The sequence below is a fragment of the Amycolatopsis silviterrae genome, assembly GCF_042684085.1.
Classification (GTDB): domain Bacteria; phylum Actinomycetota; class Actinomycetes; order Mycobacteriales; family Pseudonocardiaceae; genus Amycolatopsis; species Amycolatopsis silviterrae.
Genome location: NZ_JBHUKS010000008.1, coordinates 187,634 through 242,905 on the forward strand (window position 1 = coordinate 187,634; position 55,272 = coordinate 242,905).

The 55,272-nt window shown below is 69.1% G+C and carries 54 protein-coding genes and 4 pseudogenes (2 of these 58 only partly in view); 35 read left to right on the top strand and 23 right to left on the bottom strand.

Features of this window, described 5'->3' with window-relative positions; all coding sequences use genetic code 11:
* From purD to ACFSVL_RS12845, 5 genes are all read left to right on the top strand, one after another.
* Positions 1-227, top strand: the end of a protein-coding gene (gene purD / locus ACFSVL_RS12825) for a phosphoribosylamine--glycine ligase (RefSeq protein ID WP_378303714.1). It extends 1,033 nt beyond the left edge of the window; 227 of the gene's 1,260 nt are visible here — the last part of the coding sequence; its start codon lies beyond the left edge, outside the window; its stop codon occupies positions 225-227.
* Between the two features lie 99 nt (positions 228-326).
* Positions 327-716 carry a PE domain-containing protein gene (locus ACFSVL_RS12830; protein ID WP_378303716.1) on the top strand — a complete coding sequence of 130 codons (390 nt, stop codon included), beginning with the start codon at positions 327-329 and terminating at the stop codon, positions 714-716.
* Positions 697-1,299 (top strand): DUF3558 domain-containing protein, encoded by a 603-nt coding sequence (locus ACFSVL_RS12835; protein ID WP_378303718.1) that lies wholly within the window; start codon positions 697-699, stop codon positions 1,297-1,299. Before ACFSVL_RS12830 ends, ACFSVL_RS12835 begins: the two co-directional genes overlap by 20 nt.
* A gap of 9 nt (positions 1,300-1,308) precedes the next feature.
* Entirely contained in the window at positions 1,309-2,904 is a 1,596-nt protein-coding gene (locus tag ACFSVL_RS12840) for a hypothetical protein (RefSeq protein ID WP_378303720.1), read from the top strand.
* Positions 2,901-3,659 carry an ESX secretion-associated protein EspG gene (locus tag ACFSVL_RS12845; protein WP_378303722.1) on the top strand — a complete coding sequence of 253 codons (759 nt, stop codon included), beginning with the start codon at positions 2,901-2,903 and terminating at the stop codon, positions 3,657-3,659. The genes ACFSVL_RS12840 and ACFSVL_RS12845 overlap by 4 nt, the downstream gene beginning before the upstream one ends.
* A gap of 665 nt (positions 3,660-4,324) precedes the next feature.
* On the opposite strand, the pseudogene ACFSVL_RS12850 reads toward ACFSVL_RS12845, so the two are convergent.
* Positions 4,325-5,485 (bottom strand): annotated as a pseudogene (locus tag ACFSVL_RS12850) (serine/threonine-protein kinase); the annotation flags it as partial.
* Between the two features lie 172 nt (positions 5,486-5,657).
* Between ACFSVL_RS12850 and ACFSVL_RS12855 the strand changes: the two are divergent.
* The 4 genes and pseudogenes from ACFSVL_RS12855 (at position 5,658) to ACFSVL_RS12870 (ending at position 9,434) form a co-directional block, all read left to right on the top strand.
* Complete coding sequence (locus ACFSVL_RS12855) at positions 5,658-5,969, top strand: hypothetical protein (RefSeq protein WP_067577414.1); 312 nt, start codon at positions 5,658-5,660, stop codon at positions 5,967-5,969.
* Between the two features lie 22 nt (positions 5,970-5,991).
* Positions 5,992-6,276, top strand: a pseudogene (locus ACFSVL_RS12860) (WXG100 family type VII secretion target); the annotation flags it as partial.
* Between the two features lie 1,725 nt (positions 6,277-8,001).
* A pseudogene (locus ACFSVL_RS12865) lies at positions 8,002-8,217 on the top strand (transglycosylase SLT domain-containing protein); the annotation flags it as partial.
* A 50-nt stretch (positions 8,218-8,267) separates the two neighbouring features.
* Complete coding sequence (locus tag ACFSVL_RS12870; protein WP_378303724.1) at positions 8,268-9,434, top strand: pyridoxal phosphate-dependent aminotransferase; 1,167 nt, start codon at positions 8,268-8,270, stop codon at positions 9,432-9,434.
* Between the two features lie 21 nt (positions 9,435-9,455).
* Here the strand turns inward: ACFSVL_RS12870 and ACFSVL_RS12875 are convergent, their stop codons facing one another.
* Together ACFSVL_RS12875 and ACFSVL_RS12880 are read right to left on the bottom strand one after the other, a co-directional pair.
* On the bottom strand, positions 9,456-10,433 hold the full coding sequence (locus ACFSVL_RS12875; RefSeq protein ID WP_378303726.1) for a hypothetical protein: 978 nt from the start codon (positions 10,431-10,433) through the stop codon (positions 9,456-9,458).
* Between the two features lie 165 nt (positions 10,434-10,598).
* The gene (locus ACFSVL_RS12880; protein WP_378303728.1) at positions 10,599-11,774 is read right to left on the bottom strand and encodes a S53 family peptidase; all 1,176 of its coding nucleotides are present in this window, start codon (positions 11,772-11,774) and stop codon (positions 10,599-10,601) included.
* 319 nt (positions 11,775-12,093) lie between these two features.
* On the opposite strand from ACFSVL_RS12880, the gene ACFSVL_RS12885 reads away from it, so the two are divergent.
* Positions 12,094-12,279: a hypothetical protein gene (locus ACFSVL_RS12885; protein ID WP_344266394.1), complete on the top strand. Its 186-nt coding sequence runs from the start codon at positions 12,094-12,096 to the stop codon at positions 12,277-12,279.
* Between the two features lie 68 nt (positions 12,280-12,347).
* Here ACFSVL_RS12885 and ACFSVL_RS12890 read toward each other — a convergent pair whose 3' ends face one another.
* Both ACFSVL_RS12890 and ACFSVL_RS12895 read right to left on the bottom strand, forming a co-directional pair.
* Entirely contained in the window at positions 12,348-12,929 is a 582-nt protein-coding gene (locus tag ACFSVL_RS12890; protein WP_378303730.1) for an HAD family hydrolase, read from the bottom strand.
* A 17-nt stretch (positions 12,930-12,946) separates the two neighbouring features.
* Complete coding sequence (locus ACFSVL_RS12895; protein ID WP_378303732.1) at positions 12,947-13,963, bottom strand: threonine aldolase family protein; 1,017 nt, start codon at positions 13,961-13,963, stop codon at positions 12,947-12,949.
* A gap of 141 nt (positions 13,964-14,104) precedes the next feature.
* On the opposite strand from ACFSVL_RS12895, the gene ACFSVL_RS12900 reads away from it, so the two are divergent.
* The 3 genes from ACFSVL_RS12900 to ACFSVL_RS12910 are packed head-to-tail and all read left to right on the top strand — an operon-like array spanning position 14,105 to position 15,945.
* Entirely contained in the window at positions 14,105-14,614 is a 510-nt protein-coding gene (locus tag ACFSVL_RS12900; RefSeq protein ID WP_378303734.1) for a SigE family RNA polymerase sigma factor, read from the top strand.
* On the top strand, positions 14,607-15,296 hold the full coding sequence (locus tag ACFSVL_RS12905; RefSeq protein ID WP_378303736.1) for a hypothetical protein: 690 nt from the start codon (positions 14,607-14,609) through the stop codon (positions 15,294-15,296). Before ACFSVL_RS12900 ends, ACFSVL_RS12905 begins: the two co-directional genes overlap by 8 nt.
* 37 nt (positions 15,297-15,333) lie before the next feature.
* Positions 15,334-15,945: a TetR/AcrR family transcriptional regulator gene (locus ACFSVL_RS12910; protein WP_378303737.1), complete on the top strand. Its 612-nt coding sequence runs from the start codon at positions 15,334-15,336 to the stop codon at positions 15,943-15,945.
* Between the two features lie 6 nt (positions 15,946-15,951).
* Here ACFSVL_RS12910 and ACFSVL_RS12915 read toward each other — a convergent pair whose 3' ends face one another.
* Both ACFSVL_RS12915 and ACFSVL_RS12920 read right to left on the bottom strand, forming a co-directional pair.
* Positions 15,952-16,365, bottom strand: coding sequence for a RidA family protein (locus ACFSVL_RS12915; RefSeq protein ID WP_378303739.1), 414 nt, complete (start codon positions 16,363-16,365; stop codon positions 15,952-15,954).
* Positions 16,366-16,378: 13 nt separating this feature from the next.
* Positions 16,379-17,038 (bottom strand): HD domain-containing protein, encoded by a 660-nt coding sequence (locus ACFSVL_RS12920; protein ID WP_378303741.1) that lies wholly within the window; start codon positions 17,036-17,038, stop codon positions 16,379-16,381.
* Between the two features lie 72 nt (positions 17,039-17,110).
* Between ACFSVL_RS12920 and ACFSVL_RS12925 the strand changes: the two genes are divergently transcribed.
* The gene (locus ACFSVL_RS12925) at positions 17,111-18,043 is read left to right on the top strand and encodes a GlxA family transcriptional regulator (RefSeq protein ID WP_378303743.1); all 933 of its coding nucleotides are present in this window, start codon (positions 17,111-17,113) and stop codon (positions 18,041-18,043) included.
* Here the strand turns inward: ACFSVL_RS12925 and ACFSVL_RS12930 are convergent.
* The 3 genes from ACFSVL_RS12930 to ACFSVL_RS12940 are packed head-to-tail and all read right to left on the bottom strand — an operon-like array spanning position 18,019 to position 20,323.
* Complete coding sequence (locus ACFSVL_RS12930) at positions 18,019-18,729, bottom strand: FadR/GntR family transcriptional regulator (protein ID WP_378303745.1); 711 nt, start codon at positions 18,727-18,729, stop codon at positions 18,019-18,021. The genes ACFSVL_RS12925 and ACFSVL_RS12930 overlap by 25 nt on opposite strands.
* Positions 18,726-19,712, bottom strand: a complete 987-nt coding sequence (locus ACFSVL_RS12935) for a lactonase family protein (RefSeq protein WP_378303746.1) — start codon at positions 19,710-19,712, stop codon at positions 18,726-18,728. The genes ACFSVL_RS12930 and ACFSVL_RS12935 overlap by 4 nt, the downstream gene beginning before the upstream one ends.
* Positions 19,712-20,323 (bottom strand): bifunctional 4-hydroxy-2-oxoglutarate aldolase/2-dehydro-3-deoxy-phosphogluconate aldolase, encoded by a 612-nt coding sequence (locus ACFSVL_RS12940; protein ID WP_378303748.1) that lies wholly within the window; start codon positions 20,321-20,323, stop codon positions 19,712-19,714. The genes ACFSVL_RS12935 and ACFSVL_RS12940 overlap by 1 nt, the downstream gene beginning before the upstream one ends.
* A gap of 80 nt (positions 20,324-20,403) precedes the next feature.
* Between ACFSVL_RS12940 and ACFSVL_RS12945 the strand changes: the two genes are divergently transcribed.
* The 8 genes from ACFSVL_RS12945 (at position 20,404) to ACFSVL_RS12980 (ending at position 28,122) form a co-directional block, all read left to right on the top strand.
* Complete coding sequence (locus ACFSVL_RS12945) at positions 20,404-21,084, top strand: SDR family NAD(P)-dependent oxidoreductase (protein ID WP_378303750.1); 681 nt, start codon at positions 20,404-20,406, stop codon at positions 21,082-21,084.
* Between the two features lie 26 nt (positions 21,085-21,110).
* Positions 21,111-22,259, top strand: coding sequence for a galactonate dehydratase (gene dgoD, locus ACFSVL_RS12950; RefSeq protein WP_378303752.1), 1,149 nt, complete (start codon positions 21,111-21,113; stop codon positions 22,257-22,259).
* A gap of 34 nt (positions 22,260-22,293) precedes the next feature.
* Entirely contained in the window at positions 22,294-23,721 is a 1,428-nt protein-coding gene (purB, locus tag ACFSVL_RS12955) for an adenylosuccinate lyase (protein ID WP_378303754.1), read from the top strand.
* A gap of 144 nt (positions 23,722-23,865) precedes the next feature.
* Complete coding sequence (locus tag ACFSVL_RS12960) at positions 23,866-24,669, top strand: ABC transporter substrate-binding protein (RefSeq protein ID WP_378303756.1); 804 nt, start codon at positions 23,866-23,868, stop codon at positions 24,667-24,669.
* 20 nt (positions 24,670-24,689) lie between these two features.
* On the top strand, positions 24,690-25,454 hold the full coding sequence (locus ACFSVL_RS12965) for an ABC transporter substrate-binding protein (protein WP_378303758.1): 765 nt from the start codon (positions 24,690-24,692) through the stop codon (positions 25,452-25,454).
* Positions 25,455-25,458: 4 nt separating this feature from the next.
* The gene (locus tag ACFSVL_RS12970; protein WP_378303760.1) at positions 25,459-26,202 is read left to right on the top strand and encodes an amino acid ABC transporter permease; all 744 of its coding nucleotides are present in this window, start codon (positions 25,459-25,461) and stop codon (positions 26,200-26,202) included.
* A complete protein-coding gene (locus ACFSVL_RS12975; RefSeq protein WP_378303762.1) occupies positions 26,199-26,939 on the top strand; it encodes an amino acid ABC transporter ATP-binding protein in 741 nt (246 codons plus the stop codon). The genes ACFSVL_RS12970 and ACFSVL_RS12975 overlap by 4 nt, the downstream gene beginning before the upstream one ends.
* Before the next feature lie 295 nt (positions 26,940-27,234).
* Positions 27,235-28,122 carry an MOSC domain-containing protein gene (locus ACFSVL_RS12980; RefSeq protein ID WP_378303763.1) on the top strand — a complete coding sequence of 296 codons (888 nt, stop codon included), beginning with the start codon at positions 27,235-27,237 and terminating at the stop codon, positions 28,120-28,122.
* On the opposite strand, the gene ACFSVL_RS12985 is transcribed toward ACFSVL_RS12980, so the two are convergent.
* A complete protein-coding gene (locus ACFSVL_RS12985; protein ID WP_378303765.1) occupies positions 28,005-28,799 on the bottom strand; it encodes an SAM hydrolase/SAM-dependent halogenase family protein in 795 nt (264 codons plus the stop codon). The two genes, ACFSVL_RS12980 and ACFSVL_RS12985, sit on opposite strands and share 118 nt — an antisense overlap.
* A 47-nt stretch (positions 28,800-28,846) precedes the next feature.
* On the opposite strand from ACFSVL_RS12985, the gene ACFSVL_RS12990 reads away from it, so the two are divergent.
* The 4 genes from ACFSVL_RS12990 (at position 28,847) to ACFSVL_RS13005 (ending at position 32,416) form a co-directional block, all read left to right on the top strand.
* Complete coding sequence (locus ACFSVL_RS12990; protein ID WP_378303767.1) at positions 28,847-29,728, top strand: phosphoribosylaminoimidazolesuccinocarboxamide synthase; 882 nt, start codon at positions 28,847-28,849, stop codon at positions 29,726-29,728.
* Between the two features lie 74 nt (positions 29,729-29,802).
* Positions 29,803-30,624: a helix-turn-helix domain-containing protein gene (locus tag ACFSVL_RS12995; protein WP_378303769.1), complete on the top strand. Its 822-nt coding sequence runs from the start codon at positions 29,803-29,805 to the stop codon at positions 30,622-30,624.
* A 30-nt stretch (positions 30,625-30,654) separates the two neighbouring features.
* Entirely contained in the window at positions 30,655-31,491 is an 837-nt protein-coding gene (locus ACFSVL_RS13000; protein ID WP_378303771.1) for a patatin-like phospholipase family protein, read from the top strand.
* A 448-nt stretch (positions 31,492-31,939) separates the two neighbouring features.
* Positions 31,940-32,416 carry an NADPH-dependent FMN reductase gene (locus ACFSVL_RS13005; RefSeq protein ID WP_378304264.1) on the top strand — a complete coding sequence of 159 codons (477 nt, stop codon included), beginning with the start codon at positions 31,940-31,942 and terminating at the stop codon, positions 32,414-32,416.
* Here ACFSVL_RS13005 and ACFSVL_RS13010 read toward each other — a convergent pair.
* A complete protein-coding gene (locus tag ACFSVL_RS13010; protein ID WP_378303773.1) occupies positions 32,406-32,783 on the bottom strand; it encodes a hypothetical protein in 378 nt (125 codons plus the stop codon). The genes ACFSVL_RS13005 and ACFSVL_RS13010 overlap by 11 nt on opposite strands.
* A 63-nt stretch (positions 32,784-32,846) precedes the next feature.
* Between ACFSVL_RS13010 and ACFSVL_RS13015 the strand changes: the two genes are divergently transcribed.
* Together ACFSVL_RS13015 and ACFSVL_RS13020 are read left to right on the top strand one after the other, a co-directional pair.
* Positions 32,847-33,707, top strand: coding sequence for a class I SAM-dependent methyltransferase (locus ACFSVL_RS13015; protein WP_378303775.1), 861 nt, complete (start codon positions 32,847-32,849; stop codon positions 33,705-33,707).
* A gap of 101 nt (positions 33,708-33,808) precedes the next feature.
* The gene (locus tag ACFSVL_RS13020) at positions 33,809-34,507 is read left to right on the top strand and encodes a DUF2334 domain-containing protein (protein ID WP_378303777.1); all 699 of its coding nucleotides are present in this window, start codon (positions 33,809-33,811) and stop codon (positions 34,505-34,507) included.
* On the opposite strand, the gene ACFSVL_RS13025 is transcribed toward ACFSVL_RS13020, so the two are convergent.
* The gene (locus tag ACFSVL_RS13025) at positions 34,504-35,139 is read right to left on the bottom strand and encodes an MBL fold metallo-hydrolase (protein WP_378303778.1); all 636 of its coding nucleotides are present in this window, start codon (positions 35,137-35,139) and stop codon (positions 34,504-34,506) included. The genes ACFSVL_RS13020 and ACFSVL_RS13025 overlap by 4 nt on opposite strands.
* 199 nt (positions 35,140-35,338) lie before the next feature.
* On the opposite strand from ACFSVL_RS13025, the gene ACFSVL_RS13030 reads away from it, so the two are divergent.
* Positions 35,339-36,835, top strand: coding sequence for an aldehyde dehydrogenase family protein (locus ACFSVL_RS13030; protein WP_378303780.1), 1,497 nt, complete (start codon positions 35,339-35,341; stop codon positions 36,833-36,835).
* 9 nt (positions 36,836-36,844) lie between these two features.
* Positions 36,845-38,008, top strand: coding sequence for an alpha-hydroxy-acid oxidizing protein (locus ACFSVL_RS13035; RefSeq protein WP_378303782.1), 1,164 nt, complete (start codon positions 36,845-36,847; stop codon positions 38,006-38,008).
* An 11-nt stretch (positions 38,009-38,019) separates the two neighbouring features.
* Here ACFSVL_RS13035 and ACFSVL_RS13040 read toward each other — a convergent pair whose 3' ends face one another.
* Both ACFSVL_RS13040 and ACFSVL_RS13045 read right to left on the bottom strand, forming a co-directional pair.
* Positions 38,020-38,361 carry a hypothetical protein gene (locus tag ACFSVL_RS13040; protein ID WP_378303784.1) on the bottom strand — a complete coding sequence of 114 codons (342 nt, stop codon included), beginning with the start codon at positions 38,359-38,361 and terminating at the stop codon, positions 38,020-38,022.
* Between the two features lie 42 nt (positions 38,362-38,403).
* Entirely contained in the window at positions 38,404-40,521 is a 2,118-nt protein-coding gene (locus ACFSVL_RS13045) for a S9 family peptidase (protein WP_378303786.1), read from the bottom strand.
* Positions 40,522-40,730: 209 nt separating this feature from the next.
* On the opposite strand from ACFSVL_RS13045, the gene ACFSVL_RS13050 reads away from it, so the two are divergent.
* Positions 40,731-41,468, top strand: a complete 738-nt coding sequence (locus tag ACFSVL_RS13050) for a GbsR/MarR family transcriptional regulator (RefSeq protein ID WP_378303788.1) — start codon at positions 40,731-40,733, stop codon at positions 41,466-41,468.
* Positions 41,469-41,499: 31 nt separating this feature from the next.
* Complete coding sequence (locus ACFSVL_RS13055) at positions 41,500-42,912, top strand: glycosyltransferase 87 family protein (protein WP_378303790.1); 1,413 nt, start codon at positions 41,500-41,502, stop codon at positions 42,910-42,912.
* 20 nt (positions 42,913-42,932) lie between these two features.
* On the opposite strand, the pseudogene ACFSVL_RS13060 reads toward ACFSVL_RS13055, so the two are convergent.
* The 3 genes and pseudogenes from ACFSVL_RS13060 to ACFSVL_RS13070 form a co-directional block, all read right to left on the bottom strand.
* Positions 42,933-43,436 (bottom strand): annotated as a pseudogene (locus ACFSVL_RS13060) (class I SAM-dependent methyltransferase); the annotation flags it as partial.
* On the bottom strand, positions 43,433-45,013 hold the full coding sequence (locus tag ACFSVL_RS13065) for a GMC family oxidoreductase (protein ID WP_378303792.1): 1,581 nt from the start codon (positions 45,011-45,013) through the stop codon (positions 43,433-43,435). The gene ACFSVL_RS13065 and the pseudogene ACFSVL_RS13060, both read right to left, overlap by 4 nt.
* Positions 45,014-45,095: 82 nt before the next feature.
* Complete coding sequence (locus tag ACFSVL_RS13070) at positions 45,096-45,998, bottom strand: hypothetical protein (RefSeq protein ID WP_378303794.1); 903 nt, start codon at positions 45,996-45,998, stop codon at positions 45,096-45,098.
* 93 nt (positions 45,999-46,091) lie between these two features.
* Between ACFSVL_RS13070 and purS the strand changes: the two genes are divergently transcribed.
* Positions 46,092-46,331, top strand: coding sequence for a phosphoribosylformylglycinamidine synthase subunit PurS (gene purS, locus ACFSVL_RS13075; RefSeq protein ID WP_037808692.1), 240 nt, complete (start codon positions 46,092-46,094; stop codon positions 46,329-46,331).
* On the top strand, positions 46,328-47,005 hold the full coding sequence (purQ, locus tag ACFSVL_RS13080; protein ID WP_378303796.1) for a phosphoribosylformylglycinamidine synthase subunit PurQ: 678 nt from the start codon (positions 46,328-46,330) through the stop codon (positions 47,003-47,005). Before purS ends, purQ begins: the two co-directional genes overlap by 4 nt.
* Before the next feature lie 63 nt (positions 47,006-47,068).
* Here the strand turns inward: purQ and ACFSVL_RS13085 are convergent, their stop codons facing one another.
* The 4 genes from ACFSVL_RS13085 to ACFSVL_RS13100 form a co-directional block, all read right to left on the bottom strand.
* Positions 47,069-47,488: a pyridoxamine 5'-phosphate oxidase family protein gene (locus ACFSVL_RS13085; protein ID WP_378303798.1), complete on the bottom strand. Its 420-nt coding sequence runs from the start codon at positions 47,486-47,488 to the stop codon at positions 47,069-47,071.
* 179 nt (positions 47,489-47,667) lie between these two features.
* Entirely contained in the window at positions 47,668-48,966 is a 1,299-nt protein-coding gene (locus tag ACFSVL_RS13090) for an outer membrane protein assembly factor BamB family protein (RefSeq protein WP_378303800.1), read from the bottom strand.
* Between the two features lie 107 nt (positions 48,967-49,073).
* The gene (locus ACFSVL_RS13095; RefSeq protein WP_378303802.1) at positions 49,074-50,816 is read right to left on the bottom strand and encodes an ABC transporter ATP-binding protein; all 1,743 of its coding nucleotides are present in this window, start codon (positions 50,814-50,816) and stop codon (positions 49,074-49,076) included.
* Positions 50,813-52,447 (bottom strand): ABC transporter ATP-binding protein, encoded by a 1,635-nt coding sequence (locus ACFSVL_RS13100; RefSeq protein ID WP_378303804.1) that lies wholly within the window; start codon positions 52,445-52,447, stop codon positions 50,813-50,815. Before ACFSVL_RS13100 ends, ACFSVL_RS13095 begins: the two co-directional genes overlap by 4 nt.
* Before the next feature lie 132 nt (positions 52,448-52,579).
* Between ACFSVL_RS13100 and purL the strand changes: the two genes are divergently transcribed.
* The gene (gene purL, locus ACFSVL_RS13105) at positions 52,580-54,862 is read left to right on the top strand and encodes a phosphoribosylformylglycinamidine synthase subunit PurL (RefSeq protein WP_378303806.1); all 2,283 of its coding nucleotides are present in this window, start codon (positions 52,580-52,582) and stop codon (positions 54,860-54,862) included.
* 40 nt (positions 54,863-54,902) lie between these two features.
* Here the strand turns inward: purL and ACFSVL_RS13110 are convergent, their stop codons facing one another.
* Positions 54,903-55,272, bottom strand: partial view of a pentapeptide repeat-containing protein gene (locus tag ACFSVL_RS13110; RefSeq protein ID WP_378303808.1) — the 3' portion only. It continues 572 nt past the right edge of the window; 370 of the gene's 942 nt are visible here — the last part of the coding sequence; its start codon lies beyond the right edge, outside the window; the stop codon is at positions 54,903-54,905.

Here is a 55,272-nt window from a genome sequence, read left to right on the forward strand (position 1 = left end):
GCGGCGAGGTTGAAGGCGTGCTTCACGCGGGTACGCGGCGTCGCGACGACGGTGCGGTGATCTCGGCTGGCGGACGCGTGCTGTCGGTCGTCGGCACTGGTAAGACGCTCAAGGCGGCGCGTAAGCACGCGTACGAGACTGTCGAGCGCGTACACCTCGCTGGCTCGCACCATCGCACCGATATCGCACTGCGCGCGGCCAACGGGGAAGTAAGCGCTCCCGCCTGAACAGCTTCTCCACGAAGTTCGCCTCGGGTTCACGCGCCGGTTGGTAGCCTCGAAACGGGTCCGTACGGTCACCGTCCGTATCACGGGAGGGGTTAGCGCATGCCGGGAAGCACACCGCTCACCGACCTGGCTTCGTCCGTACCGGCAGCGCCGGGCGTGGCGGACATCGTGGTCGAGCCGGCGAAGCTGCTTGAGGTCGCGCGAGTGGTCGACGAGCAGGTCAGTGCGCTCGAAGACAAGCTCCTCACGCGGCTGGGCGAGCTGCGCGTCGACACTCCTTCTTCGGACACGGTGAGCTTGAACGCGATGTCCGCGTGGAACACCGTGGTCGCGGAAGGTGACCAGTCGTACGCGGCGCAGGTGCGCGCGTACGTCGCCAATCTGCACAAGCTGGTCGGACAGCTGCGCGAAGCAGCGAAGACGTACGAGGCCAGCGACGCGGACAAGGCCGCGGCGTTCGGGGACCGCGGTGCGCACGGCATCCACTAAGCCGATCCTCGCCGTTGTCGCGGTACTCGGTGTCGCAGGCTGCTCGTCGGGCGCGCAAGGCACCGCGTACCCCGTACAGCCCGCGATGAGTTCCCTGGCGCAACAGACGAAAGCGGCCGCGCTCCCGGGCCGCCCGTCGGACCTGCCGATCGCCGGGACCGATCCGTGCGACCTGCTCGGCCAGGCGCAGCTTGACCTGCTGAAGGTCACGAGCGTGCCGCGCAAGGCCGCCGACCCGAAGGACGGGCCCACCTGCGTGTTCGACTCGGACAAAACCGAGCCGTTCCACGCGTTGCACCTGCGGATCGTCGGCGCGGACGTGCAGGAATGGCTCACTGGATCGCGGCGCAAGAACAGCATGACCACGGCGTCCACCAGCGTCGAGGGCTATCCGGCGATCACGAGCTACCGCGCGGCGGGCACGCCCGCCGACTGTGAGGTGCTCGTCGGCGTCGCCGCGGGACAGACCATGGCGGCACAGGAGTTCGCGGTCACCGCGGGCGCGTTCAGCCAGCCGCAGTTGTGCGAAATCGCCACCCAGGCCGCCGGCCTGGCCGTGCAGGGCCTGAAGAACCGGACCTAGGGAGGGCGCGTGGAGATCTCCGAACTCGCGGGCAGGATCCGCGACCACCGTTTCGACGGGTGGACCGACACCGCCATCGCCGACGAGATCGAGAAGTTCGGCACCGGCGACGGGATCGCCAGCATCGCCACCGCGGTCGAGGCGCTGCGGGAGGTCGCGACCGCGCTCGCGGGCACCGACCGCACGCTGCGCGACCAGCTGGCGAAGCTCGGCGTCGAATGGCAGAGCCAGGCGGGCGGACAGGCCGGACAGGTGCTGTCGGATCAAGCGGGCTTCTCGCAGGACGCGATGCAGAAGGTGACGCACACCGCGGAAATGCTTTTCGCGCAAGGGGAAGCGTTCAACCGCACCAAGTACAAGCTGCCCGACCCGGCCGCGGTGCGCAAAGGCGCGGAGAGCCTCACGCTCATCGACACGGTGGTGAGCTTCCTCGGCTTCGAGACCGACCACTCGGCCCAGGTGCAAGCCGCGGACAACGCGCGCGGCCAAGCGGTCGAGGCGTTGAACTCGTATGCCCAGCAGAGCGGGGAAAACTTGCTGTCCACCGAGCCGCTGGGGCAGCCGCAATCGCTCACGATGGTCCAGCCCGGCAGCGGGCCGAGCCCGGTCGACCGGGCGGCCTCGGCGGTCGAAGTGACGCCGGACGGCCAGGTGCAGCCCGCTGCGGCGTCGGTGAAGTCGCAGTACGTTCCCCCGCCACCGCCTCCGGTCGTGGACCCGCCGACGCCTGCGCACGGCACGGCTTCGCCTGCTGCCCGGCCAGCTGCGCCGGTGGTCGCGGCTAGCTACGTTCCGCCAGCTTCTCCTCCTCCGCCGCCGGGCTGGGAGAAGGCACCGGGGAACACGCCGCACAGCGGTCCGCCTCGGTCGGTCGGTTCGACCAACGGGCCCGGAATCCCCAGTGGGCCAAGCACTTCCGGCGGACCAGGCGCTTCGAGCGGGACGCGGGTTCCTGGCGGGATGCGGGAGCCCGGCACCTTCGTGCCGACTGGTCCGCGTGGGACTGGCGGCGGTTCCGACAGCGGTCCGGCTGGCCGCGGGACCGTTGGTAGTTCGGAAAGCCTCGGCGGCGCAAGCGGATCCGGTCGCTCCGGTGGCCCGGCAGGACACCTCGGAGGTGCCGCGGGCGGCCATGAAAACCAAGCGCTGCAACGGGGTCGGCTAGTCGGCAGTGTCCCGCAGGCGCCGCCCGCTCCCGTCGCCGAAACCCCCGGCGGTGCCCCTGCTCCGCGTGGCGGCGGAGCGACGGCCGGAGAAATCGGCGCGGGTGCCGCTGCTTTGGGCGCGGGCGTGGCCGGTGGTGCGCTTTCCGGAGATCGCGAACGGCAAGGCCGCGGACAAGACGGTCAGCAAAAGGGTTTGGTCCGGCCATTGCCGGTGGACGAGCTTCCCGAGGAGGACGCCGTCGCATTGCGGAAAGCCGAGCAGATCGCGCCGAAATCGGGCAGCGGCGACGCCAAATTCCTTTCCGAAGCGGCTCCGCAGGAAAGCGACGACGAACACGTGCGCCGCTTCGGCGTCGACGACAAGGATCTGTTCGCCGACGGCCGGATGGTCGCGCGCGACGTCCTCGGCGACGGCACGGGAGACGTGCGCCGGCCGTGAACCTGGTACTGACCGCCCTCGAATTCGACGTGCTGTGGGAATCGCTTGACCTTGGCGGACGGCCGCCCGCGCTCGCGGTCCCGTCGCCGGGGCGCACGCACACCGAACGGGCCGAGCTGATCGCGTCCGTCTGGGATTCGCTGGCAGAGCGGCGATTGGCACGCGGCCGCCGTCCATCCGGGACGGTGCTGGACCAGTTGCATCTGCTGGCCCGGCCGCGGGAAGCCGTGGATGTCTGGGTGTGGGCGGACCGCGAGATCCACGGCCGCGCGGTGAGCCGGGGCAGCCAGGCCGTGCTCGCGGTGGTCGACCGGGACGAGGTGTGGCTGATTCCCGCCGACGCCAGCGGCCTCGCCGACGCGGTGGTGTCGGTGGCCGGATCGCTCGACCCGGGTGTCGGCCAGTCGATCTCGCTGCCGCACAGCACGCTCGTCGCCGCCGACACGGCTGCCGCTGGCGATCCGAAAGCGCTGGTCACGGCCTTGGAGGACCGGGGTGTGGCGTTGTGGGAGGCGCAGGAGCTGGCGGGCATGCTGATGGGCCAGGCGGCGCGCGGGCAGTTCTGCGCGGTACGGGTGCTGCGGGACGGGACGGTGCGCCGGTCACCGCAGGTGGCGGCGTTTTACGACACCGACTCCGGGCGGTATCTGTTCCAGCTCACCGACGATTCGGACGGCCATGCCTGGGCGACGGTGAGCCCGGCGGACAATGCGGTGCTGGCGGAGCGGGTGCGGGAGTTGCAGGCCGCGATTTGAGTCAGCCGTGCGGTTTGACTGCGTTGGCGAGTACGTCGAGCACTCGTCGCGGAACCGCAGTTCCTTTCGCCAGACGGCGTGGCGTCCGTTGATGAGGTTACGGAAAGCGTACCCTGCCAGTCAGGCTCGTACGGGGGAAACAGCCAGCGCAGGTAGCACCTGTCCTGCTGTTGGTTCACGGTCACGTACGCATCCCCGATTTTAGTCGTCTGCCCCTCGGCTGGTTGCGGTTTTGAAACTTGCTGGACGCTCGCAAGGTAATCCTTGCTGCCGCGCCACGTGCAGTCATGCAATCCTTTTACTTCGCTGTTCAGGACGTTGCCGGCGGCCTCCTGGAGCGGCTTCTTCAGCGCCGGAGCACACAGGTCAGCCTCTCGGAGGGTCTTGGCGATGTTGGGGTAAGGAGCCGGATTGCTGCGCAGTTTTCCCAGTACCGCAGTCATGCTTTCACGGGCGACGTCGCAACTAGTTTGGGCAGTGCCGGGCGCGTCCACTGCGATGCCGAATTCAGGAGTAGAAGGGTTGATGACCGCTAGTTCGCATTCATTAGATTCCTGGTTCTGGATTGCGTCCATCGAACCCACCTTGGTCGGTTGTCCCTTCTGGCCCAGCAAGGAGACGCCCAATCGGAGGCCGATAGTCTGGCTTGGAGTTGCCTCGAAGGGGTAGGTGCATCCTTCGTACAGCATGTCGGCGCGTCCGGGCTGCAACGGTCCGCTCTTCGGCAGAGAATCGGGACTAAGCAGCTTGCACGGATCGGCCCGGCGCAGTGCTGCGGGGCTGAGCGGATCAGGCGGCGGTGCGCTAACCGGGGCCGCGGCGGGATTGTCGTAGCGATTCACCAGAACCACTGTTGTCGCTGCCGCGATCACTATCGCCGTCGCTGCCGCGACAGTCGGGACCAGCCACTTAGGACGTTTCCGCGGCTCCTTCGGCATCGGCAACTCGAGTGCAGTCCTCACCTCGTCCTGCTGCCGCTCGATCATCGTGTGCACCGCTGGCGGCCAAGGCGTCGCGGTGATCTGGACCGAGCCGAGGAAGTCCAGGATCTGTGCCGTACTTGGCCGCACCCTCGGATCCTTCGCCAGGCAAGGTTCGACAAGCCGCCGCAGGTCCGGGTGCAGGTTGGTGAGGTCGGGAGCGCTATGAACGACGTTGTACAGCGTCTGAGGAGTGGACGCTCCGGCGAACGGCGCCCGACCAGCCGCAGCCATCGTCACCAGCGCACCGAATGAGAACACGTCGCTGGCAGGCGTCAGCGGTAGGCCGTTCGCCTGCTCCGGCGACATGAATCCGGGCGAACCGATGATCGACCCCGTGTGGGTGATATCGGTGTCGCCTTCGGCGGCCCTGGCGATGCCGAAGTCGATGACTCGTGGGCCGTCCGCGGCGAGGAGGACGTTGCTGGGCTTGAGGTCCCGGTGGATCAGGCCGACCCGGTGGATCTCGGCGAGCGCCGACGCGAGACCGGTCGCGAGGAAATGCACCACGTTCGGTGGGAGCGGGCCCGCGGCGTCTATCGCTTCCTTGAGGGAGGGGCCCGCAACGAAGACTGAGGCGAGCCATGGCAGCGGAGCGTCCGGGTCGGCATCCATCACAGCAGCGGTGTACGCACCGGACACCATCCGGGAGGTTTCCACCTCGCGCTTGAACCGAGAACGGAACCCCGGGTCGTGTGCGAACGCCGGATGCACCTGTTTGACCGCGACGAGCCGTCCTTCCCGGGACACCCCGAGCAGCACCCGGCCCATTCCTCCTTCTCCCAGCGAAGCGATCAGGCGGTATCGCCCGAATTGCCGGGATTCGCCGGGATGCAGCGGCTGCACTGAATACCCTCCATTCCCCAGTCGGGGTCCTCGTGGTCGCGACGCGGGTGGAAGTCCGGGAGAACTGCACACGGCACGCGTCCGAAGTCTTAGAGTAAGCAGGGGAACCGAACCGGTCAGCGGAGCGTCCGAACTGGTCGGGAAGCGAGTGTCGCGAAGGGGATGACGAACGGTGCCTGTCTACGATCCGGATTCCATGGCCATTGCCGCCAGGAACGTGGAGAAGCTCAAGGACGAGTTCGAAAAGTCCAAGAAGCATCTCACCGGCGTTGACGACGAGCCCGAAAGCCCGTTCGGCACGATGGGCGGCTCCAAGGACGTGCACGGCGCGGTCGGCACGTTCAAGCAGGGGGTGCACAGCGAGTTCGACGCGGCCGGGAAGCTGATGGAGGCGACCAGCTTCATTCTCAAGAAGGCGGCGGGGCTGATCCAGGAGACCGATCAGGTCCACAAGACCGACCTGACCGTCCACGAAGACCGCTGAGCAGGGACGAGGGGGCTAGAGCATGGCGCTGATCGACTATCCGCCGAATTGGAACGGCATTGTCGAGAAAGCTAAGAAGGTCGACAAGATCAACCCGGACGCGATCAGCAAAGCCGGGCAGCAGTTCAGCGACGCCGCGAAGCGGGCGGGCGACCACGGCCAACAGCTGACGAATTCCGCGAAGTCGTTGTCCGGCGGAGTGTGGGAGGGCCCGGCAGCGGACGCCTTCGTCGAGTACGTCACGCAGATCACCAAAGCGGGCGACAAGGTGCAGGGGCATCTTGACGACGTCGGCAAGGACCTGACGCAGCTGTCGTCCGACCTCGGCGGGATCAAGACCAAGGTCACCGATGCGATGAACAACGCCAAGACGGCGATCGACAACCGCATCAAGACCGAGTCGGACAAAGCGCGGAAAGCGCAGACGGCGGAGGCGGAGTACGCCAAGTCGGACAAGAAAGGCCCGGCCCCCAGTCCGACGTCGAAGTCGATCATCGACGCCGCGAACACGGCCAACCAAACGGACGCCACGAACGCCGAACAGGCCATCGACCCGCTCCTTAAGCAGGCCGATGACATGGTCAAGAAGTCGCAGGACCTGATGAAGACCCAGATCGAGGGTGGCTACTCGAAGGTCCCGCTCCCCAACTCGGACGGCACGGTGCCGCAGAGCACCGGCGGGCTGCACACCGGCCACCACGGCGGTGGCGGGGGCAGCGGCGGCGGAGGAGGCGGCGGTGCTGGTGGCGGCGGGCTCGGCCCGAGCGGCGGTCCGCCCTCGTCGCCTCCGCCCGGCAATGTTCAGCAGTGGATCCAGGAAGCGATCAAGGCGCTGCAGGCCGCGGGCGTCAACGTGACGGACGCGGACATCAAGAACATCTGGGCGATCATCCAGCACGAGTCCGGCGGCAATCCGAACGCGATCAACAACTGGGACTGCGTGCCACTGGACACGATGGTGCTGACTCGGCGCGGAATGCTGAAGCATCACGACGTCAAGGTCGGCGACGAGACCATCGGATACAACCCGGCCACCCGGCGCAGCGAGTGGACCCGGATCACTCGGGTGGTGCACCACGAGAACGCGCCGCTCGTGCGGCTGGTCAACACTCGCTGGCAGGCGACGACGACGCCGAACCACCGCTGGCTCACGTTTCCCCGGGTCGCCGAGGCCAAGCCAGCGGGCCCGCTGGTGTGCCCGGAATGCGGATGGGAGCCACGGGCTTCCGTTCAACCGGCTAACGGCGTCGCGGTTCACCGGCGCAAGATCCATGGCGTGCGGCCGGCTCCGGCCCGTTCCGAGTACGCCACCGAGGGCCGGTTCGTCACGACCAGCGAGGTCGGCAGCCGGGACCGGTTGCTCCTGTCGGCGATTGCCGACACCGGGGCTGGGCTTGACGTGACCGTGCGCGAGGCCGCGATCCTCGGCTGGATCGCCGGAGACGGACACATCGAGTCTCGTCAGCATCGGCCGACCGCCTCGATTGCCCAGTCGAAGCCGGACATGGTCGCGAAGATCCGCGAACTCCTGACGGACGTGCCACACGCGGAGTATGTGGACGATCGAGGTGGGTGCGGGCCGCGGCACCAGTTCCGGCTAGACCACGACTACCTTCGCGATTTGCTGCGCCGGGCCGGGAATCCGAAGACAGCGGCCTTCGGCCAAGTCCTCGCGATGTCGGCTGACCAGCGTGCGGCGTGGCTCGAAGCGATCACGGACGCGGAGGGAACGCGGCATCTTCGCCCGGGCTTTACCCAGCCCAAGGTCACGATCTACCAGGCACCAGGGGAAGTTCTCGACGCGATCACGCTTGCGGTCTACCTCTCCGGTGCGCGGCCGCGGGTGTCCTGCAGCGACCGGACGGCGGAGCATCACACCTGGCAGGTCGAGGGCGCGGTCCGAGCGAACAACCCGATCATCACGGGCGCGTTCCTCCGGGAGGAAACCGCCGGACGGGGCGATGTCTGGTGTGTCACGACCGAACTGGGCACGTGGACGGCGAGGGAGGGTGACCACCTGTTCCTCACCGGCAATTCGAATGCCGCGGCAGGCCACCCGTCCAAGGGCCTGATGCAGTGCATCGACTCCACGTTCAACGCGCACAAGCTGCCCGGCCACGACAACATCTACAACCCGGTCGACAACATCATCGCCGGCGTCCGGTACTCGCTCGACCGCTACGGCTCGATGTCCAACGTTCCGGGCATCGCGGCGATGGCCCACGGCGGCGCGTACCGCGGTTACTGACGGGAGCAAAGGCACACCCCGCACGCGGTTCCGCCGGTTAGCCTGGCCGCATGGTCGACATCGGTGCTTTCGGCGGGCCCGCGTTGCGGGCAGGCGTACCTCCTTTCCACGTGATGGACGTGCTGTCCGCGGCGCAAGCGCGGCAGCGCAGCCACGGCGACCTGATTTCGCTGGCTGCCGGGCAACCGTCGGTGCCCGCTCCGGCGGCGGTGCTCAGAGCCGCTCAGGAAGCGCTGGGGAAGCACACCCTCGGCTACACCGAACAGCTCGGCATCCCTGAGCTGCGCGAAGCCGTCGCCGGGCATTACCGGCGCACCTACGACGTCGACGTGACCGCCTCCGACGTCGTCATGACTACCGGCTCCTCCGGCGGGTTCCTGCTGTCGTTTCTCAGCGCCTTCGACCCGGGGGCGCGGGTCGCGATGGCCCGGCCGGGCTACCCGGCGTACCGGAATCTGCTGAACGTCCTCGGCTGCGAGGTCGTCGAGTTCGCCACCACCGCCGAGACGAATTTCCAGCCGACCGTCGAGCAGCTCGACCAGCTCGGGCCGATTGACGGGCTCATCGTCGCGAGTCCCAGCAACCCGACCGGGACCGTGCTGCCGCCGGGTGAGCTGGCCGCGATTTCCGGCTGGTGCGCGTCGCACGGGGTGCAGCTGATCAGCGACGAGATCTACCACGGCATCTCGTACGGCAAGCAGCTCGATTGCGCCTGGCAGTACGGCCGGGAAGCGCTGGTGCTCGGGTCGTTCTCGAAGTACTTCGCGATGACCGGCTGGCGGCTCGGCTGGATGCTCGTGCCGCAGCGGCTGCACCGGGCGGTCGACGTCCTCACCGGCAACTTCACCATCTGCCCGCCCGCGGTTTCGCAGTACGCGGCGGTCGCGGCGTTCACGCCGGAGTCCTACGCCGAGGCGGACGCGCACGTCGAGCATTACCGGCGCAACCGTGACCTGCTTTTCGCCGGTCTGCGCGAGATCGGGCTCGACAAGCTCGCCCCTGCCGACGGCGCGTTCTACGCCTACGCCGACGTGTCCGACCACACCACCGACAGCCTGAGCTGGTGCCAGCGGCTGCTCGCCGACACCGGCCTCGCGATCACCCCGGGTATCGACTTCGACCCGGTCGACGGTGGCCGCTACGTGCGGTTTTCCTTCGCCGGCGCGACCGAGGACGTGACCGAGGGGGTGCGCAGGCTCGGCGGCTGGCTGGGGTAAGACCGGTCAGGGGCGGCCCGGTCAGCCGTGCTGCTCGGGCCAGTCCCATTCGAGCCCGTACCTCCCGGCGCGCAGTCCGAGCATGACGGCGTGCGTGTTGGCCGATTCGCCGATGCGCACCGGTCGTTCGGTCGGGGTCGGATCGCTGAACGGGCGGCGGACCTCCCGGCAGCGGACTGGGACGGCGCCGGGACCGAACTGGGCCTCGATCAGGAATTCCTGGATGGGCAGCCGGAAACTGGCGGTCCAGCCGTTGTCGGACGGCTGTCCCGGCTCGGGGTACAGCTCGATCTCGTACTCGAGGACCACGGTTTCGCCGCGGCGGAGCGCGCTGTCGAAGAGGAGTTCGTTGATCATCAGGTGCTTCTCTTCGCTCACCGACTGGCGGCCCAGCCTGCAGTTGTGCGTCGAGATGAGCGTGGGCCGGCGGCGGGCGCCAGGGGTGAGTTCCAGCAGGTTGAGGTCGTGGCTGAGGCCGTCCCGTTCGGCCCGCAGGACGTGCCGGTAGCTGATCCGGTGCACCGCCCGGCCGGAGTCGAGGTGGCAGCGCAGGTGCAAGCTGATCCGGCGCAGTCCGTTCTGCGGTGCGATGTCGGCGTCGGTCATCAGCGCCGACAGTCCACTGGAGTCCAGCCACTGCTCGTCGGGTGCCGCGGACTCCTCGGCGGCGACTTGCCTTCCCCTCGGCCGGGGCGGTCCCAGCCTGCCGGACAGCCTGCCCATCGGCAGTTCGAGGACGTTCTCGAGCTGGCGCACCGCTTCTATCGACCGGCGTTGTTCGGGCTGGCGGCTGCCGGACTGCCAGTTGCTCAGCGTCGCCAGGCTGACCCGGCTTCCGCGCTCGGTCAGCCTGGCCCGGATGCGTTCCAGGGTGAGGCCGCTGGCATCGATCGCGCCGCGCAGCGTTTCGGCGAAGGAGGGTTCGCCCGGATCGAGGGAGTCAAGGTTATTCCGCTGATCGGGACCGTGCGGCGCAATCGAATAATCGTGGAGTGTCAATGCGCGTCACCTCCGCGGCGGCCTTCCCTTGTGCGGAACCCTATCGAGTGAAGGGGGTTGGACAAAGGCAACGACCAGCGATCGAGCGGAACGTCGTATTTGTTCCGCCAGACCGCTGGTCGCTATTATGCCCGTTTAAGGTGAACTATCTGAAATTGTCGATTCTTACTTGGTGAAGGCGGCGGTGCCCTTCGGGGTGCCCAGCCCGGTCGGGCCGTCCCATCCGGCGCCCGCGTTGCACCACTGCTTGGTGTCGCAGCTGCCGTTGCTGCCCGAGGTGACGTCGGTCAGCTGGTCGGTGTGCGACCACGGGTACTGGGCGGGCCAGTCCTGTGCACCGGGGGTGCCGGCATCGGCGTAGACGCTCGCGATGATCGGTGACGAAGCGCTGGTGCCGCCGACGACCTGCCAGCCGCTCTGCTGGAAGGTGTCATACACCGCGACACCGGTGGCCGGGTCGGCGACCGCGGAGACGTCCGCGATGGCCTTCTTGTCGCAGCCGGTCGCGTCGGTCTGGTAGCCGGGCTTCGCCGCGTAGCTGGAGCAACCCGAGCCCGCGCCTTTCCACGCCGTCTCGGTGTACGAGCCGCCGCTGCTCTTCAGGGTCGTGCCGCCGACGCCGACGGCGTACGGGGAGGATGCCGGCCAGCTCGCGCCGTAGCCGCTGTCACCGCTGGATGCGGTGATCGCCACGCCGGGGTGCTTGAAGTGCGCGTCGCCCGCGCTTCCCTCGGACTCGTCGCCGCCCCAGCTGTTGGAGACGAACTTCGCGCCGAGCTTTACCGCGGTGTCCACCGCCTTGCCCAAGTCGTCGGTGGTGGCCTGATTGGCCTCGACCACGAGGATCTTGGCGTTCGGCGCGGTCGCGGCGATCATGTCGACGTCCAGCGCGGTCTCGACGGCCCAGTCCGGGTCGGCGGCAGGCAGGGGGCTCTCCTGGCCGTCTTGATTCACGATCTGTACGTCGCCGGCGGGTAATCCGAACTGCTTGCGGTAGGCGGCCAGATCTGCTTTGAGAGAGGGGTAGTCGCCGGACTCGGTGACGGCGATCGTCTGGCCCGCACCGCCGTCGGCCTTCAGCTGATAGGCGGCTTGCAGCTCTGCGGGGCCGTAGCCGGAGGGGGCGGCGCCGGGGGCGCGCCGGGCCTGCTTGATGTCGGTGCGCACCTGTGCGAAGCAGGACATGTGGCCTGCCGCGCGCACCTGCGCACAGGCGTTTTTCACCGTCGGGCCACCGGTGGCCGAGGGGGCGGCGGAGAATTGCTGCGCGGTGGCAGTTCCACCGGTGGTGAGGGCGAGCGCGACGGCGAAGACGCCGCCTGCGATCAATTTCTTGCGCATTGATTTTGCTCCCGACTCAGTGGTGAATTATTCACCACTGATAATTGGTCCGGGGCGTCGAATGAACAACGGTCCGATAGTAGGTGCCTTTCAACGGACAGTCGTAAAGCCGTAAAAACTGCATTCCATGATGTCTCGGCCAGAGACCGGCCGGTCAAGCCGGCCGCACCACCCGCTGGACGAGACGACCAGGAAAGCGGCTCAGGGGGAACCCGGAGATCCCCCTGAACGTTAGGCTGGCGTAGAGAGTTTCCGTCGCACGGATGGCACGCTGGAGGGCACCGGGCCGACGTGGCGCGGAAACGGCATCGGAGGAGCCATGTTCTGGAAGATCGTCGGAGCGCTCGTCGTGGCCTGGATCGCCTTTATGGTGCTCGGGTCAGTGATCGGCTTCGTGTTCAAGGCCGTGCTGTGGATCGGCATCATCGGCGGGGTGCTGTTCCTGGGCACCGCGGCCTACGGGGCGATCACCGGGAAGAAGCAGTCGAAGCGGATCAGCCGCTGACCGGCGCCGAACCATACTGAGGCAGACGACGGCTCCCGCACCGAGAGGGTGCGGGAGCCGTTCGCGGCTCAGGCCAGTGCGGCGCGGGCGGCTTCCGTGCCGTCCCACAGGTGCGCGCGGATTCCGACCGCGCGGGCACCGTCGATGTTCACCTGGCGGTCGTCGAAGAACAGGCACTCGTCCGGCTTGGCACCCAGCTTGTCCAGCAGCAGCTGGAAGATCTCGGCGTCCGGCTTCGCGACCTTCACGTCGCCGGAGAACAGCGTGTGCTTGAACAGCTTCGCCCATTCCTGCTCGCGCACCCAGACGCCGAACGCCGACGGCGCGTTCGACAGCAACGCGAGCGAGGCCCCGGCTTCGGACAGCGACTGCAGCAGGTCCAGCGACCCCGGCGCGAGCTGTCCCCAGCCCGCGACGTCGAGCGCGGTCAGCTCTGCCGACAGCGCGTCGTCCACCTTCGCGCCCACCTGGTCGCCGATCGACGTCCAGTACTCCAGGTCAGGACAGCCGCGGTCGTACGGGTCGCGCACGCTCCAGTACACCGGCTCGAACGTCTCCAGCGAGACGCCCATCGCGGCGGCCAGCTTCGGCACCGCGGCGGTGCGGAGGCTGAGCACCTCGCCGTAGTCGAACACGATCCAGTTGGTCACCCGAGTCCCCCAGGGTTTCAGACGCCGGTCTTGATCCGGCGCAGTGCTTCGGCGATGTCAGCGGACGACAGGTCCCGGTGCGTCACGAACCGGACCTTGCCCGCCATGGGCAGGGCTTGAATGCCGAGCGAGCCGAGCCAGTTCAGCGCGGTCGGCACGTCCGGCACGCCGGCCAGGACGATGTTGGTGTCCGGCGTCCGGACGTCCCAGCCGTGTTCGGACAGGCCGTCGGCCAGCCGTTTCGCGAACTCGTGCGTCTCGGCCAGCTCGTCGACGCGGTCCAGCGCGACCAGGCAGGCCGCGGCGAGCACCCCGCCCTGACGCACGCCGCCGCCGAGCATCTGCCGCATCCGCCGGGCGCGCTCCACGAACTCGACGCTGCCCGCGACGACCGAGCCGACCGGCGCGCCCAGACCCTTGCTGAAGCACGCCGACACGGTGTCGACGCCGACCGTCAGCGCGGCTGGCGGCACCTGCAGCGCGACGGCGGCGTGCCAGATCCGCGCGCCGTCGAGGTGCACGGTGAGCCCGGACTGCTTCGCGACGGACAGCAGCTGTGCGTGCTCGTCGGGTGGGGTGACCGCGCCGCCAGCCGCGTTGTGCGTGTTTTCCAGGCACAACAGTGTGGTGCGGAGCGTGAAGTACGGGCCGGGGTTGCCGATCGCGGCTTCGAGCGTTTCCGGCAGGCACCGGCCGGGACCCGCGTCGTGTTCGAGGATGTCCGGCATGCCGCCGGCCAGCCAGGCGGCCGAGCCGAGTTCGTTGGTGAGCACGTGCGCGCCGCGGGTGGCGAGGAACCGGTCGCCGCGCTGCAGGTGGACGCTCAGCGCGATCAGGTTCGCCATCGTGCCGCTGGGCGTCCACAGCGCGGCCGGCATACCGAGCGTTTGCGCGGCCCGGCGCTCTAGCTCGGCGATCGTCGGGTCGGTGCCGATGACGTTGTCGTCGACCTCGGCCTCGGCCATGGCCGCGCGCATGATCGCGTCCGGGCGGGTGACGGTGTCGGAACGGAAGTCGATCAGCTGCCCAGTCATGGTCACAGTCCGATCACATCACACAGGTGGGCGCGGCATCAATGCGGCGGGGGGTGGAACGTCTCCGGCCGGACGTGCAACCGTGGACGCCCCCGGATCCGTCCCTTCACCGGACATGGCCAGAGCGGAGCTGCAAAGCGCGTGGACCAGCGCGACGAACAAGAGTTCGCGGAGTACTTCGCCGCGAGGAGGGACGCCGTGCGCCGGACCGCGTATTTGCTGTGCGGGGATTGGCACAAGGCCGACGACCTCGCGCAGACAGCGTTCGTCGCACTGCACCGGAGGTGGAAGAAGATCAGAGACCGCGCGGCGACCGACGCGTATGTGCGCAAGACGCTGGTGCGCGCGGTCATCGACGAGTCTCGCCGTCCGTGGCGGCGGGAGCGGCAGACCGAGGTGCTGCCCGAACCCGTTGACGACGGTCCCGGGCTCGCCGAACGCGTCGCGACCAGGGAGGACCTGCTCGCGGCGTTGAAGGAGGTGCCGCCGAAGCAGCGGGCGGTGCTGGTGCTGCGGTTCTTCGACGGCCTGGACGTCGGTGCCGCGGCGACGGCGCTGGGCTGCAGCGAGGGCAACGTGAAGAGCCAGACGGCGCGCGGGCTGGCGAATCTGCGTCAGGTGCTGGAACGGGAGGTGGAGACCAATGGATGAGCGCGAAGCGGAGACGTTGTTCTCCGCCGCTCCCGGCGAGGTGCCGCCTCCGACGTTCTCGGTGGAGGACGTGGTGCGCCGCTCGAAGCGCGAGACGCTGCGCCGGCGCAACCGGATCACCGTCGGCGCGGCGGCCGTCGCGGTGGTCGCGGGGTTCGGTACGTGGGGAATTGTCGGGATTACGAGCGAGAAGTCCGATTCGATGGCGAATTCCGTGGCCGCACCGGCGCAACCCGGCGGCTCGGCGGCGCGTCCTTTCAGCAATGGGGATGACTTCCCGGGTCAGCCGTCTCGGCAGGGAGCCGGCGAAACCGGGAGGACCGGCCCTCGGGTCGAAGGCACCTCCGGGTGCGCACGGGTGGACTGGGAGCTCGCCACTGCCCTCGCTGGCGAGCTCCCAGGCCACTTGAGTGCCGCGCAGGCTTCCCCAGGCAGCGTTTGTACGACGTCGTCGCGCGGCGCGGGGTTCCCGCTTCCGGACGGGGCGATCGGCGCGGCCGTGTTCGCTCGCGGTGCCGAGGTGACCGTGCCCACGCAACCGGCCGGAGCCGTCACTGTGCGTCAGAAAACCGGCAGTGGGGGGACTCTCGTGCTGGTCAGCGTGCCGGGTACTTCCGGGCATCCAGCACCGTACGCAACCGACCTGGCGCGCTTCGCCGCTTCGCTGGCCCCCCGGTTCTGACCAGCGGCCCACGGCGCGGCTGGCAGAATATCGGGGCATGACGGCAGCAGCCACCACTCCGAAGGGCGAGCGACGACGAGCGACACTCGTCGAAGCCGCCGCCGAGCTGCTGGCCGAGGGCGGTTTCGACGCGGTCCGGCACCGTGCCGTCGCCGAGCGGGCGGGCCTGCCGCTGGCGTCCACGACGTACTACTTCGACTCGCTGGAAGAACTCGTCACCGCCGCGGTGGAACATCACGGGCAGACCGAACTGGACAACGGACGGCGGCAGCTGGACGACCTGACGACCCGCAACCGGGGAGTCGAGGCGACCGTGGAACTCGTGCTGGACATGCTGCTCGGCCCGCCGAGCGGCGATCCGGAGGCGGACGCCGAGGCGGTCCTGCTGCGCTACGAACGCCTGGTCGCGACTGGACGGCGGCCGTACCTGCGCCCGTTGATGCGGACGCTGTCCCAGCAGCTCAACGAACTGCTGACGGAGATCTTCGCCCGCTCCGGGACGCCGGTGGCCAAGGACGAGCTGGACCGGCTGGTCGCGCTGGTGGACGGGGCCGTGGTCAACGCGCTGATCGCGGTCGACCCGGCCCCGCGCGCCGCCGCCGGGCGGATGCTGCGGACCGCGCTCGCGGAGTCCGCCGGCGTCCCTTGAGAACAGTCAGTCCGGATACGCCGCGGTGGCGCGGATTTCGATCAGCAGCCCCGGACTGGCGAGCCCGCTGACGCCGATCATCGACCACGCCGGATAGGGCTCCGCGGTCACGATCCGCTGCTTGGCTTCCAGGAAACCGGGCAGGTGCTGGTGGATGTCGACGTGGTAGCTGGTGATGTCGACCAGCGCGGAGAGGTCGAGTCCTTCCAACCGGAGGATTTCCTCGATCCGGCGGAGCGCGATCTCGGTCTGCTCTTCGATGGTTTCCGCGATGGCCCCGTCCGGGCGGCGGCCGATCGTTCCCGCGATGAAGAGCAGGTTTCCCGCACGGACGGCGGCCGAGTAGCCGAAACGGGAGAAGGCGGAGGCCCCGGACGGCCCGAAGACTTCGGAGTCCTCGGGGACTTTGACGGACTGCATGTGGATCCCTTTCTCAGTTGCCCCAGCGGGAGGAACGGCTGGCGCGTTCCAGCCGGGTTTCGCCGTCGGCCGCGCGTTCCCGCAGGAAATCAGCGGGAACGGACGGCACGGGTGCGTTCTTCGTCGGGTTTTTCGCGGCCTGCGCGACGATCGCGTCGGTGAGCGAGCGGACCATGTTCAGCCGTGGGTAAGCGGCGTGGATCGTCGCGGCCTGCTCGTCGGTGATGGCTTCGACGTGCTCGGCGCCGATCGGGCCGCCGAAGTCGACGGCGACCCCCGCGCGCAGGAGCACGCACAGCTCGCCGCGGTGTTCCGCGATTCCCGGGGAGGTGTGCAGGGCGATGGCCTGCCAGACCTGGTCGGCGTTCGCGGTGGAAATCCCTTGCTGGGTAAGGAATCCGGCGGCGCGCTCGGCGCCTTCGACCTCGAAGCGTTCCTGGTGCGCGCCGTCGGTCGCCACGCCGAGGTCGTGCATCACGCACGCGGCGAACAGCAGGTCGTCGTCGTAGTCGAACACAGCCAGCCGGTCGGCGACCAGCCGGGCGAACAGATAGCTGCGGACGCTGTGGTTGAACACCGACTGCGATTCCACTGGCCGGACGACCTCGATGACGGCGTCCGCCAGCGGGGTCGCGGGCAGTGCGGCCACCGCGTCCGGAAGGAGTTCGGTCATGGCTTCAAGACTGGCCCGCAGGCCGCTGACCTGGTGAGTGGCAAGTTTGCCGTACTTCGATAGAATCTTGCCATGACAGTGCATCGGGTCGCGGTGCTGGCGCTCGACGGGGTCCTCCCGCTAGATCTGGCGATCCCGGCGCAGGTGTTCCAGGTCCGGCCGCAGACGCATTACGAGATGACGTTGTGCGCGCTCGGCCCGAAGGTCGCCACCAGCGCCGGGTTCGCGCTGGCCGCCGAGGGCGGGGTCGAGCAGCTGCGGGCGGCGGACACGCTGATCGTGCCGGGATTCGACTTCGAGCATCGTCTGCCGGAAGCCGCGGTCGAGCTGCTGGCCGAGGCCCGCGGCCGGGGACGGCGCGTGGTGTCCATCTGCACCGGCGCGTTCGCGCTGGCCGCGGCGGGAGTGCTGGACGGCCTGCACGCTACGACGCATTGGGAATATATCGACGATTTCGAGCGGGAGTACCCCTCGGTCCAGGTCGATCGAGATGTCCTTTACGTCGACGAGGGCGACGTGCTCACCTCCGCCGGCGTGTGCTGCGGCATCGACCTGTGCCTGCACATCGTGCGCCGCGACCTGGGTGCCGCGGTCGCCAATCGGATCGCGCGCGGTCTCGTCGCCGCTCCGCATCGCGAAGGCGGCCAGGCCCAGTACGTGCCCGCTCCGCTCGCGGACGCCGGCGACGCTTCGCTGTCCGGCACGCGGGAATGGGCGTTGCAGCGGCTGGACGAATCGCTCAGCATCCGCCTGCTCGCCCGGCACGCCGGGATGTCGCAGCGGACGTTCCTGCGCCGGTTCGCCGAGGAAACCGGGACGACCCCGTTGCAGTGGCTGCTCAACGCGCGGCTCGGCAAAGCGCGGGAATTGCTGGAGACTACGGACCATTCAGTGGACCGTGTGGCGCGGGACTGCGGTTTGGGCACCCCGGCCAACCTGCGGCTGCACTTCCGGCGCGCGCTCGGGACCACGCCGACCGCCTACCGGCTGGCCTTCGCCTCCTGACGCGTCCGGGCGGCGTCGGCGGCGGATTTCACCAGCAGCTCCAGCATCGCGGTCTCGGCGGCGTCCGGGTCGTGCGCGGCGATGGCGTCCAGCACCCGGCGATGGCTCGGCACCGGATCGTCGGTGGGGCCGCCGCTGTGGACGAGCTTGTCCCGTTCCGCCAAACCGATCGCGATGACGCGTTCGATCTGGAGCAGGAAGTTGTTGTGCGCGGCGGTCAACAGGCTGCGGTGGAACGCCAGATCCGCCTCGACACTCGCCTCCGCATCCGGCGCGGCGATCATCGCGTCGAGCGCGGACGCCATCGCGGCGAGGTCTTCGGCGGTCGCGCGCTCAGCGGCCATCCGCGCGGCCGCGGGCTCGACCACAGCGCGTACTTCGGCCAATTCGTCCAGCAGGCCAGCGTTTCCGCGCGCGGTGGTTTGCCAGCGCATGACGTCGGCGTCCAGGAGCTGCCAGCGTTCGCGCGGTTGCACGAACGTTCCGTGCTTCTGTCGAGCGCCGATCATTCCCTTTGCGGCCAACACTTTCAACGCTTCCCGCAGCGCGGTGAGGCTGATGTCCAGCTCCTCGCGCAGCGCGGGAAGGTCGAGCACCATGCCCTCGTGCCAGATGCCGGACAGAATCCGCGCGGCGAGCGTTTCCACGGTCTGCCCGTGCAGGCCGCGAGGGCGATGATCGGTCACCGGAGCGGGAGCACGCACGTCGGGGAGCCGGCCGGGTACGTGCGCACCTTCGCGTTTCCCAAGTCCGGCAACGGGAAAACGGAGATGACGTCGTCCTTGAAGGCTGCGGTGTAGCACATTCCGCCCGCGACCGCGAAGTTCCACGGGAAGGACCCGCACGGCTGATCAGCGACCGCCCGCAGCGGCGAACCCGCGAACGACGTGATGCATTCCGGGCCGCGGTTCGACAGATAGACCCCGGATTCGAGTACTTCCAGGTGTGCTACCAGGGATTCGCCGCCAGCCACCGTCGACGGAGTCGCCTCGGCGAACTCGAACGCACCCGGCGAAGTCTCGCGCATCGTGATCAGCTCGCCGGACAATTCCCCGGCCACGTAAGCGATTCCGTCCGAGCCGCGCACGAGCTGTCGCGGTCCGGTGCCCGGCGGCAGTGCCGAAACGGCCAGCGGAGTCAGTTTTCCTTCCGGAGACAGCGAATAGCTGCGGATTTCGTCGGTCCCGAGGTCGACGGCGCTCACCACCGAGCTGTCCGCCGAGGACACCGCCATGTGGACGTGCGGGCCTTCCTGCCGGTCGGCGCGCGGCCCGCTTCCGGTGTGCCGCACCAGGTCGGTGCGGCCGTCGATCCGGCCGTCCGCGCGGAGGGCGAACACGGCGAGACTGCCGCCGCCGTAGTTGGCGCACAACAGGAACCGGCCGTCCGGCGTCACCGCGAGATGGCACGGGCTGGCCCCGCCGGATTCGACCACGTCGAGCGCGGTCAGCCCGTCGGCGACCGAAACGGAGGTGATCTCGCCGTAGCTCGTCTCGTTGGTCGCGTACACCATCGGCAGCGCGGGATGCTGGGTCAGCCAGGTCGGCGACACCATCGGCAACGTCGAATCCACTGTCAGCTCGCCGCCGGAGCGTCGGAAAACCGAGATTCCCGTGCCCTTCCCGCCGGTTTCGGCGGTGCGGCAGCCGACGAGTACGACGTCGCTCACTAGTTCTCCCTCACCAATGCGGCCACCCGGGCCTGGATGTCCTCAGCGGAACCACGGGTCAGCGCCGACCCGATCCCGCAGGCGACGGCGCCCGCGTCGAGCCAGCGTGGCACGTCCTCGGGAGCGATTCCACCCGTTGGCACGAGCGGTGCCTGCGGAAGCGCGGCGCGCACGTCCTTGATCCACTGTGGCCCGAGCGCGGAAGCGGGGAAAACCTTTACGGCGTCAGCACCTTCCTCCATCGCGCGCACGATTTCGGTGACCGAACCGGTGCCCGGCAGCGCCGCGACGCCGTACCGATGAGCGGTACGCAGCACCTCGGTGTGCAGCGACGGGGAGACGAGAAACTGGGCCCCCGCACGGATCGCGGCCGTCGCGGACGACTCGTCGAGCACCGTGCCCGCCCCGATCGTGGCGTCCGGATAAGCGGCGCTCAGCTCCTCGATCGCGACGAGCGCGCCCGCGTTGGTGAGCGGGACTTCGACCGACTTCAACCCCGCGTCGAGCACTGCCCGCGCTGCGATGACGGCCGACGCGGCGTCCGTCGTCCGCACGATCCCGACGACGCCCTGGCGCACCGCGGCACGCGTGATCTCCCACCGGTAACCCATGCCGGCCAGCCTAGCAGGAGAATTATAAATTACTAATTATTCTTGACTCGGTTGAAGGCATCCCGGCATGCTTGCGAACCATGCGCACTGCCGTGGTGACCGGCGCGGCGTCCGGGATCGGTGCCGCGACCGCCCGCAACCTCGACGCCGACGGCTACCGGGTGATCGGCGTCGACCTCGCCCCGGTCCCGGGTGGCGTGCAGGGCGATGTGGCCGATGACGAGACGTGGCAACGCGTTCTAGACCTGGCCGGCGAAGTCGACGCCGTGGTCAGCAACGCTTACCTGCCGACTTTGGGCCCACTGCACGAAACCGACCGCGCCCAATGGCAACGCCAGCTGGACGTGAACCTCACCGCCTCGTACCTGGCCGTCCGGACCTGCCTGCCGTCGCTGCGGGCCCGGTGCGGGTCCGTGGTGCTGGTTTCCTCCGTCCACGCGCGATTCGGACTGCCCGGACACCCGGCGTACGCGGCCAGCAAAGGCGCGTTGGTGTCTCTGGCGCGGCAATTGGCCGTGGAGTACGCGCCGGAAGTGCGGGTGAATTCGGTGCTTCCCGGCCCCGTGCAGACCGAGGCGTGGGGCCGGATCAGCGCGGAAGACCGCGAACGCAGCGCCCGCGCGACGCCTGCCGGTCGGCTCGGCGATCCGGCCGAGGTCGCCGCGGTGATCGCGTTCCTGCTCTCGCCCGCGGCGTCGTTCGTCACGGGTGCCGAGCTGACCGTCGACGGCGGCTGGTCGGCCGCGAAAGATTCCGCTTAGTCCGCTTAGTCCGCTTAGGAGACAAGGTGCAGATCACCGGGATCGAGACGTTCCTCGTCGCGCCGCGCTGGTTGTTCCTCAAGGTCAGCACCGACGAGGGCATCGCGGGCTGGGGCGAGCCGGTCGTCGAAGGACGGGCCGGGACCGTTCGCGCGGCCGTGCACGAGCTGGCCGAGCTGGTCATCGGGAAGGACCCGCTGCGGATCGAGGACCACTGGCAGGTGCTGCGGCGCGGCGGCTTCTACCGTGGTGGCCCGGTGCTTTCCAGCGCGCTCGCCGGGTTCGACCAGGCGCTGTGGGACATCGCGGGCAAGGCCCGGAACGCTCCGGTGCACGAGCTGCTCGGCGGTCCGGTGCGCGATCGCGTGCGGGTGTATTCGTGGGTCGGCGGCGACCGTCCGTCGGGGATCTTCGACGCGGTATCCGCGCAGGTCGAGCGTGGTTTTACTGCGGTGAAGATGAACGTCGCCGGACCACTCGGGCCGATCGCCACGCCCGCCGAGGCCAACGCCGCGCTGGCCCGTGCCCGGGAGGCGCGGGAAGCGCTCGGACCGGACCGGGACCTGGCGATCGACTTCCACGGCCGCGTCTCGCCCGCGATGGCGCGTCGGCTGGTGAAGATGCTCGAAGAAGTGCAGCCGATGTTCGTGGAGGAGCCGGTACTGCCGGAGCTGCCCGCGGACGTGCTCGCGTCGGTGGTCGAGGCCTCGACGGTGCCGGTCGCGCTCGGGGAACGGCTGTTCTCGCGCTGGGAGTTCAAGCCGGTGCTGGACGCGGGCGTCGCCGTGGTGCAGCCGGATCCGTCGCACGCGGGCGGCATCTCGGAGCTGCGCCGGATCGCCGCGCTGGCCGAGGTGTACGGCGCGAACCTGGCCCCGCACTGCCCGCTCGGCCCGATCTCGCTGGCCGCCGCGCTGCAGGTGGCGTTCGCGACGCCGAACTTCCTGATCCAGGAACAAAGCCTCGGCATGCACTACCACGACGGCCGCGAGCCGGTCGCCTATCTCGCCGACGACGCGTTGTTCCGCTTCACCGACGGCTACGCCGCGCGGCCGACCGCTCCTGGCCTCGGCATCGAGGTGGACGAGGAGGCTGTGCGTCGCGCGGACGAGGCCGGGCATGCGTGGCGGTCGCCAGTGTGGCGGCTGCCCGACGGCAGCTTCACGGAGTGGTGACCGCCGCGCTGACCTGCGCAGGTATCGTGACCGCGTGACGCTCAAGCCCAGCATTCCGAACGTGCTCGCCGCCCGCTACGCCTCGCCTGAGCTGGTGGCGCTCTGGTCGCCCGAACGCAAGGTCGTGCTCGAGCGGCGGCTGTGGCTCGCCGTGCTGCGGGCGCAGGCCGAGCTGGGCGTCGAGGTGCCCGAAGGCGTGCTCGACGACTACGAACGCGTCGTCGAGCAGGTCGACCTCGAATCGATCGCCGCCCGCGAACGCGTCACCCGGCACGACGTCAAGGCCCGGATCGAGGAGTTCAACGCCCTCGCCGGCCACGAGCACGTGCACAAGGGCATGACCTCGCGCGATCTCACCGAGAACGTCGAACAGCTGCAGCAGCTGCGGTCGCTGGAACTGGTCCGCGGCCGGGTCGCCGCGGTGCTGTCGCGGCTGGCCGCGCTGGCTGTCGAGCACTCCGACCTGGTGATGGCCGGTCGCTCGCACAACGTCGCCGCGCAGGCGACCACCCTCGGCAAGCGCTTCGCGACCGCCGCCGACGAACTGCTCGTCGCGTTCTCCCGGCTGGACAACCTGATCGAGCGCTACCCGCTGCGCGGCATCAAGGGCCCGGTCGGTACCGCGCAGGACATGCTCGACCTGCTCGGCGACGAGTCCACTTTGGACCAGCTGGAGTCCCGGATCGCCGAGCACCTCGGCTTCGGCAACCGGTTCGTCAGCGTCGGCCAGGTGTACCCGCGCTCGCTCGACTTCGACGTGCTGTCCACTGTGGTCCAGCTCGCCGCCGCGCCGTCCAGCCTCGCCAAGACGATCCGGCTGATGGCCGGGCACGAGCTGGTCACCGAGGGCTTCAAGCCGGGCCAGGTCGGGTCGTCGGCCATGCCGCACAAGATGAACACCCGGTCCTGCGAGCGCGTCAACGGGCTCGCCGTGATCCTGCGCGGGTACCTGTCGATGATCGGCGAGCTGGCCGGCGACCAGTGGAACGAGGGCGACGTCTCGGATTCCGTCGTGCGCCGCGTCGCGCTGCCGGACGCGTTCTTCGCGCTCGACGGCCTGCTCGAAACCTTCCTCACCGTGCTCGGCGAGTTCGGCGCGTTCCCGGCCGTGGTCGAGCGTGAGCTTGATCGCTATCTCCCGTTCCTCGCGACCACGAAGGTGCTCATGGCGTCGGTGCGCCGCGGCGTCGGGCGTGAGACCGCTCACGAGGCCATCAAGGAGAACGCTGTCGGCGTCGCTCTCGCGATGCGCGAACGGGGTGCGGAGAACGACCTCCTCGACCGGCTCGCGGCCGACGAACGGATCCCGCTCACCCGCGCTGACCTGGACGAACTCCTCGCCGACCGGATCTCGTTCACCGGCGTCGCCCCGCGTCAGGTCGAAGAAGTCGCGGCGCGCGTCGAGGACGTGCTCAAGCGATTCCCGGACGCCGCGGCGTACGCGCCGCAGCCGATTCTGTGAGTGCGCGCACGTCGTCCACGTGCTGAGACGGCATTACTCGATCGGGCGAAGCTTTTAGTCTTCGTGCCGAACCCGGAAGCGCCAGGCCGCCACCCGCGGCCTGGCGCTTCCTGTCTGCGCACCCCGGATACCCAGGAAGAAGTCATGAGAAAGATCCTCAGCACGCTCGCCGTCGTAGTCGCCGCCACCGCGGGCCTTACGGCGTGCGGATCCTCGGACGCTTCCGGGGAAACCCTGCGCGTCGGCACCCTCACCGACGCCCCGCCCAGCATCTACCTCGAGAACGGCCAGTTCACCGGCTACGACAACGAACTCCTGCGGGACATCGCCAAGCGCGAGGGCTTCCAGGTCGAGTTCGTCGGCACCGAGTTCTCCGGCCTGCTCGCCAAGGTCGCCGGCGGCCAGCTCGACATCGGCAGCTCGACGATTTCCGCGACCGCCGCGCGCAAGAAGACCGTGGCGTTCAGCAACGGCTACGACTCCAGCTTCACCACCGTCGTCAGCAAGAAGGGCGCCGCGCTGCCCGCCGCGAACTCGTTCGCGGGCAAGCGGGTCGGCGTCGTGCAGGGTTCGGTGCAGGACGAGTTCGCCGGCAAGCTCGCCGGGGCGCAGGTCGTGCGGTTCCCGGACTACAACGCCGGTTTCGCGCAGCTGAAGACCGGCGGTCTCGACGGCTGGGTCGTGCCGAAGGACATCGGCCAGAAGTACATCGACCAGAACCCGACGCTTCCGCTCGACTTCGGCTACACCGTCGCGGACAAGGACACCCCGTCGGCCTTCGCGGTCGCCAAGTCGAACACCGAGCTGCTGAAGAAGATCAACGACGGTCTGGCCAAGGCGATCGCCGACGGCACCGCGGCCCGGCTGCACGCGCAGTTCTTCAAGGAGGCCCCGGTCGCGAAGGAACTGGAGAAGGGCGGCCCCGGCCTCCCGGTGGCGAACTCCTGATGCCGGGGCACACTGGTGGCATGAAGAAACTGATCGTCACCGCCGTAGCGGCGGCACTGGTCGCCGGCCTCACCGCGTGCGGTGGCGACGCCGGCGAGACCACCCTGCGGGTCGGCACCCTCAGCGATTCGCGGCCCAACGCGTACCAGGAGAACGGCGAATTCACCGGGTTCGACAACGCTTTGCTGAAGGATATCGCCGCGAAAGAGGGCTTGAAGCTGGAATTCGTGGCGACCGATTTCTCCGCGCTGCTCGGCAGCGTCGCGAACGGCCGGTTCGACATCGGCAGTTCGGCGATCGCGCAGACCGACGAGCGCAAGAAGACGGTGGCGTTCAGCGACCCGTACAACTACCAGTCGCTCGGCATCGAGGCGAAGGCGACCGCGGGCATCACCGACGAGAACTCGTTGGCGGGCAAGCGGATCGGCGTGGTGCAGGGCACGGTGTCGGACACCTGGCTCGCCGCGAACGCGCCGAAGGCGCAGGCGGTCCGGTTCCCGAACGACGCGGCGGCGCTGAGCGCGCTGAACTCCGCGGCGGTCGACGGCGCGGTGTTCGACCAGGTGTCCGCGGAGGATTACGCGAAGAAGAACCCTGAACTGAAGGTCACGAAGGCGATCACGACCAGCATTCCGCACGGGTACGCGGTGCGCAAGGGCAACACCGAACTGCTGGCCAAGCTGAACGACGGCATCAAGAAGGCCGTCGCGGACGGCACCTGGGCGAAGGTGCACCAGCAGTTCGAGCCGAGCATTCCGGTTCCCGCGGATTTCAAGACGAAGTAGTCTGATGGATCAGTTTTTTGACACTTTCCTGAACTGGCAGTACATCTGGGAGGTTTTCCCGGACCTGCTCAAGACCGGCCTCCTGAACACCCTGATCCTGTCGGTGGCGGCGGCTATCATCGGGACCCTGCTCGGCATGGTGCTCGCGGTGATGGGCTTGTCCACCAAGCGCTGGCTGCGCTGGCCGGCGCGGGTGTACACGGACATTTTCCGCGGCCTGCCCGCGATTCTGACGATCCTGGTGATCGGCCAGGGCGTCGGCCTGCTCGCTCGCGACTTGGTGGGCAACAACCCGTACCCGCTGGGCATCGCCGCGCTGAGCCTGATCGCCGCCGCGTACATCGGCGAGATCTTCCGGGCAGGCATCCAGAGCGTCGACAAGGGGCAGCTGGAGGCGAGCCGCGCGCTCGGCATGAGCTACTCCAAGGCGATGCTGCTGGTGGTGATCCCGCAGGGCGTGCGGCGAGTGCTGCCCGCGCTGGTGAACCAGTTCATCGCGCTGGTGAAGGATTCGACCCTGGTGTACTTCCTCGGTTTCCTTACCTCGCAACGGGAACTGTTCCGCATCGGCCAGGACCTCGCGGCCAACACTGGCAACTTGTCGCCCCTGGTCGCGGCCGGGGTGGTCTACCTGGTGATCACGGTGCCGCTGACGCACCTGGTGAACTACATCGACAAGCGGCTGCAAACCGGCCGCAAGGTGACGGCGGAGAGCAACGAAATGCTCGCGGGCGGAGCGGCGATATGAGCACGGCGATTCGTTCTTCTTCGGTGGAACTGAAGGACATCCACGTCAGTTTCGGGACGCTGGAGGTCCTGCGCGGGGTGAACCTGAAGGTGCCCAGCGGCAGCACCACGTGCGTCATCGGCCCGTCCGGTTCCGGAAAGTCGACGCTGCTGCGCTGCGTAAACCGCCTGCAGGAGCCCGACAGCGGCGACCTGCTGCTGGACGGCGAAAGCGTCATCGCCTCGGACCCGGACGCGCTGCGCCAGCGAGTGGGGATGGTTTTCCAGCACTTCAACCTTTTCGGACATCGTTCGGTGCTGGACAACATCGTGCTGCCGCTGCGCAGCGTGCGCGGTCTGTCCAAAGAGGACGCAGCGGGGGTCGCGCGGGCGCGCCTGGCGGAAGTCGGCCTCGCGGACAAGGCCCCGTACCGCCCAGCGGCGCTGTCCGGCGGCCAGCAGCAGCGGGTGGCGATCGCCCGCGCGCTGGCGATGGAACCGGAAGTGATGCTGTTCGACGAGGCCACGAGCGCGCTGGACCCGGAACTGGTGAAGGGCGTCCTGGACCTGATGGCGGGGCTGGCTTCGCGGGGCCTGACCCTGATCGTGGTGACACACGAGATGGGGTTCGCCCGGAGCGTGGCGGACGAGGTCGCGTTCATGGACGCCGGGAGGATCGTGGAGCAGGGGGTGCCGGAGCAGGTGTTCGAGGCACCGGCCAGTCCGCGGTTGCAGCAGTTCTTGTCACAGGTGTTGTGAGGGGGACGGCTGGCTTCTGGCCGTTCTCGCTGACCCGGCGGACTCGGAGCCGCTGGGTCAGCGATCTGCTGCAGGCTTCCCAGGACGGTGAGGCCGGGCTGGCTCGTGCCGCCGCTACGCAGAAACCCGGGCACTCGCAGCCGTCAGCTGGGACGTCATCTCCGTTCGCATACCCCGCCGGGAATATCCCATCCATCCTCATCGGACGGTTTCCCGGAGTGCGGCCCCGTGCCTCAGCCGTCCGTGCGAGGTTGAGCACCCGGTCCCCTTCGGACGAACAGGTACCGTGGACCCCATGGGGATGATCTCTCGGCTCACGTACTACCCGGTCAAAGGCTGCGCCGGCACCACAGTCCAGTCCGCCGACGTCACCCCCGCCGGTCTCGCGCACGACCGCGAGTTCATCGTCACCGCGGCCGACGGTGATTTCCGCAGCCAGCGCCGCTTCCCGGTCATGGCCGCGATCCGGCCCCGCCTGCTCGACGGCGGCGCCCGCCTCGTCCTGTCCGCGCCCGGGGTCGAAGACCTGACCGTCGAGGTCCAGAAGGACGGCCCCCGGCATCCCGCGGCCACCTTCGGCTGGAACGGCGAGGGCGTCCACCAGGGTGCCGAGGCCGCCGAGTGGTTCTCCACCGTCGTGGGTCAGCCGTCCGTGCTGCTCGGCGTCGCGCCGGAACACGACCGGGTGACGAGCGGCGAAACCGCGGGCACCGCGAGGTTCGCCGACGGCCACGCGCTCCTCGTGATCTCGGAGTCCTCTTTGGACCACCTGAACGAGCGCATCGCCGAGCGCGGCGGCGAGCCGGTGCCGATGGACCGGTTCCGGCCGAACGTGGTGATCCGCGGCTGGGCGGAACCGCACGCCGAGGACTCCGTGCGCCGGATGGAGGCGGGCGGGGCCGAGTTCGCCTACGCGAAGCTGTGCGTCCGCTGCGCGGTGCCGATGGTCGACCAGGAAACCGGCAAACGCTCAGGTCCGGAGCCGATTCGCTCGCTCGCGGCGTACCACCGCGACCCGGCGGGCGGCGTCCTCTTCGGGATGAAGGCGGCGGTGACCCGGCCCGGTCAGGTGGCGGTCGGCGACGCGGTGATGGTGCACTCCTCGGTCGGCCCGATCCGCAGCACGGACGCCGCGGAACCGCCGTTGACGGCGACGGCCAGCTTCCCCGCCGAGTCGGTGTAGACGAGGTTCGCGCCGCGCGGCACGTCGGCGAAGGTCCGGCCGATCGCGGCGGACACGGCGACGTGCTCGCTGTGCACCGTCACCTCACCGGTCAACCCGGTTAGTTCGAGGTCGGCGGGGCTGGCGGCGAGCTGGACGTTGCCGAAGTGGTCGACGGTCAGCACGTCCGACACGAGCTTGCCGGGGAACGCGGCGACCAGCGGTTCCGGCAGTCGCACCAGGTCGCGGATGGCGGGCCCGAAGGAGCCGGGGTGCGCGCCGAGGGCGAGCCGTGCGGCAGTCGGGGCGAAGATGTCACGGCCGTGAAAGGTCGCGGACGTCGGCGTACGCACGTCGATCACGTACGCCGCGTACATGCCGCCTAGCGCCTCTGCGGCGGGTAGCAGCAGACCGTTGTCCGGGCCGACCAAGATGCCGTGCGTCGCGACCACGACCAGGCCACGGCGCTCCGTACCGACACCTGGGTCGACGACAGCGAGGTGTACGGCCTTAGGCAGCGACGGCACGGTCTGCGCGAGCACTGCCGCGCCTGAACGCACCTGTTGCGGCGGTACGAGGTGGGTCACGTCGAGAACGCGTACGTCGGGCGCGATGCCGGCGATGACCCCGTGGCAGGCGGCCACGAAGCCGTCATGCAGCCCGTAGTCGGAGGTGAACGAGATCCAGCGGTAGGCCATGACCTGCATCATCCTCGCTGTAGCGGCCCGCGGGTTAGGGTGCAGCGGTGACGACGCTCGCCGATTACCCGAAGATCGCCGCCGGCAAGGTCCGGGACCTGTACGCGGTCGGAGACGACCACCTGCTGCTGGTGACCTCGGACCGCATCTCCGCCTACGACTTCATCCTGGACACGCCTATCCCCGACAAGGGCCGCGTGCTCACGGCGATGAGTGTGTTCTGGTTCGAGCAGCTGTCGGACCTGATCCCGAACCACCTTGTCGCGTACGACGACCCGCGCATCCCTGCCGAGGTACGCGGGCGCGCGCTGCTCGTACGCCGTCTCGACATGCTGCCGGTGGAAGCTGTCGCGCGCGGGTACCTGACGGGGTCCGGGTACACGGACTACCAGCGTACGGGCGCAGTGTGCGGCGTAGAGCTGCCGGAAGGTCTCGTGGAGGCTTCGAAGCTGCCGACGCCGATCTTCACGCCCGCGACGAAGGCGGCGTTCGGCGACCACGACGAGAACGTTTCGTTCGACGCTGTGGTCGCGTCTATCGGCGCGAAGCGCGCGGAGGAGCTACGCGAGGCGACACTCGCGGTGTACCGCCGTGGCGCGGAACTGGCGGCGAAGCGCGGAATCCTGCTGGCGGACACGAAGTTCGAGTTCGGAGTGGACGAGACGGGCGCGCTGGTGCTGGCGGACGAAGTGCTGACGCCGGATTCGTCGCGGTACTGGCCGGCGGAGGGGTACGAGCCGGGAAGGGTGCAGCCGTCGTACGACAAGCAGTACGTACGCAATTGGCTGACGGGGCCGGAGTCGGGTTGGGACAGGGCGTCGAACGTACAGCCGCCGCCGTTGCCGGGGGAAGTGGTGGAGGCGACGAGGAAGAGGTACGTGGAGGCGTACGAGAGGATGACGGGGTTGTCGCTGGAGGAGTGGTTGTAGGAGAGGGGAAGGAGCGAAGGGGGCCAGAGGAGAGAACCCCGAAAACTGTCGGCACCCCCTGACACACTGCAACCATGACCACACCGTACGCAACACCGCGCGCGAGGGCATTGGGCCTGGAGTTACGCGCGGCGCGGGAGAGAAGAAGACTGGGTGTAAGAGAGTTGGCCCGGTTGCTGGGAATGACGCCGGGTTTTGTGACGAACTGGGAGCGAGGACTGCGGCTGCCGAAGCCGGAGGACATCGGAGCGGTCCTGGCGCATTGCAGGGTGATCGGGCCGGACCGCAGGCGAATAGTGGAGATGGCGCGAGGAGCGCGAGAGCAGGACTGGATAGACAGCGGAGGAGAAGAGCCGTACCTGGAGTGGGAGCGCACGGCGAAGGCAGTGTTCGGCTGGGAGCCGGAGGTGGTGCCGCCGTTGTTGCAGACGAGCGGGTACGCGCGAGCGCTGCTGTCGGGCACGTCGTCGGCTGTCGCGGACGAGGTGGACGCGCGGGTAGCCGAGAGACTGTCGAGGCGCGCGGTGCTCGAGTCTGGCACGCGGTGTGTGCTGCTGCTGGGGGAAACGGCGCTGCACAAGAGGATCGGCGGCCCGGAAGCGATGGCGGAGCAGTTGTGCCACCTGCGCGAGAGGGTGCGGGAGGGCAAGGCCGAGGTACGAGTGGTCCCGGCGGACCGCCGTCCCGATCTGGGCAGAGCGTTCACGATTTTTGATTTCGCGGACCTGCCGTCGATCGTGCACGAGCGGTTGCTGCGAGAGAGCGCGAGCAGTTCGAGCCCGGCGCGGGTGGCGAAGTACCGCGAGGTGGCGGAAACGCTGCTGGAACTGGCATTGCCGAGGATCGAGACGGAGGCCCTGCTGGAGTCGGCGCTCCGGAAAATGTCGGTGCCCTAGGGCAGAGTGGGCAGTGGCGAAAGGAGCGGCATGAGCCGAGCTTTGGTGTTGGGCGGCGGTGGCGTCGCCGGGATCGCGTGGACGACCGGTGTGCTGGCCGGGCTCGCGGAAGCGGGCCAGGACGTAACCGGAGCCGACGTGCTGATCGGCACGTCGGCGGGCGCGGCGGTGGCGGCGCAGCTGGGCAGCGGATTGGCGCTGCCGCGGTTGTACGCGCGGCAAACCGAACCGGCCCTGCGAGCGACGGAGATCGCGGCCGAGTTCGACGCGGAAAAGTTCGGCGAGGATTTCGCCGCGGTGCTGCGGGAGGGCGGCACCGCGGCGGAAATCCGCCGGGCAATGGGAAAATTCGCCCTGGCCGCGGAAACCGTACCGGAAGCACGGCGGCGCGCGGTCATCGAATCCCGCCTGCCGTCGCACGATTGGCCCGAGCGTGCGGTGAAGATCGTTGCGGTGGAAGCGGAAACCGGAGAGGCAGCGGTGTTCGACCGCTCGTCCGACGTCCCGCTAGTCGACGCGGTAGCAGCCAGCTGCGCGGTACCCGGCGTCTGGCCAGCGGTCTCGATCAGGGGCAAACGCTACATCGACGGCGGTGTCCGTTCGTCCGCGAATGCCGACTACGCAACGGGTTTCGCCCAGGTGACGGTGCTCGTCCCGATGGGATCGGCGGAGGTGTTCCCAGCGGAGCGGCCATTCGAGCAGGTGCTGACAGACCTCCGCGAGGCAGGTGCGAAGGTAGCGGTGCTGGAACCGGACGACGCCTCAACCGCAGCGATCGGCCCGAACCCTCTGGACCCAGAAACCCGCGCGGCGGCCGCTGCGGCTGGGCTGGCACAAGGACAACGGGGCGGGGTGGTGTGGGAGTGAGGTTGGTGCGCTGACTGCGTACGGCTGGCCGGTTGATCGTTGGGTCGGCTAGGCGATCCGCCAGTCCGGTGCCGAGGTGCTGCCGTTCAGTCCGGGCTGCGCAGGGGTAATGCTTCGGCCGGGCGGTTGTCAGCTGTGCTGCAGACCTGTCGCCGTTGAGTCCGGGGTCTGCCGGAGGCTGCGTTCAGCCGACGCCGCCTCAGGGGGCAGGTGCCAGTTTCGGCGCGGCACGATGCCGTCGACCCCAGGCCGCTTCGGAACTGCGTTCGGCTGACTGCCCGCCAGCGCCGAGCGGCCTATCGCGCGGCGTTCGCGCGGTTGCAGCGGGTGAAAGTCAGGCGCGTTCCGAAAAAGGTGACCCCGCAACAGCACCTGCACTGGCACACTGGCATCCGTGATTCTGCTCATCAGCGGCAGCCTGCGAGCCGGTTCGGTTAACGCGGCTGTCATCGCGACCGCGGCCGGGTTCACGCCGTCCACTGTGTACGGTGGGCTTGCCGAGCTGCCGCATTTCAACCCCGATCATGATCGGGATCCGTTGCCGGCGGAGGTTGCTTCGTTGCGAGCGGAGATTGGGGCGGCGGACGGCGTCCTCTTCTGTACCCCGGAGTACGCCGGTGGTCTGCCGGGTTCCTTCAAGAACCTGCTCGACTGGACCATCGGCGGCGGGGAGATGTACGGCAAGCCCGTCGCGTGGATTAACGCGTCGTCGGTCGCCGCGCCGACTGGGGGTGCGGACGCGCACGAGTCCCTCCGCAAGACGCTCACCTACGCGGGCACTCGCATCGTTGACGACGCTTGTGCGCGGATTCCCATTCCGCGCCAAGCGGTCGAAAACGGTGCCCTCGTCGACCCCGATCTGCGTGGGCGGGTCGCGGTCGCGGTGCGGCGGCTGGTGGAGGCGGCTAAACCGGTCAATCCGTGAGCTGTTGAGTCCATTCGAGGAAGCTGTCCCGTTCGGTGCCGGTCAGTATCGCGGCGGGCGGGGTTTCCGGGAAGGCTAGCACCACCGCGTCTTTCGGCAGGTCGCGAACCTGTTCCTTGGCAATGGAGGTTGGGGCTGCCGCGGATACCCGGAACAGGAAGGCCAGCGGTCCGGTGCCCAGCGACTCCACGATGTCGAGTCGGCCGCGGCCGAAGTCCCGTAGTTCCCGGGGCGAGACTGCGGCCTGCACGGAGCCTGCGGACAGCAGGATTTTCCCCGGGATTTCGCCTGGTGCGGCCCGTAATCCGCCGCCTTTCCACGGTGGCACCGGAACAGCGGGGGTGGTTTTCCGTCGCCACAGGGCCATGGCCGGGAGGGTAGCGCGAAAATCGGTGGCTCTGCGGCAATTGCCCGGTTAGCGTCCGCAAGAGTGAGCTACGAGCATCCCCTCGCCTATCTTCTCGGCATCGAAGGAGCCGCGCTGCTCCGCGCCTTCACCGGCGAACACGACCGCGAGTTCGTCGAAGCGCGGCTGGCGGAGATCCGTGCGCTGCTGGCCGACCAAGGCCTGGCCGACGGCGTCGAGGTAACCCAGCTTGGCCCGCGAGATGGTTACGCGCGCTGGGCCGCCGGGTACGACAGCGGGGAAAACGCTGCCTTCGCCGACGAGCCTCACCTCGCGAAGATCCTCGACACCATCCCGCCTGGCCGTGCGCTCGACGCTGCTTGCGGCACCGGACGACTTACCCGCCTGCTGGTCGAACGTGGCCATCACGTCGTCGCCGTCGATGGTTCGCCCGAGATGCTCAGCCACGCCAAGGCCGACTCGACCCACGTCGCTGACCTGCAGGAACTCCCGGTCGACGACGGTTCGCAGGACGTGGTGCTCTGCGGACTCGCGCTGTCGCACGTGCCGGACCTGACGCCGGTGATCGCGGAGTTCGCCCGCGTCCTCGCCCCGGGCGGACACCTTGTGCTGTCCGACGTGCATCCGGAGCAGGTCCAGCGCGGGTCGATCCCGTCCGTACGCACCGTTGACGGCGCTCCGGCGCGAGTGCGTACGAGTCACCATCGCGTCGGCGAGTACGTGCGTGCGTTCCTCGCCGCGGGGCTTGCACCGGTGAGCTGTCAGGAGCCGACGCCCCCGCCGGCCGCCCCGCAGCATGTCCCCGGCGGTGGGCCGTGGGATCTCTGGCCGTGGTCGCTCAACGGCCTGGTCCCGGACGCGTTGGCGGCAGCGGCCAAGGACGTGCCGTCGATGCTCATCTGGCACTGCCGCAAAGCCGCCTAACCGCGCGGGCCGACCCGACGGTGACTGTCCGCCGTGAAAGTCTCACTCGTAGTTCACGGTTCCGTCAGGCGGCCGCCACACTGCTGCGGCGCAATGGTGGCGTGGATGCTCGCCTGCTGGTCTCGCTGTCCGGGGTCACCACGCGCACGCTGCACCGTTGTGCGCATTTGGCGGCCGAACTCGAACGTCGCCGCGTCCCGCTATCGATTCTGCATGTCGCGCGCACCGAGGACGGGCCCGTGACGGCCTGGGTCCGCACGCGCGCCGAAGCGGGCGACTCAGTGCTCCTCAACGGCTACGACCACCGCGTCACTCCGACGCACCGCGCCGTGCAGCTAGGCCGTAAGGCGGAGTTCGCCGCACTCCCCGCGCACGAAGCGCGGCTACGGCTCATCGCCGCGAAGGCTGCTCTCGATGCGACCGGCGTGACTGTCGACGGCTTCGCGCCGCCGCGCTGGCTGGCGTCGCCGGGGACTGTGCAGGCGCTGCGGGAGCATGGCTTCGCGCTGTGTGCCGATCAGAACGCCGTCCGGGACCTGGTGACCGGCGAGGTTCGGCGCGCGCGGGTGCAGGACTTCGCGAGTCAGTCGCACCGTACGGAGACAGTCCGCTGCTTCGCGCTCGTACTGGCCTCCGCGCGGGCCGCGCGCCGAGGCGGGCTGGTGCGGCTTGGCATTGACGCCGCTGACCTCAGCCGCCCCGGCTTGCGGCAGGCGTTGCTGGACGCGGTGGACGTCGCCCTCGAAAACCGGGCCTTCGGCAGCACTTACGGCTCCCTGCGGCACACCGCTCCCGCCTAGACCTCCGTCGCGACGCCTCGCTCCAGCACCTTCACGTCGGTGCCCTCCGGGGCGAGGTTCTGGAACAGCCCGTAGTGCATCGCCGGGTTGGCCAGCACCGCCTCGTGGATCGGCACCGACCGGCGCGGGGCGACGGCGCGCAGGAAGTCGACCGCTTCGCCGGCCTTCAGCCACGGCGCACCGGTCGGCAGGCCGAGCACGTCGACCTTCTGCTCGGGTACGAAGAACGAGTCGCCCGGGTGGTAGAACGCGCCGTGGTCGACCAGGTAGCCGATGTTCGGGATCACCGGGATGCCGGCGTGGATCACCGCGTGCTGGCCGCCCACGACCGACACCGAGGTGCCGCCGAACTCGAACGCGTCCCCGGGGTTGGCGACCTCGAACTCCAGGTGCAGCTTCTCGATCGCCTCGGCCGAACCGGGGTCGACGATCAGCTTCGCGTCCGGGTTCGCCTTGAGAAGTCCGGGCAGCCGTTCGACGTCGAGGTGGTCGAAATGCTGGTGGGTGATCAGCACCGCGGACAGTTCCCGCTCGGCCTCGAACCCGGTGGAGAACGTGCCCGGGTCGAGCAGAATCCGCTCCGCGGCGGTCTCGAGCAGCACGCAGGAATGTCCGAAATGGACGATCCGCATCAGGGTTTCTCCTTACCAGATTGGTGGCCTCAATCTTACTCTTCGGACCGGGTCCGCCGGTGGCTTCCGGCGAGGACTCCCGGGCCGAGGACTTTCCGCGCCCGCTCCCGGATGACATGCTGACGGGAAGCCCGGGCAACTGTTGGCAGAGTGTCAGCAACCTCGTAGCCTGGGGGTTCACCGAGACGGGGAGACGCCGATGACCGCGGTCCAGCCGAAGCCGACGCCCGTCGGCGAGACGTTCGATTCGCTCAGCCCGGCCACCGACGAGGTCGTCGGCACCTACCCGGTGCACACGGCCGACGAGGTCGGCGCCGCCGTCGAGCGCGCCAGGGCGGCCGCCCGCTGGTGGGACGGCCTCGGCTTCGCCGGTCGCGCGGAGCGGCTGCAGCGCTGGAAGGGCGTGCTCACCCGGCGGCTCCCGCAGCTGTGCCAGGTGGTGCGCGACGAGACCGGCAAGCCGATCGCGGACGCCCAGCTCGAGAGCGTCCTGGCGATCGAGCACATCGCGTGGGCGGCGAAGAACGCCCGCAAGGTGCTCGGCAAGCACCGCCGCTCGTCCGGCCTCCTGATGGCGAACCAGGCCGCGACCGTCGAGTACCTCCCACTCGGCGTCGTCGGCGTGATCGGGCCCTGGAACTACCCGGTGTTCACGCCGCTGGGTTCGATCGCGTACGCGCTGGCCGCGGGCAACGCCGTCGTCTTCAAGCCGAGCGAGTACACCCCCGGCGTCGGGAAGTGGCTGGTCGACGCGTTCGCCGAGATCGTTCCCGAGCAGCCGGTGCTGCAGCTGATCACCGGTTTCGGCGAGACCGGGGCCGCGCTGGTCGGCTCCGGCGTGGACAAGATCGCGTTCACCGGCTCCGCGGCGACCGGCAAGAAGATCATGGCCGCCGCCGCGAACACGCTCACCCCGGTGGTGATCGAGGCGGGCGGCAAGGACGCGCTGCTGGTCGACACCGACGCGGACCTCGAAGCGGCGGCCGACGCCACCGTGTGGGGCGCGTTCTCCAACTCCGGCCAGACCTGCATCGGCGTCGAGCGCGTCTACGTGCACGAACGCGTGGCCGACGAGTTCGTGGCGCGGGTGGTGGAGAAGGCGAAGAACGTGCGCGCCGGCTCGGACGAGGACGCGCAGTACGGCCCGATCACCATGCCCTCGCAGCTCGCGGTGATCCGCCGGCACATCGAGGACGCGCTCAAGCGCGGCGGGAAAGCGCTGGTCGGCGGGGTGGAGAGCGTCGGCGACCGGTATGTGCAGCCGACCGTGCTGGTCGACGTCCCGGAAGACTCCGAGGCCGTGTGCGAGGAGACCTTCGGCCCGACCGTCACCATCGCCAAGGTCCGCGACATGGACGAAGCGATCGAGAAGGCCAACGCGACCAAGTACGGCCTCGGCTCGACGGTGTTCTCCCGGGCGCGCGGGGCTGAGCTGGCCTCGCGGTTGCGTGCGGGCATGACGTCGGTGAACGCGCCGCTGTCGTTCGCCGGGATCGCGTCGCTGCCGTTCGGCGGGGTCGGCGATTCCGGGTTCGGCCGGATCCACGGCCCGGAAGGGCTGCGCGAGTTCGCCCGTCCGAAGGCGGTGGCGCGGCAGCGGTTCACCGCGCCGCTGACCCTCACGTCCTTCTCCCGCAAGGAATCCACGGACGCCCTGGTCGCCAAACTGGTCACCGTCCTGCACGGCAAGCGCTGAGGAGAACTGTTGCCCGGCTTCGGCGATTTCCAGCACGAGATCTACTTCGCCGGGCTGACCGGCCGCGTCCCGGACCTGCCGATGGCGTACGCGGAACTGGAAGCGCGTGCGGCACAAGCGCTTCCGCCGTCCGTACTGTCCTATGTGGCCGGTGGGGCGGGCGACGAGCGGACCCAGCGCGGGAATGTCGAGGCATTCGAGCGCTGGGGCCTGGTCCCACGGATGTTCGTCGGCGCGAACGAACGCGATCTGTCGGTGGATCTGTTCGGGCTGAAACTGCCGTCGCCGCTGTTCCTGGCACCGGTCGGGGTGATCGGCCTGTGCGCGCAGGACGGGCACGGCGACCTCGCGACCGCCAAGGCCAGCGCGCGAACGGGCGTGCCGATGGTCGCTTCGACGCTGAGCGTCGACCCGATGGAGACACTCGTCCCTGAACTGGGCGACACTCCGGGGTTCTTCCAGCTGTACACGCCCACCGACCGTGACCTCGCCGCGTCGCTCGTACAGCGCGCCGAGGCAGCGGGCTTCCGCGGCATCGTCGTCACGCTCGACACCTGGGTGACCGGATGGCGTCCGCGGGACCTGGCGACGGCGAATTTCCCGCAGCTGCGCGGACATTGCCTGGCCAACTACTTCACCGACCCGGTGTTCCGGCAGCGGCTCGGCAAGGCTCCGGAGGACGATCCGGCGGCCGCCATCGGACTGTGGGCTCAGCTCTTCGGCAACCCGCTGACCTGGGAGGACCTGCCCTGGCTGCGGTCGCTGACGAAGCTGCCGCTGCTGGTCAAAGGCATTCAGCATCCCGACGACGCCCGCCGCGCCATCGACGGCGGGGTCGACGGGATCTACTGCTCGAACCACGGCGGCCGGCAGGCCAACGGCGGTCTCCCGGCGCTGGACTGCCTGGCCGAAGTGGTCGACGCCGCCAGCGGCACGCCAGTCCTGTTCGACTCCGGCGTTCGCTCCGGAGCCGACGTGATCAAGGCGCTGGCCTTGGGCGCGACGGCGGTGGGCGTCGGCCGCCCCTATGCGTGGGGCCTTTCGCTGGCTGGTGAAGACGGCGTTGTCCATGTTCTGCGTACCTTGCTGGCCGAAGCGGATCTGATCATGGCGGTGGACGGCTATCCGGCGCTGGCGGACCTCACCCGGGAAACGCTGCGCCGGGTCGGCTAGATCCGCGACGGTTACGAGGGCAGGAAATACCCCTCGTTCTCGTCCCACGGGAGATCGAAATCGTCCAGGTGCACCCGCCACTCCGCGTCCGGAAGGGCGCGGCGCAGCTCGGTGACCGAGCCGAGTACCTGGTTGAGCACCGGCATGACCCGATCCGGATCGAACGGCATCTTCGTGGACCCGGCCACGATCGCGTCCGGTTCACTGCCGCCCTCCTCGTACAGGAAGAGGGATTCCTCGTCCTCGTAAGGGAAAGCTGATTGATGTGCGGTGACGATACGCTCGATGGCGGCCGTCTCGGTCGAGGTGAGCGCGGTCGCCCGGCTCGCGTCGTAGTAGAGGGAAGTGCTCATGGCCCGAGAGTATCGACGGGGTCCGACAAAAAACGGAGATCGTCAGGCGAACAGCTCGCCAAGCAGCTCCGGATCGATCGTGATCGGCGCGGGCCGGTAGGCAGGCGGCTGCTCGCCGAGCAGTTCGCGCACCAGGAAATCCCAGCCACGCGTACGGACATAGGACAGGCAGTCGATGAACACGTGCTCGGCACCGGGCACGATGAGCAGCTCGAAATCCTTGTTGGCCGCGATCAGCCGATCCGCCAGCCGCATCGTGTGGTCCGGATGCACCCGATCGTCCATCTCGCCGTGCACCAGCAACAGCTTGCCCGCCAACCGATCCGCGATCTCCACATTGGACGACGCGGTCCACGCCTCCGGATTGCCCGCGCCGTCGTAGGCCTCCACGAAGTCCAAGCTGAAGTACCGCGCGTCGTGCGAGCCGGACAACGCGACGCCAGTCCGGTACACTTCGGGATAGTCCAGCATCGCCCGCACAGTCGCGAATCCGCCACCAGAATGCCCGAACGCGCCCACCCGGTCGAGATCCATCCACGGCCGCGTCTCGGCGAGCTGCCGCAGTGCCGCGACGTGATCGTCCAGGCTGCCCGCGTCGGCGAGCTTGCCGTAGGACGCGTCGTGGAACGCCTTGCTCCGGCCCGGCGTACCGCGTCCGTCCATCGCCAGCACCACAAAGCCCAGTGCGGCAAGGGGTTCCGCGTCCAAACCCATGCCGCCCGGGTCGAACGACGGCGAGACCCGGGTGACCTGCGGGCCGGGATAGATGTTGTCCACCACCGGATACGTCTTCGCCGGATCGAAGCCGTGCGGCCGGTACAGCACGCCGTAGATGTCGGTGACCCCGTCGGCCGCCTTGACGCAGAACGGTTCCGGCGGCGTCCACCCGGTCGCGGCGAGCTTCGTGATGTCCGCCTGTTCCAGCTCCACCAGCACGCGACCGGACCAGTCGCGGACGGTCGACACCGGCGGAGTATCCACAGTGGATGCTGAGTCGACGAAGTACGCCATGCTGTCCGGCATCGCGACGACGTGGTCGAGCGCATCGTCGGTCACCTTGGCGAATCCGGTGCCGTCCAAGGAGATCCGGCACACCGTGCGCCGGTACGGATCCTCGGCGACCAGTCCGGACGCGACGAAGTACACCGTCTCCGCGTCGACGTGCAGGATCTGCCGCACCGCCCACTCGCCCGACGTGACCTGGTTCAGCAGCTCGCCGGTGTGCAGGTCGTAGCGGTAAAGGTGGCCCCAGCCGTCGCGCTGCGAGTACCACAGCACCTCGTTCTCCAGCACGCGCACGATCGGCGGCTCGTAGAGCCACTGGTTGGGCTCGACGCGCGTCGACCCGGTTTCGCTCAGCACCGTGGTGACCTCGCCGGTCGCCGGGTCCATCCGGTGCAGAGAGAGGGTGTGCCGGTCGCGCGGCTGGCGAAGGAAATACACCGCCGAACCGTCCGCCGCCCACCACGCCCACTTGCCCGTGACCGGCGACAACATAGGTGCGAGCAGCGGTTCTGCCTGCGCGCGGACCGTCGTGCCATTCGCGACGTCCAGCACCACCAGTTCGGCGAGCGCCATGTTTTCGTCGCCTGCGTAGGGATAGCGCTGCGTGTGCAGGGCCGGCGCGCTGCCGTCCGCGGGCCGGGCTTCGAGCAGATGCGTCTCGCGGACCGCGCGCTCGTCCGTCCGGTGGGTCAGCACCTTGGTCGAGTCCGGCGACCACACCACCGCGGGCGGCAGGTGCGGCAGCCCGAACTTGCGCAAGAGGGTGCCGTTGCCGAGGCTTTCCGGGCTGGTGCCGTACTGATAGCCGGGCGCACCATCGGTGGTCAACGGCCATTCGCGGTCGCCGGACACCGCCCACAGGTCCGCACCGCGCTGGGACACCGCGACCTTGCCGTCCGGCGAGGGCACGTCCAGCGGGCCGCCCGGCGGCGTCGCGACGGGCAGCTGGGTCGGGTCGAAGTCCGGGGTGCGCGTGCCCTCGGCCGGGTCGACGAGGAAGAACTGCTTGTGGTCGCCGTGGTTCACGGCGTACCAGAAGCGCGCTCCGCCGTCGATCCACTGTGGACGGACGCGGTCGCCGACGACCAGCTCGCCGGGGCGGGCGGGGCGGCGCAGGAGCAGTTCGGCAGCTTGGTAGTTCTCGGTGGCGATCACGATCGGGTTCCTTCCCCCAGTGGTTTCTGACCTGCGAAACGCTACGTTGCGTTTCCAAAATCTGCCAGCTTGTTTGTTGCACTAGACCTGCATAACACCAGCTCAAAAGTGATGTATCGTTGCAACGAGGACTGAAGTCAACGCAACGACAGCATTGCAATGACCGTAAGATCAAGGCTATCCTCGGCGGCGGACGACAGGAGGTCCTCATGCCAGGTGGCAGGCTCACGCTGCAGGAGCGGCGCCAGATCGCGCTCGGGCTCGCCGACGGTCTCGCGTACGCGGAAATCGCCCGCGGTCTCGACCGTCCCACCTCGACGGTCACCCGCGAGGTGCTGCGCAACGGCGGCCCCGCCGGCTACCGCGCCGATCTCGCCCAGCACGCCACCGAGCACCGGGCCCACCGGAGCAGGCAGTCGGCCGCCCGCCGGGTTCGGCCAGTCTCGCCGGAGGACGGACGCGATGCCGAAGCGGTCCGCGAGTACGAGGAAGCGTTCGCCACCGTCTTCACCGACGCCGGGCTGCCCAAGATGACCGCCCGGCTGCTGGTCGCGCTCTACACCACCGATTCCGGTGGCCTCACCGCCGCCGAACTCGTCCGCCGGCTGCAGGTCAGCCCCGCGTCGGTGTCGAAGGCGATCGCGTTCCTGGAGCACCAGGGCCTGGTCCGGCGAGAACGCGACGAGGGCCGCCGCGAGCGCTACCTGGTCGACGACGATGTCTTCTACGAGTCGATCATGACCACCGTCCGCGCCAACCTCCGCCTCGCCGAAACCGCGCGGCGCGGTGTCGAAGTGCTGGGTCCTGACACGCAGGCCGCCATCCGGCTCGAGGGCATCGCGCGCTTTGTCGACGTCGTCGCGGACAGCATCCGCCGTTCCGCGGACGAGGCGCGCGAAATCCTGCACGCCTACCGGGAAGAGCACTCGCCTCGGCCGTTCAGCTGACCGTCGACCGCGACGTTACACTCGGCTTCGTATGTGGTGGCAAGGAAAAGCCGGGCAGGTCCCCGCCTCGGTGCTGGCCTTCCTCGCGGCAGCGGGCCTCGCGGTCATCGTCAGCAGCTTCACTCCGGTTGACCTGCAGGTCTACCGCTTCGGCGCGGACGCCGTACTCCACGGCGGCGACCTCTACGGCGCACTTCCCGCCACCACGGCGGGTTCCATGCTGCCGTTCATCTACCCGCCGTTCGCCGCGATTCTGTTCTCTGCCTTGGCACTTCCGCCCTTGTCCGTCGCGTCCGTTTTGCTCGATCTCGTCTCCGTCGCGTCGCTCTGGGTCGTCCTGTACGTCGTCGTCCGTCGCCTGTGGCCGAGCTGGAACCGCCGCACCGCAACGGTGACTGCGTGTGCACTCACCGTTGTGGCGTTTGCCTTCGAGCCCGTGCGCGCGACCCTCTCTTTTGGACAGATCAACCTCGTCCTGATGGCACTGGTCGCGGTCGATTGCCTGGCGCCGACCACGCGCTTGCCACGCGGCGTACTCGTCGGCCTCGCAGCCGCGATCAAGGTGACCCCCGCCGGTTTCCTGCTGTTCTTCTTGCTCGCTAAGGATTTCCGGGCCGTCCGCAACGCGCTGGTCACCGGTGCCGGAGCCACATTGCTCGGCTTCCTGATCGCCCCGCACGCGTCCGCCCAGTACTTCTTCGGCGGCGGCCTCACCGGTGCCGGCGGCTTCAGCGGCGCGCCCTACGCGACCAACCAGACCATCCAAGGCGCTCTCAACCGGCTCGCCCTGCTGCCCCACACTTACGACCTGTGGTGGCTGGCCCTGTCCGCGTTCGTGCTGGTCACTGCGGTACTCGTGATGCGCCGCGTCGACGGCCCGCTCGCCTTCGTCGTCAACGCGGCGGCCGTGCTGGTCCTGTCACCGATTTCCTGGTCGCACCACTGGGTTTGGATCGTGCCCGCCGTGCTCGTCCTCGCCGCCCGGGCCCGCGCTCCCTACGCCGCCGCTGCGTTGATCGCAGGTGCCACGGTCTTCATTGTCGGGCCGCACACTCTTGTGCCTTCCAGCGGAATGCGGGAACTCGCGTGGAAACCGTGGCAGCACCTCGTCGGCGACTCCTACCTCATTCTCGCCCTGGGCTTCCTCGCCAGTCAGCTATTCGTGCCAGGCCAAGCCAAAGTCACCAGCTCCCGCCCAGACGACCCGAGATCTGGTGGCACGTCCGGATCCACGCCCGTCTCCAGCAACGCCCGCTCGACGTCCGCCGCCGCGGACAACGGCAAGCACAACCGCCGCCGGACAACGTCCACCAGCGTCGCGAACTCCGCGTACTCCGGCTCCGGCGGCCGTCGCCACGCCACGACTTCCGGCTCGATCCCCGCTTCCGAAAGCGCCGCGATACAATCCTCGGCAGTCGGCCCGGCCGGTCGTTCAATGCCGTGAAACCGTTGCCACAGCGGATTAAGCTCGGTCAACGGATGCCGCGCGGCCAGCTCGACCACCACTAGCCGCCGAGCCGCCGCCGTGAGCGCCGCGGCGAACGGGGCCAGGTCGGGGACGTTGTAAACCACATTCCCGCACACCACGACATCCGCCACGCCAGCCTCCGAGGCGAGATCGGGCCACCGGCCTAGCAACAGCCGATGCTCAACGCCCGAAACCCGCTCGGCGAACGCGGCGAGCAACTCGTCGTCGGCGTCGAGCGCAGTCACTGAGGTGACCGCCGACCGGCCGACCAGGGGCAGGCTCGCCGCCCCGGCTGCCGCGCCGATGTCGAGGACCGTGCCCGGTTCCCGCAAGGCCTCGGCGGCCAACCGATGCGTCGCCCCGATCGGATCGGCGATCTGCCGGTCGGCCCGCCGCAGAAACACCTCGCGCGGCAGGACCCACGGCGATTCCGGCGGATGCACGGTGTCCGGAATCACCCAGGCGGCGAGGAGATCCTGCCAGGTTGACAGTGCGTTCATCGAGCCCGGATCAGGTCCGCAGCCTTCTCCGCCACCATGATCGTCGGCGCGTTCGTGTTCCCGCGCGGCACCACCGGCATCACCGAAGCATCCACCACCCGCAGCCCCGAAACCCCGCGTACCGTCAGGTCTGGATCCACCACCGCGTGCTCGCCGCTGCCCATCGCGCACGTGCCGACCGGGTGGTAAAGCGTCTGCGTGTTCTCCCGGACGTGCTCGGTGAGCGCCTCGTCCGACAGTTCATGCGTCGCTGGCAGGAACGGCCGATCCAGGAACTTCGCCAGCGGGCCCGAACGGCCGATCTCGATCAGTGAGCGCAGTGCCGACTTCACCGACTCCAGATCGATCGACTCCGCGTAGTAAGCCGGGTCGATTTCCGGCTTCCACAACGGATTCGCCGACTTCAGCCGGAGTCGGCCGCGGCTCGCGACGTCGACCAGGGTCGCCGCGGACGTGAAGCCGGGGCAGGTCGGTTCGCGCATTCCGTTGTCGTAGAACAACGTCGGGGCCACGTGGACCTGCATGTCCGGCGCGGCAAGCCCGTCTCGCGTCGAGTAGAACGCGCCCGCCTCGCCGATGTTCGACGCCAGCGGACCGCGTTTGGTCAGCTGGTAGCGCATCAGCCCGGCCGGCGTCGCCGAGTCCGCGATGTCGGTCGTGCCCTTCGTCGACCAGATCACGCCGACCGCCGGGTGGTCGTGCAGGTTGTCGCCGACGCCGGGCAGCGCGGCGACCACGTCGATGCCCAGTTCGCGCAGATGCTCGGCCGGTCCGACGCCGGACAGCATCAGCAGCTGCGGCGAGTTGATCGCGCCGCCGGACAGCAGCACCTCGGCGTTCGCCCGGACCGTCGTCGGCACGCCTTTGTCCAGATACGACACTCCGACCGCTCGGGTGCCTTCGAAGACCACCCGGCTGACCTGCGCGTTCGTCCGCACCGTCAGGTTCGGCCGCGATAAGGCGGGCCGCAGGTACGCGTCCGCCGTGGACCAGCGGCGGCCGCGTTTGCAGGTGACCTGGTAGAGCCCGGCCCCCTCCTGCGACTCGCCGTTGAAGTCGTCGGTGTGCTTGAGTCCCCACGACACGGCGCTGTCCACCCACGCGTGCGACAGCTCGTGCGTGAACCGCCGGTCCTCGACGTGCAGCGGGCCGTCCGTGCCGTGCAGCGGGCCGCCGAAGCGCTGGTTGCCCTCGGCGCGCTTGAAGTACGGCAGCACGTCGTCCCAGCCCCAGCCGGTGGCTCCGTGCGCATCGCGCCAGCCGTCGTAGTCGGCGCGGTTGCCGCGGATGTAGATCATCGCGTTGATCGACGAGCAGCCGCCGAGCATCCGGCCGCGCGGCCAGTACGCCGTCTTGCCGGTGTGCTTCTGCTCGACGGTTTCGTAGTTCCAATCCCACTTCGTCTTGAACAGCGACGCGAACGCCGCCGGGATCCGGACCTCGTCCGCGGTGTCCTCGCCGCCCGCCTCCAGCAGGAGCACCCGCGCGGACGGGTCCTCGCTCAGCCGGTTCGCCAGCACGCAGCCCGCGCTGCCCGCGCCGACGATCACGTAGTCGAAGGAGTCCTGCTCTGGCACGCTGCCTCCCGGTGGTGTTGACACCCTGTCAACGACACATCATGGCGCAGGTCACGCTACGCGCAAGTCCCCGGAAAACCGATCAGTCAGAAGTGGCATCGAAAGTGGTGACGCACGCGCCGTCCGGGTCATCGTCGTCGGTCTCGACCCGGCCCTCGCCGGTCACGCCGTCCACTTTGGTGTCGAGATGCACGATGGTCCGCCCCGCGGTGGTCAGCACGTCGGTCTTGCGCGGAGTGAGCTTGGTTTCGCCGTAGATCCACTGCTGGGTGCCGCTGCGGGTGGTGTCCGGCGCGTCCCGGCACATCACCGACAGCGCCGCCGGGATGTCCCGCGCGTTGACCGCCTCGATGAACTTGGTCGCGGCGTCCGTGCCGTCCTTCACCTGCGGCCGCGGCTTCGGATCGGTCGACAGGCTGGCCAGCGCAGCCGGTTCGCCGTCCGCCTTGGCGTCGCGTACGCACCAGCCCTTGCCGTCCGGGATGATCGCGATGCCGTAGGTCAGGCTGCCCGCGGTGATCGTGGCCGCGCGTTCCTGCTGGCCGGTCGGATGCACCGGATTGCTGATCTTCGCCTCGTCCTTCGCGTTCCGGAAGAACTCGTCGGCGGTGTAGGACCGCTTCGACCGGATCTTGCACCACAGCTGATCCAGCCCGGTCTGCTCGGTGATCGAGTTGGCGACCGACTGGGCCACCTGCTCCGGCGTGCCCTGCGACGTCGTGTCCAGCTTCTCCTTGAAGAAACCCGGCGTCACCCAGCCGGTGAACGCGACCGCGCCGCCGAGCACCACGACCGCCGCGCCGAGCGAGATCCACAGCCCGGCCTTCGACTTCTTCTTCGGCGGCGGCGGGAACTGGCCGAACTGAGGCGGCCCGAACTGCGGCTGTCCCTGCGGCGGATACTGCTGCGGGAACTGCCCAGGCTGCGGCCCGCGCGGCGGATAGGGACCCTGCTGCGAGTACGGGCCTTGCGGCGGGTGGTTCATGTCTCCCCCTCGATACCGGTCTGTCTGCCGATCAGGCTAGTGAAGTACGCTTCAACCGCACCCACGACCTGCAGAAATAAGGAGCAGCCAGCCGTGGCTCGAGTCGTTGTCGACGTCATGCCCAAACCCGAGATCCTCGACCCGCAGGGCCAGGCGGTGGCGCGCGCGCTGCCGCGGCTGGGCTTCTCCGGGGTCGCCGACGTGCGCCAGGGGCGGCACTTCGAACTCGAGGTCGACGACGACGTCGATGACGAGACGCTGGCCAAGATGGCCGAGGGCTTCCTCGCCAACCCGGTGATCGAGCAGTGGACGATCCGGCGGGTGGAGGCGTGAGCGCCCGCATCGGCGTCATCACCTTCCCCGGCACGCTCGACGACGGCGACGCCGCCCGCGCGGTCCGCTACGCCGACGCCGAGGCCGTCTCGCTCTGGCACGCCGACGACGACCTGAAGGGCGTCGACGCGGTCGTCGTCCCGGGCGGTTTCTCCTACGGCGACTACCTGCGGGCCGGCGTGATCGCCCGCTACGCGCCGGTGATGACCTCGGTCATCGACGCCGCGCACAAGGGCATGCCGGTGCTCGGCATCTGCAACGGCTTCCAGATCCTGTGCGAAGCCGGCTTGCTTCCCGGCGCGATGATCCGCAACGTCGGCCTGCACTTCGTGTGCCGCGACCAGTGGCTGCGCGTGGACAACCACACCACCGCGTGGACCTCGCGCTACGAGGCCGGTGCGGAAATCCTGATCCCGCTCAAGAACAACGACGGCTGCTACGTCGCCGACCAGTCCACTGTGGACATGCTGGAGGCGGAAGGCCGGGTGGCGTTCCGCTACGTCGGCGGCAACCCGAACGGCTCCCGCAACGACATCGCGGGCGTCACCAGCGAGAACGGCCGCGTGGTCGGTCTCATGCCGCACCCGGAGCACGCGATCGACGCGCTCACCGGTCCGTCCGACGACGGCCTCGGCATGTTCTACAGCGCGGTCGACGCGCTCGTGAAGGCCTGACCCAAACGTCCGTGAGGGGAACCCTGGGGGAATCAGATTCCCTCAGGGTTCCCCTCACGGCTTTTACTTGCTGTGGTCGCTGGAGAGCCAGCGCTCGGTGCGCACCCGCACCAGCACCGAGTTCTCCGTGAGCGAGCCCTCGACGAACTTGCGCGCCTCGGCCTCGGGCGCGTACCGCGAAGCGATGGCGAGCGCCTGCTCCTCGGTCGGCGCCGCGGACCGGTCCACGACCGGACCGGACACCGTGACGTACTTGTACGGCTGCGTTTCCTGCTGCACCGTGAGGCTCAGCTTGCCGGACGCCTCGATCGCGCGGTCCTTCGCCGATCCGCGGTCCATCCAGATCAGCAGTTCGCCGCCGGGCTCGTAGTCGTACCAAACCGGCACGGCGAGCGGAGCCGCACCGTCCCGCCCGATCGACAGCACGCCCACGCGCTTCTCGGCGAGGAACTTCTCTCGTTCGTCCACAGTCATGACCGCCATCCGGCGTCACCCCCAGGCTAGGAAGATCAGGATCCGCTCGTGACCAACGCCGACTCCCAGCCAGACATTCCGCCCAGGCTCTTTAACCAATCGGAACCACAACGCGGGATCGCGCCGACGTCTGGGGGAGCAGCGTGCTCGGCCCCCCGGGCCGAGTGCGCTGCTCACCCAGACGCCGGCTAAAAGGCGATCCCGCACGCCTCGGCGAAGCCGAGGCAGAAGACACCGGTCAAGCGGCGATCGCCGGAACCCGTGAGCGAGACCGTGCGTACGGGTGTCACTGCTCCGGTGTCCAGTGCGAACTTGACGATGCGCTGATCAGGACTGTCCTGGCCGGCGGAGACCACGGCGATCACCTGCCCGCCCTCCACCGCGAGCGGTGCCGCGACAATGCCGCCGCCGGGTGCCGGGGCTTCCCAGCGTTTGGCACCGGTGCGGAGGTCGAATGCGGCGAGGCGGTTGGGCTTCTGCGGGCTTGTCAGCGCGATCATCGTGGTGCCTGTGACGAGTGCTCGCGAACGTCGATGTGACGTGCCGTTGGAAATCCCGCTCAGGCTGTAGCCGAATCCGTCGTCGCCCATGAAGCCGTTCAACGCGTCTCCGGCCTCGATGGTGGAAACCGGTTCGAGCGAGTCGTCGAGAGTCTCGTACAGCCCTTTCGACGCATCGCTGAGGTAGGCGACCAGCGGCGACGTGCTCACCCACGCCATCGTGAGGTAGGACGTGCTCTTAACGAACTCGTTGTGCTGCTTGGTTTTTCCGGTCGCGGGATCGACGGCGACGGCGACGTACAGGTTGTTGCCGGAGTCCTTGGCGCTGCAGTGGGACAGCAGTACGAAGTCCGCGCTCCGCCGCATCCCGTCCGACGGGATGCAGTTCGAGTACACCTTCTCGTCGGTCGGTGGCGTGACCTCGGACCAGCGGACGGCACCGGTGGCCGCGTCCAGCCCGAGCAGCTGCTGGTAGTGCACGACCACGACCGAACCGCCGACGATCTCCAGCACTGCGTGCTCGTCGAGTTTCGCCTCCGACGGGCTTCCCGACGAGGTGATGGGCATCGCCCGCTGCCACATCAGCTTTCCCGCGTTGACATCCAGTACGGCCGCGCTCGAGCAGAGATCCCCATAGCCGACGGCGATGTGGTTATCGACGACAGAGGTGCTCGCCCCGCAGAAATGGCCGGAGGGGGAGGGGATCCTCCAGCGTTCCTTGCCGTCGCTCCGCGCGTACGCGACCGCATAGGTGTCGTTCACCAGCACCAGATCGTCGCCCACGATCCAGGAATCGATGCCGTTCTCGTACGGCGGGATCCGGTCCGATCCCCACTGCCACGGACCTGACTGGGACACCGCGATCGCGTGGCCGGGCACCTTGCCGCTGTTGAGCGCGAGCGGCACCACGATCGCCGCGATCACCACGGCTGCCAGAAATGCCGAGCTTGCGAGGAGGGCCCGCCGGCCACCCTTTTTGTCAGTCACTACCCGCTCCCCCTTTCGATACGGGTAGTGTATTTGGGGAAATCTGATTCCCCCAAAGTTCCCGCACGGCTTTCACCGCGCCAGATTTGTCATCCGGGAATCGCGCTTCAGCTCGCCGCCTCCACCAGCCGCGAGTACGGACCGCCCGCCGCGATCAGGTCCTGGTGCGGCCCAAGCTCGGTGATCCGGCCGCCCTCGACCACCGCGACCCGGTCCGCCGCCGCGGCCGTGTGCAGCCGGTGCGCGATCGCGATCACCGTGCGGCCTTCGAGCACCGCGTTCAGCGACCGTTCCAGCTCCCGCGCCGAACCGGTGTCCAGCAGCGACGTCGCCTCGTCCAGCACCAGCGTGTGCGGATCGGCCAGGACGACCCTGGCCAGCGCAAGCTGCTGCGCGAGACCGGCCGGCACCGAGTACGCGCCCGAACCGAGCTTCGTGTCCAGCCCGTCCGGCAGCCCGGCCGCCCATTCCGCCGCACCGGCGGACGCGAGCGCGGCCGTCAGTTCCTCGTCGGTCCAGTCCCCGCCGCCGCGCCGGGCGGGCAGCGCCAGGTTTTCCCGCAGCGTGCCGGAGAACGTGTGGTGCTCCTGCGTCAGCAGCAGCACCTCGCCGCGCAGCACGTCGTCCGCGAGCGTCGACACCTCGGTGCCGCCGACCTGGATCGAACCCGCCGTCGGTGCCGAGATCCCGGCCAGCAGCCTGCCCAGCGTCGACTTGCCCGCCCCCGACGGCCCGACGATCGCCAGCCGTTCGCCTCTCGGCACGCTCAGGTCGATGCCGTGCAGCACCTCGCGGTCCGCCGTGTAGCCGAACCGGACGTCGCGCACCTCGATGTCGCGCCCGCGCGGCACGTCGGTGACCTTTTCGGCCGTTTCGGTCGACTGCACGCCGAGGATCCGGCGCGCCGCGGCCATCGCGACCTGCAGGTCTTCCAGCCAGAACAGCGCCTCGTTGAGCGGTGTGGTCATCGCCTGTGCGTACGCCAGCATCGTGGTGATCGTGCCGAGCCCGGCCCAGCCCTGCTGGTAGGCGAACAGCCCGAGCAGCAGCAGCGCCGCGATCGGCAGCACGTAGCTGATCTCCAGCGACGGCAGCCAGCGCAGCTGATACGACCGCATCCGGCGCTCGCCGAGCACCGCCTGGTCGAGCGCGTGATGCCCGGTGCGCAGCCGCCGCTCGGTGAGGCTCAGCGCCTCCGCGGTCCGCGCGCCCTCCACTGTCTCGTGGGTGACCGACTGCAGGTCGCCCCACCGGTCGAGCATCCACGCGAACGCCTTCGGAATCCGCCGCTGGTACCAGACGTTCACCGAAACCAGCAGCGGAACGGCCACCAGCAGAGCGAGCGCGAGCAGCGGCGACGTCACGATCATCGCGATCGTCGTCAGCAGCACGGTGACGGTGGCGATCAGGATTTCCGGCGCGGCGAACCGCACCGCGTGGTCCAGCCTGCTGACGTCGCTGGTCGCGCGGCTCAGCAGGTCGCCGGTTCCGGCCGCCTCGACCGTGCCCAGCGGCAGGTCGAGGGCGTTCTTGACGAACCGTTCGCGGTTCTCCGCCAGCACCCGTTCGCCGAAGACCCGACCGCGCAGCCGGGCCGCCTTTTTCGCCCACGCCTGCAGCACGAGGACCACCACGAACGCCGCCGCGAGCAGGTCGACTCGCACCGTCGTGCCGTGGCCGACCACGCCGTCCACCAGCAGGCCGAGCAGCTGCGGCCCGGCCAGCCCGATCAGCGTGGCCAGGAAGAACAGGCTGAGCATCACGGAAAACTCGCGCCGGTGCTCCGCGGCCGTGCGCCGCACCCATTGCCGGACCTCGCGCCTCGACGCGAGCGGGAGCCGCGTCGTCATACCGTCACCGCCTTCGCGCTCACGATCTCGTCCGCCACGTTCCTCCACAGTGGACTCTGACTGAACACCACCGTGGTCTTTCCGTTCCGCAATTCCTTGGCCCGCTGGGTGATCCGGGCCTCGGTGTGCGCGTCGACGGCCGAGGTCGGCTCGTCCAGCAGCAGCACGTCGGCGTCGGTCGCCAGCGCTCGGGCCAGGCTCAGCCGCTGTCGCTGGCCACCGGACACCTCGCGGCCGCGCTCGCCGATCAGCTCGTCGACCCCGCGCGGCAACGCTTCGACGATGTCCTCGGCGTCCGCCGCGTGCAGCGCCGCGAAGATGTCGACGTCGCCCGGCCGCGCCGGCGCGAGCTGGTCGCGCAGCACACCGGAGAACCAGATGTCCTGGTTGTGCGCGTACACCACGCGGGTCCGCAGTTCGGCGAGCGCGACCTGATCCGCCGGAACGCCGCCGACCAGCACCTTCTCGTCCTCGTCCGGATCGGCGAACCGGGCCATCCGCTCGGCGATCGCCTCCGCTTCGGCACCGAGGTCGACCACCGTCAGCTTGCCCGGTTCGACGCGGATGCCGCTGGTCGTGTCCACCAGTTCCAGCGGCCCGTCCGGCAGCGGCCGCGGCGACTCCGGCTCGGCCAGCCGAGGCCGCAGCGAGAGCAGCCCGCACACCTTGCGCGCCGCGACCACGCCCGAACTGAGCGCGCTGACCTGCTCGGTCGCCGTGGCCACCGGCACCACCAGGAACGCGGAAACGCCGTAGAACGCCACCAGCTCGCCGATACCGATCGTGCCGTCGAGCGCGAGCCGCGCGCCCAGCCAGGTGATCGCCACCGTCACCAGTCCGGGCAGCAGCACCTCCGCCGCGGCCAGCCACGATTCGCTGCGCCCGACCTCGACGCCGGACCGGCGCACCAGCTGGCTGGCGTCGTGAAACCGGCGCAGGAACCGCCGTTCGCCGCCGACTCCGCGCAGGATCCGCAGCCCGGACACGATGTCCGCGCCGAGCGCGTTCACGTCGCTCAGATTCTCCCGCTGCACGGTTTTGCGTTTCTGCAGCGGCGCGAGCAGCGGCCCGATGCCGAGCACCGCGAGCGGGACGCCGACGAGCGCGACCGTTCCCAGCAACGGCGACGTGCCGAGCATCGCGATCCCGATGACCACGAAGGCCACGATCGACCCGACCGTGCGGCCGATGACCTCGAACGCGTTGCCGATCCAGTTCATGTCCGACGAGGTGACCGCGACGACGTTGCCGGTGCTGGCCGCTTCGCGCAGGCTCGCCCCGAGCCGGGTGGTGTGGTCGGTGACCAGGCGTTGCGTGGTGCCCGCGCCGTGAAGCCACATGCCGTATGCGGCGAAGTGCAGCCCGGTGCCGAGCAGCGCCTGCACCACGCCGAGCACTCCCGCGACCAGCGCCCAGCGCCAGAGCGCGGAGGTGTCGCCGTTCGCGATCGCGTCGACGCCGCGGCCGATCACCAGCGGCAGCAGGGCGCTCGGCAGCGACCAGCCCGCCCCGGTGACCGCCGCGCCGAGGACGAGCCACGGCCGCGCGCGCAGGACCGCCAGCAGGTACCGAACGGCGGTCGGCCGTTCCGGCAGCCGGATGTCGGGAAAGGGATACGTGGCGGAAAGCACGATCACTGACGCTAAGCCGCCGGGACTGTCCAGCGCGACTGATTTATCCCCGCGCGACCAGCCTGGGCGGCTGCGGGTGTGACCCGGCCGACACGTAGTCTTGGCGGTGTGGCGAACCCTGACACGGATACCGTGACCAGCACAGTTGACACCACCGCAGTGGCCGCGGCGACCCCGGAAACGAGCCAGCCGTACGTCGAACTCGGCCTCGCCGAAGACGAGTACGCGCGGATCCGGGAAATCCTCGGCCGCCGGCCCACCGACGCCGAACTCGCGATGTACTCGGTGATGTGGAGCGAGCACTGCTCCTACAAGTCGTCGAAGAAGCACCTGCGCTACTTCGGCGAGACCGCCACCGACGAGATGAAGGCCAAGATGCTGGCCGGCATCGGCGAGAACGCGGGCGTCGTCGACATCGGCGACGGCTGGGCGGTCACCTTCAAGGTGGAAAGCCACAACCATCCGTCCTATGTGGAGCCGTATCAGGGCGCGGCCACCGGAGTCGGCGGCATCGTGCGCGACATCATGGCGATGGGCGCGCGGCCGCTCGCGGTGCAGGACGCGCTGCGCTTCGGCCCGGCCGACGCGCCGGACACCAAGCGCGTGCTGCCCGGCGTGGTCGCCGGCGTCGGCGGCTACGGCAACTGCCTCGGCCTGCCGAACATCGGCGGCGAGCTGGTCTTCGACCCGTCGTATGCGGGCAACCCGCTGGTCAACGCGCTGTGCGTCGGCGCGATGCGCACCGAGGACCTGCACCTGGCGTTCGCGTCCGGCTCCGGCAACAAGATCATCCTGTTCGGAGCGCGCACCGGCCTCGACGGCATCGGCGGCGTGTCCGTGCTCGCCAGCGACACCTTCTCCGGCGACGAATCCGCGGCGGGCCGGCGCAAGCTGCCCAGCGTCCAGGTCGGCGACCCGTTCACCGAGAAGGTGCTCATCGAGTGCTGTCTCGACCTGTTCCGGGAGAACCTGGTCGTCGGCATCCAGGACCTCGGCGGGGCCGGGCTCTCCTGCGCGACGTCCGAGCTGGCCGCGGCCGGCGACGGCGGCATGCACATCTACCTCGACCGGGTTCCGTTGCGCGCCACCGGAATGACGCCCGCCGAGGTGCTGTCCAGCGAGTCGCAGGAGCGCATGTGCGCGGTCGTCTCGCCGGAGAACGTCGAGGCGTTCATGGCGGTCTGCGCCAAGTGGGACGTCATCGCCACCGACATCGGCGAGGTCACCGACGGCGAGCACCTCGTGATCACCTGGAACGACGAGATCGTGGTCGACGTGCCCGCGCACACCGTCGCGCACCAGGGCCCGGTGTACGACCGCCCGATCGAGCGCCCCGCGTTCCAGGACGGCCTGATCGCCGACACCTCCGCGAAGCTGCCGCGTCCGTCGACGCCCGAGGAACTGCGCGCGGACTTCCTGAAGCTCATCGCGTCGCCCAACCAGGCGTCGAAGGAATGGGTGACCGCGCAGTACGACCGCTACGTGCGTGGCAATTCGGTGCTGTCCCAGCCGTCCGACTCGGGCATGATCCGGATCGACGAGGAGAGCAACCGGGGCGTCTCGGTGGCCACCGACTGCAACGCGAAGTTCGTCTACCTCGACCCGTACCGCGGCGCGCAGCTCGCGCTGGCCGAGGCGTACCGGAACGTCGCCACCGGCGGCGCGACCCCGGTCGCGGTGTCCGACTGCCTCAACTTCGGAGCCCCGACCGACCCGGGCGTGATGTGGCAGTTCGAGCAGGCCGTGCACGGTCTCGCCGACGCGTGCGTCGAGCTGGGCATCCCGGTCACCGGCGGCAACGTCAGCTTCTTCAACCAGACCGGCGACACGGCGATCCTGCCGACCCCGGTCATCGCGGTGCTCGGCGTGATCGACGACGTCACCCGCCGCATCCCGACCGGCATCGGCGCGGAAGCGGGCGAGACCCTGCTGCTGCTCGGCGACACCCACGACGAGCTGGACGGTTCGGCCTGGGCCCGCGAGCTGCACGGCCACCTCGGCGGCGTTCCGCCCCGGGTGGACCTTGCCCGCGAAAAGCTGCTGGCCGACGTGCTGGTGGCCGGTTCGCGCGACGGCATGATCTCCGCCGCGCACGACCTCGCCGACGGCGGGCTGGCGCAGGCGCTCACCGAAACTGTCCTGATTGGACAGTTCGGGGCGCGGGTGTTCCTCGACCGCGACCAGGACCCGTTCGTTCAGCTGTTCTCGGAGTCGTCCGGCCGCGTGCTGGTGGCGGTCCCGCGCACCGAGGAGCTGCGGTTCACCGAGATGTGCACCGCGCGCGGCCTGCCGTGGCGCAAGACCGGCGTCGTCGACCCGGATTCCGGAACGCTGGAGATCCAGGGCGTCACGGAGTTCACCGTCGAGGAACTGCGCGAGACCTGGGAGAAGACGCTTCCGGCGTTGTTCGACTGAAGTCGTGAGTGCCTACGCCGGTTCTAACCGGCGTAGGCACTCACGAGCGCACCGCTGTGTAGCCGCCATACCCCGGTTCCAGCTGCCAGCCCTCCGGCAGCTGCACCTCGGCGGAATCGGCGAAGCTCGCCCCGTCGAACATGACGTCCTTCGCGAACTTCGCCCCCTTGAAGGTGGTCCGTCCGGCGAAGGTGGTGTCGGAAAAGGTGGCCCACTCCGAGAACTCGGTACCGGAAAACCAAGCCCGGTCGAGGAAAGCCGTGTTGCGGCAACGGAAAACGCCCACCAGCCGACCAGGCCCGGTGCCCGCGGCGGTGAAGTAGGCCTGCCCGGTGAAGACGCAGCCGCTGAGGTTCGTGCTGCTGTACAGCGAAGCGTGCCGCAGCAGCAGCCCGCCGATCCGGCGGTGG

Bases quoted from the DNA above. Each gene is read 5' to 3' on its own strand.
- ACFSVL_RS12830 (WP_378303716.1), top strand. From the start codon at position 327: ATGCCGGGAAGCACACCGCTCACCGACCTGGCTTCGTCCGTACCGGCA.
- ACFSVL_RS12870 (WP_378303724.1), top strand. From the start codon at position 8,268: ATGGTCGACATCGGTGCTTTCGGCGGGCCCGCGTTGCGGGCAGGCGTA.
- ACFSVL_RS12880 (WP_378303728.1), bottom strand. From the start codon at position 11,774: ATGCGCAAGAAATTGATCGCAGGCGGCGTCTTCGCCGTCGCGCTCGCC.
- ACFSVL_RS12885 (WP_344266394.1), top strand. From the start codon at position 12,094: ATGTTCTGGAAGATCGTCGGAGCGCTCGTCGTGGCCTGGATCGCCTTT.
- ACFSVL_RS12895 (WP_378303732.1), bottom strand. From the start codon at position 13,963: ATGACTGGGCAGCTGATCGACTTCCGTTCCGACACCGTCACCCGCCCG.
- ACFSVL_RS12905 (WP_378303736.1), top strand. From the start codon at position 14,607: ATGGATGAGCGCGAAGCGGAGACGTTGTTCTCCGCCGCTCCCGGCGAG.
- ACFSVL_RS12910 (WP_378303737.1), top strand. From the start codon at position 15,334: ATGACGGCAGCAGCCACCACTCCGAAGGGCGAGCGACGACGAGCGACA.
- ACFSVL_RS12915 (WP_378303739.1), bottom strand. From the start codon at position 16,365: ATGCAGTCCGTCAAAGTCCCCGAGGACTCCGAAGTCTTCGGGCCGTCC.
- ACFSVL_RS12920 (WP_378303741.1), bottom strand. From the start codon at position 17,038: ATGACCGAACTCCTTCCGGACGCGGTGGCCGCACTGCCCGCGACCCCG.
- ACFSVL_RS12925 (WP_378303743.1), top strand. From the start codon at position 17,111: ATGACAGTGCATCGGGTCGCGGTGCTGGCGCTCGACGGGGTCCTCCCG.
- ACFSVL_RS12940 (WP_378303748.1), bottom strand. From the start codon at position 20,323: ATGGGTTACCGGTGGGAGATCACGCGTGCCGCGGTGCGCCAGGGCGTC.
- ACFSVL_RS12945 (WP_378303750.1), top strand. From the start codon at position 20,404: ATGCGCACTGCCGTGGTGACCGGCGCGGCGTCCGGGATCGGTGCCGCG.
- ACFSVL_RS12960 (WP_378303756.1), top strand. From the start codon at position 23,866: ATGAGAAAGATCCTCAGCACGCTCGCCGTCGTAGTCGCCGCCACCGCG.
- ACFSVL_RS12965 (WP_378303758.1), top strand. From the start codon at position 24,690: ATGAAGAAACTGATCGTCACCGCCGTAGCGGCGGCACTGGTCGCCGGC.
- ACFSVL_RS12970 (WP_378303760.1), top strand. From the start codon at position 25,459: ATGGATCAGTTTTTTGACACTTTCCTGAACTGGCAGTACATCTGGGAG.
- ACFSVL_RS12975 (WP_378303762.1), top strand. From the start codon at position 26,199: ATGAGCACGGCGATTCGTTCTTCTTCGGTGGAACTGAAGGACATCCAC.
- ACFSVL_RS12980 (WP_378303763.1), top strand. From the start codon at position 27,235: ATGGGGATGATCTCTCGGCTCACGTACTACCCGGTCAAAGGCTGCGCC.
- ACFSVL_RS12985 (WP_378303765.1), bottom strand. From the start codon at position 28,799: ATGGCCTACCGCTGGATCTCGTTCACCTCCGACTACGGGCTGCATGAC.
- ACFSVL_RS12995 (WP_378303769.1), top strand. From the start codon at position 29,803: ATGACCACACCGTACGCAACACCGCGCGCGAGGGCATTGGGCCTGGAG.
- ACFSVL_RS13000 (WP_378303771.1), top strand. From the start codon at position 30,655: ATGAGCCGAGCTTTGGTGTTGGGCGGCGGTGGCGTCGCCGGGATCGCG.
- ACFSVL_RS13010 (WP_378303773.1), bottom strand. From the start codon at position 32,783: ATGGCCCTGTGGCGACGGAAAACCACCCCCGCTGTTCCGGTGCCACCG.
- ACFSVL_RS13025 (WP_378303778.1), bottom strand. From the start codon at position 35,139: ATGCGGATCGTCCATTTCGGACATTCCTGCGTGCTGCTCGAGACCGCC.
- ACFSVL_RS13030 (WP_378303780.1), top strand. From the start codon at position 35,339: ATGACCGCGGTCCAGCCGAAGCCGACGCCCGTCGGCGAGACGTTCGAT.
- ACFSVL_RS13040 (WP_378303784.1), bottom strand. From the start codon at position 38,361: ATGAGCACTTCCCTCTACTACGACGCGAGCCGGGCGACCGCGCTCACC.
- ACFSVL_RS13050 (WP_378303788.1), top strand. From the start codon at position 40,731: ATGCCAGGTGGCAGGCTCACGCTGCAGGAGCGGCGCCAGATCGCGCTC.
- ACFSVL_RS13055 (WP_378303790.1), top strand. From the start codon at position 41,500: ATGTGGTGGCAAGGAAAAGCCGGGCAGGTCCCCGCCTCGGTGCTGGCC.
- ACFSVL_RS13070 (WP_378303794.1), bottom strand. From the start codon at position 45,998: ATGAACCACCCGCCGCAAGGCCCGTACTCGCAGCAGGGTCCCTATCCG.
- ACFSVL_RS13085 (WP_378303798.1), bottom strand. From the start codon at position 47,488: ATGGCGGTCATGACTGTGGACGAACGAGAGAAGTTCCTCGCCGAGAAG.
- ACFSVL_RS13095 (WP_378303802.1), bottom strand. From the start codon at position 50,816: ATGACGACGCGGCTCCCGCTCGCGTCGAGGCGCGAGGTCCGGCAATGG.